This window comes from Acinetobacter sp. R933-2 (genome assembly GCF_030325485.1).
Taxonomy (GTDB): Bacteria; Pseudomonadota; Gammaproteobacteria; order Pseudomonadales; family Moraxellaceae; genus Acinetobacter; species Acinetobacter sichuanensis.
Genome location: NZ_JACAIJ010000001.1, coordinates 165,441 through 221,967, shown reverse-complemented (window position 1 = coordinate 221,967; position 56,527 = coordinate 165,441). Strand labels below are relative to the sequence as shown.

Below are 56,527 nucleotides of genomic sequence, written 5' to 3'. Positions count from 1 at the left end.
ACCGAAAGTGCGTGTTAATGCGGTTGCACCATCAGGTATGAACGTCAATATCAAAGGTGCTGCGTCTTTGGGTCAGGAAAATCTTGGTTTGTTAGATGCACGTGACCCTGAAAAGATTGCACGTGGTATGCCACTGAACTTTTTACCTGAACCTGAAGATATGACAGGTTCATATGTCTTACTTGCATCTCGTGCTAATAACCGACCGCTTACAGGTGTTTTAATTAATGCTGAGTGTGGTTTGGGAATTCGTGGTTTGCGTCAACCACGTGCAGGTTTTTTTGATGAGTGATGGGTTTACTAGATCACTAAAGTAATTTTCAGATTGATTTAGATCAATATTGAGTGTTCCCTCTCCTGTTAGGAGAGGGTTAGGGAGAGGTTTTTTTAGAGCCCCTCATCCTAGCCTTCTCCCGAAAGGAGAAGGAACGCCCGAGACATTTTTAAATATGTCTCAAATTTAAAATCTGAACATTTTATGGTTTACGTAATAAGTCTAATTAATAAATTAAATTCACTTTTGTGTATTAGTTTCCCTCTTTTTAAAATCTGAACAGTATGGCTGTGCAAGAGGGGAGATTAAGAAGTATTGCCACTACTTCTCTTTCGGAGTCCAACATGACCGTTAAACTTATTTGTGCTTCGCATAGCCCATTAATGGAATTTGCTTCACCTGCCGAAAAAGGTCAGGAAGAAGTGGTTCGTGCGACATTTGAAAATTTGGCTGCCGAAGTTCAAGCCTATAATCCGACATTAATCATTTCTTTTGGTCCTGACCATTTTAATGGTTTCTTTTATGACTTGATGCCATCGTTCTGTGTGGGTATACGTGCCACAGCAGCAGGGGATTGGGATTATGGTAAAGACAATGCCAAAATTGATGTGCCTGAACAAACTGCGCTAGGTCTAGTGCGTAAAGTTTTGGATGAAGGGGTCGATGTTGCTTATTCCTATCGTATGCAAGCAGATCATGGTGTGACTCAACCTTTACATTTTTTATGCAATGGGAAACTCGATCGTTATCCAACGATTCCGATTTTTATCAATGGTGCAGCAGCGCCAATGCCAACAACTAAACGTACTTTGGCTTTAGGTCGTGCTGTTGGTCAATTCATTAAATCGCTTAATCTTGAAAATGAGCGTGTTCTTATTTTAGGGACAGGCGGGCTTTCACATGATCCACCAACTCCGCAAATGGGTGCAGTATCACCTGAAGTGGAAGAATTTTTGATTTGTGGTCGCCATCCAACAGCGGAAGCACGCCAAGCACGTCAGGCAAAAATCATTTCAGTAGGTCAGCGTTTGGCAGCAGGTGATAAATCTATTTCAGTACCCTTAAATCCTGAATGGGATGCAAGCCTACTTGAATTATTCAAACATGCTGATTTTGCAAGTATTGAGAAAATGACTGAAGACGATATTCGTAAAGAAGGTGGTCGTGGCGGTCAAGAAGTCCGTTCTTGGATGGCAGCTTTTGCAGCACTTGCTGAATTAGGGCAATACGATATGACGATTCATTGCTATGAAGCGATCAGTGAATGGATTGCAGGTTTTGGCATTGTATCGGCAGAATTAAAAGGTGAATGATATGAGTAACATCGAAACCATCGTCATTGTAGGTGCAGGACAAGCAGGGGCAAGTGCCATCATTGAACTGCGCGCTCATCAATATGAAGGTAAAATCATCCTTGTTGGGGATGAAGCACATTTGCCTTATGAACGTCCACCGCTTTCGAAAGATGTGATCCTTAAACCTGAAGACACCAAAATTGAGATTTTGTCAGAAGAAAAACTGGCGCAGTTGAATGTCGATGTCATTCGTGGCAATGGTGTGGTGAAAATTAATCCTGAAGCGCATAGCATCGAATTGAAAAATGGTGATGTAATTGTCTATGACAAACTACTTCTTGCTACAGGTGGTGCAGCACGTCGTTTACCGAATTTCGATGCATTAGGTAAACACGTTTATACCTTGCGTAATCTTGAAGATTCACAAGCTTTGGTTCCTGTTTTGCAAGCAGGTCGTCGTATCATCTTGATTGGTGGTGGGGTGATTGGTTTAGAACTGGCTTCATCAGCACGTTTCAAAGACTGTCAGGTGACTGTGATTGAAATGGGTTCAATGGTGATGGGACGTTGTTCACCAACTATTCTGAGTGAGTTTCTGCTTGCACAACATCGTCAAAAAGGCATTGACGTCCGTCTTGAAACCAAGATTGCTGGCTGTCAGCTTGATGGTGAAGAAGTTGTGGTCACCCTTGAAAATGGTGAAGAACTTCGTGCAGATGCGGTAGTTTATGGTATTGGGATTATTCCAAATGCACAGCTTGCAATTGATGCAAACTTAAACGTCGATTTTGCCATTCAAGTCAATGAAAACTGTCAAACTTCACATCCTGATATTTATGCGGCAGGCGATGTGGCGACTCAGTTACGTGCCAATGGTCAATATGCTCGTGTGGAAACTTGGGAAAATGCTAATCTACAAGCAGGTATTTTTGCCCGTCATGTGATGAATGTTGAACATCCCATACCAAATCCTGCATGGTTCTGGACAGACCAATTGGAGATTAATTTCCAATTTGTTGGTGATATGGCTGCATCGCAATGGCATATTCGTGGTGAAATGGATGTTGCTCAAGGTTCTGAAAATTCTTTTGTGATGTTTGGTGTCAGTGACAGTCAAATCGTTGCTGGAATTACAGTAAATGCTGCTAAAGATATGCGTCATCTCAAAAAGTTGATCAGTAAAAAATCAGTATTTGAGATGGAAAAATATCTCGATTTAACACAAGACTTACGTAAACTGGTTAAATAAAATTTAATTTTGACGCCATTTAGCCCAAGTTTAAACTTGGGCTTTTTTATGTTTTGAGAAAGATGCATGCTAAAGCAACAGGCAAAGATGAAAAACAACAAAAAATAAAGGAAAACTACAAGTAAGTAAGACAATATGGCTTAAAATACAGATAAAAATCAAATGACTGTATTTGATGATAAAAATTAGGACAATAAATGTCAGATTCAAATAAAATTGTTGTATATGCAGCACTTCTTGGTAATCTTGTGATTGCTTTAGTGAAGTTTATTGCTGCTTATATAACAAATAGTTCTGCAATGTTGAGTGAAGCAATTCATTCTGTTGTAGATACTTTAAATGAAGTTTTACTTTTATATGGCATCAAAAAATCGCAACAACCAGCAAATGCAAAGCATCCTTTTGGATATGGGCGAGAGCTTTATTTTTGGGCATTTATTGTTTCTTTATTGGTTTTTGCATTAGGTGCGGTTGTTTCTATTTATCAAGGCATTCAACATGTTTTGCATCCTGAGGAAATGACGTCACCTTATGTGAATTATATTGTCTTGGGTGTTGCTATTCTTTGTGAGGGAAGTTCTTGGTTTGTTGCCTTACGATCTTTTAAAAAACTAAAAGGTAATATGGGGTACTTCGAAGCATTTAGACGAAGTAAAGATCCGACGACATTTACTGTACTTTTTGAAGATTCTGCTGCATTAATAGGTTTATTCATTGCATTGGTCGGGATATTCTTAGCACATCAACTGAATATGCCTATTCTTGATGGAATTTCGTCCATTTTGATTGGGATTGTTTTGGCAGTTTCAGCATTGTTATTGGCAAGAGAAACTAAAGGATTACTTTTAGGTGAAATTGCTGATCCACAATTGCGTCAAAATGTGTTAAAAGTGGCGAAGGAAGATCCAGCTGTACATTATGCGAATGGCGTTTTGACTGAACAAATGGGAGCACACCAAGTGATTGCTTCACTCAGTTTGGAATTTAAAGATAATTTAACTTCAGATGAAATAGAAGCTTGTGTTAATCGTATTGAAACCAAGATTAAACACATTCATCCTGAAATTATTGCGTTATTTATTAAACCGCAAACACAACAAATGTGGTTAGAAAGAATGAAAGGGCGTTTAGAGTCGTAATGTCAAAAGAGATTGAACAGGATCCAATTGAAGATCGTACTTTACAAACTTCGGAAGTTGTTACAACTGTAACGACCAAACAACTCCATTATCGTTTAGTGACTGAAACATGTTTAGCACATACATGGTATAGACCTGTATTTAGAGTTCTTGCTTCAGATCATCATAATGGTGAGAAATTTTTTAATCCTGTCCGTAGACCTGAAGGTAATCGGCGTTGGGATTTAGTGAAATGGCTCAGCACTCGAAAGTCTTCAACGTGGAACGTAGATTCAGCGAAAGAAGCTGCTGAGTTTTATGCAACACCACGTGCTTTACCACAAAATAGACCCAATGCACCTGAAAATGATTGGCAAGTTTGGTTTGTTGGGCATGCAACGGTTTTATTACAAATTGGACCTTATAACTTTTTAACCGATCCTGTTTGGGCAGACCATGTTAGTCCAAAGCAAGGACGTGGTCCAAAACGTGTTATTCCAATGGGAATTGCATTAGAGCATTTACCTACAATTCATGCAGTATTGTTGAGTCATAATCATTATGACCATATGGACTTGGCAAGTTTGCGTTGGTTGCATAATAAATTTGCAATGCCAATTTATACGGGTTTAGGCAATAGTCATTATTTACCCGATGATTGGCATGTGATTGAAATGGATTGGTGGCAATCGGCACTCTTTAGAAATTTAAAAATCGTTTATACACCTGCACAACATGGTTCAGGACGAGGTCTACGTGATCAAAATGCTGCATTATGGGGTGGTTTTTCGATCGTATCGCAACATGGTCATTTTTTCTTTGCGGGTGATACAGGTTATTCCTCTCATTTTAAAGAGATTCAGAAGCGTTTAGGTACACCACGTATTGCTTTGATTCCAATCGGTGCTTATGAGCCGCGAGAGTTGATGCGTTATATGCACATGAATCCGCAGGATGCTTTTCAAGCACATATTGATTTACAGTCTAAACGTTCTTTAGCGATCCATTATCGAACATTTCAGTTAACCGATGAAAGTCGAGAACAACCTGAGCAAGACCTACAAAATGCAATGAAAAACTCATCGAAATTGATGAATCCATTCTATTGTATTAAAGAGGGTCGTAAATTAATTGTCTAAATAAATACTGGTAATAAAAGTAGCTAAATCATGATCTTGATAATTCAGGAATAGATTGCAATACATGAATTAGAACAGATGATTTACTACTTTTGTTGCCTTTTAAATCAATCATTGCAAAATCGAATGATAAACTCATTCAGATTTTTTGTATTTTTAAGACTTGAATTGCTACGAGAGAAAGTGTAGCCATCGCAACATTCATTACAAAAGGATTAAATGCAGCGGTAAAATATAAGGGATGGACAATAACCACAAAAATACTTAAGCCTAGCATTGCAAATAAATTTAAATAATGTAATGAAATTAATAATTTATTTTTGAATAAAAGAAAGCAGAGTCCAAATAATATTTCACCAAGTCCCACGATGTTGATTAAAAAAAACATGATTTGTTCAGGCAGAGAAAATATTGCCCAAAAACGCTGTTCATCAACAGATTTAGCAATGATTTTAGGAACCAGCCCTTGATAGATCCATAAAATTGCTAAACCCAAATGTAGTGTTAACAGTATATTTTTAATTTTCTTTTCTATTTGCATAAATAACGTTTTCCAAAAAATGCTGCTGATTTTCGGCACAAGGAAGTATACAGTCATTTGTTGTACCAAAAATTTGATAACGATTTAGTGCAACACGACGATATAAAAAATCTCGAAATGGGCGTGGCATAAAATAGCCTGCTCGCATCAAAGAAAAAGGCAAACCTAAAGACTGCATGACTTTGAGTAATGCCGTTGATTCGATATAACGTTGCCCATGATGAATAACGACCATCGTTGAGTAGTCAGTTGTCGACATCCCATAATATTTTAAAATGGCTTCCCCTAGAGGCGATTGAACCGAAGCAAGTTTAAAATAAGCAGCATGGTCATATTGAATAAGAAATTTTGCCCAATGATTACAAATGACGCAGATTGCATCAAACAGAATAATATTGTGCTGCTCGATGATATTGGCAATTTGATGTGAATCAAAACTTAGCGATTTATTGTTATACATAGATTAAGTTTCAGAGACTTTTTTAAAATATAACTGATTTATTGATCATAGAAAATTTATATTGGAAAAATCGAAAATAACATTCGAATTTAAAAAATATTCAGTGTAATTGTGTAACATAAAATAAAAAAAAGCTATCCCTTTGAAAATAAAAAAGTCATTTATTTTTAATATTTTAAATAGGATTATCCGATTGTTTTAATTCGTTAAATTTGCTGTAATTTATCAAAAAAAACAGCTATGTTCTTAGGGGTAAACTATTCAACAAAACTTGCTTTATCTCTTTATTTTATAATTGTATGCGGAGAATAATTATGGATAACAACACGCCAGCTTCAGGTTGCCCATTTCATCAGGCAGGTGGACAAACCAGCGTAGCCAGCACCGACAATACTGATTGGTGGCCGAATGCACTGAATTTAGACATTCTTTCACAACACGATACTAAAACCAATCCGCTTGATCCTGATTTTGACTATGCCAAAGCATTCAAATCACTAGATCTAGAAGCAGTTAAACAAGATTTAAGAGAACTCATCAACAGCAGTCAAGACTGGTGGCCATCTGATTATGGTAGCTATATTGGTATGTTTGTACGTACTGCATGGCACTTGGCAGGTTCATACCGTAAACAAGATGGTCGTGGTGGCGCAAATACTGGTAACCAACGTTTTGCACCATTGAACAGTTGGCCTGACAACGTCAATACCGATAAAGGTCGTCGTTTACTTTGGCCAATCAAGAAAAAATACGGCAATAAACTGTCTTGGGGTGACCTGATTGTATTGGCAGGTACGGTGTCTTATGAAGTTGCGGGCTTAAAAACTTTTGGTTTCGGTGGTGGTCGTCTGGACATTTGGGCACCTGAAAAAGACATTTATTGGGGTGAAGAGCGTCAGTGGCTGGCGCCAACCAAAGAACGTTATAAAGATGATCAGGATCGCTCATCTTTAGACAATCCACTTGCCGCAGTGCAAATGGGTTTAATCTATGTGAACCCTGAAGGTGTGGATGGCGTCCAGGATCCATTACGTACCGCGCAGGACATGCGTGTGACCTTTGACCGTATGGGTATGGATGATGAAGAAACTGTTGCATTAACAGTAGGTGGTCATACCGTTGGTAAGGCACATGGTAATGGTAAGGCGGAAAATCTTGGCGCAGATGTTGAAAGCGCAGATGTCGAATTTCAGGGCTTAGGCTGGCACAACTCAGAAGGCACGGGCAATGCAGGCAATACCATGGTCAGTGGTCTTGAAGGTGCTTGGACAACGCATCCTGACAAATGGGATAATGAATTTTTATATTTATTGTTTACTTACGAATGGGAAAAAACCCTCAGCCCTGCGGGTGCAAAACAATGGGAACCTGTGAACATCAAAGAGGAAGATAAACCTGTTGATGCACACAACCCAAATGTACGCCGTAACCCAATGATGACAGATGCCGATATGGCACTGAAATTTGACCCTGCATACCGCAAAATTGCAGAAGATTTCTATCACAACCCTGACAAACTGGCTGATGTATTTGCCCGTGCATGGTTCAAACTGACGCATCGTGATATGGGACCAAAAACCCGTTACTTAGGTGCTGACGTTCCTGCTGAAGATTTAATCTGGCAAGATCCAATTCCAAAAGCAGACTATACCTTGTCTGATGTCGATGTAGCGAATATTAAAGCCAAATTATTGAATAGTGGATTAACGTCTGCTGAACTGATTGCAACGGCTTGGGACAGTGCACGTACTTTCCGTGGTTCGGACTATCGTGGTGGTGCAAATGGTGCTCGTATCCGTCTTGCTCCACAAAAAGACTGGGAAGGCAATGAGCCTGCACGTTTAGCCAAAGTTCTGGCGAAACTTGAAGAAATTCAGGGCACATTGGTTAAAAAAGTCAGCATTGCAGACCTGATTGTTTTGGGTGGTACAGCAGCCGTTGAGAAAGCAGCACAAGATGCAGGTGTGAACGTCAAAGTTCCATTCCTTGCAGGGCGTGGTGATGCGACTCAGGAACAAACGGATGCGTATTCGTTTGAAGACTTTGAGCCTAAAGCGGACGGTTTCCGTAACTTTGTAAAAGCAGAATATGCCGTTCAGCCTGAAGAATTATTGTTGGATCGTGCGCAATTGCTTGGTTTAACTGCTCCTGAAATGACGGTGTTGATTGGTGGTTTACGTGTACTTGGCGCGAACTATGCTGACTCGAAACATGGCGTGTTTACCGATAAAGTAGGCGTACTTAGCAATGATTTCTTTGTGACATTGACTGATATGTCATATAACTGGAAACCAACAGGCAAGAACTCTTATAACATCGTAAGCCGTGCGACAGGCGAAACGAAGTACACAGCAACGCGTGTAGACCTTGTGTTTGGTTCGAACTCAATTCTGCGTTCTTATGCTGAAGTGTATGCTCAGGATGATAACAAAGAGAAGTTTGTCAAAGACTTTGTAGCGGCATGGACGAAGGTGATGAATGCGGACCGTTTTGATGTGAAGTAATTCATTTAATATTTAAAGAAACCGCCTGAGGGCGGTTTTTTTTGTGGGACAATAAAATTTCAACGTGTGTAAGTTAAGCTTTTTATTGTGTTTAAGTTTTTGAAATAAAATAAATAGCTTCTGCATTTTGCATAAGGTGTATTATGTTAATTTTAGGAAATCTTAATGACATTAAATATTCCTTTACGCTCAAGAAAATTACTTGAACTGCTAACTCTAATAACATTCACTTTATGAAAGGAGATCTTTGATGTTCTACCATGTTGCTATTCTTGAAAATGGTGAAGGTGGCTTCCCTTTTAAACTTTGTGAAACAGACAAAACGTCACTTGATGATATAAAAAAATATATTATTGAACCTTATTTAGTCGAGCAAACAGTCTATATTGACGGAAAGTTTATAGATTATAAAAATATTAAAAAATTACAAGTTTTTGAATCACAGAAATCAGCATCAACGTTAGCAGATGAAGAACAAAGTAAAGTACCTGATTATATAGTTGGATTATATTATAATGCTGATTGCGTACTAAGTGATTTCTATATGAAAGATATAACCAACTCATTGCTATTTAAATGAAAATTTAGAGCCTGTACATTTTTTATATATCGAAACTGTGTTTTCATAATTTTAACGAAGGTTTGTCCCTAACATTTGGATATGTCTAGGCTTACTCTTATTTAACATAATGGCATTATTTAGGGTATTTTTATTTAAAATCAAATGCTTATATTTTAAAAGCCGCCATTAATTCGTAAAAAGGCGACTTGAAAACAAATCGCTTTCTTTTTAAGTTGTTTTGGTCTCTTTTACGAATAAAAACGATATATTTATTTACAAATCTAATGTGAGCTAATCTAAATTTTTCAGAATACAGACCACATCCCCCTTCAAAACCTGCCAATCCTTAAACTCAGGTTCAATCAGCAAGGTCTGGGAAATAAAACCATAACAAATCCTTTGAATATTCAGGCTGATACGTTGCAATTGCTTATCATCCTGTACAAAAGGCGCAAGAATACTGCGCCACATCTGCACCATCATGGCATAACTTTTCTGATAAATTTCAATACTCGAAATCTGCCGTTCCAACAAAAAAGACTGCGCCCATAAAAACTGCTGCGCTTGCATTTCTTGTAACTGAAAATGAATCACTTGCTCTAAATAATCACCCAACACTAAATTTGTGGATAACTCATACAGACTTTGTGCATAACTCTGAACTGTTTCAGCATTGGTTTTTACCTGCTGATGAATCAGCAAAGCAATCAAATCTTCCTTTTTGGAAAAATACTCATAAAACGTCCCCAAACCCACACCCGCAAGCTCGGTGATTTCCCGAATGGTAATTTCATGCGCTGTATGTTCATGCAAAAGCCGAACAAAACTTTCCATCAGCGCTTCTTGAGTCATACGCGCCCTTGATTGACGGGGCTTACGCCGTACATTGATGCTTGCTAAAGCCATAGAAATAATCCGAACACCCGTGCAGGAGTTTTCTTCTATACTGAATGTAATCGGACAAAACAACAAGACAGGAGTTGAAAATGAATACAGCACAAACTCAGGCAATCACAGCATGGCAAACTCACGAGATCAATAATCAGTTTGATGAACTGCAAAACTACAATTTATTCAGCACAGATCAGGTTTTACAGGAAATTTTGCAACGCTATGGCAGTCAGGATCAACAAACACTGACTGAACTGGCACAGATTGCAGGTTCAACTGAATATTATCAATATGCAGATTTAGCCAATCGTCATACACCTGAACTGCATAGCTTTGATGCCCGAGGTCGCCGTAAAGATTTTCTAGAGTTTCATCCTGCATGGCATAAATGGATGGGACTAAATCGCCAATTTAATACCCACGCACATCCATTTAACCATCCAAAATCTCCTTCAAAATGGGTGGATTGGGCAGCACGTTTCTTTCTGAGTGGACAGGTAGAATGTGGAAATTTATGCCCCAACTCGATGACTTTAGGCAGTATTCCACTGCTTCAAAATGAACCTGAACTGTGGGCAAAAGTCGGACAAAAATTACTATCGACTGAATATGATGAACGAGATGTGCCTATTGCTCAGAAGAAATCCATTTGGATGGGCATGGGCATGACCGAAAAGCAGGGCGGTTCAGATGTCCGTGCCAATGAAACTTTTGCTGTGCCTGTGGCTGAATCAGGGCGTGGCAAAGCCTATTTACTGACAGGGCATAAATGGTTTTTCTCTGCGCCAATGTGTGATGCACACTTGGTTGTAGCAAAAACTGAACACGATGGTTTGGCGTGTTTCTTTGTGCCACGTTGGTTGGAAGATGGCACCAAGAACAACATTCACATACAGCGCCTAAAAGATAAAGTTGGTAATCGCAGTAATTCAAGCTCGGAAGTTGAATTTAAAAATGCGTGGGGCATTATGATTGGTGAGGCAGGGCGAGGCATTCCGACCATTATTGAAATGGCGAATTATACCCGTTTAACCTGTTCTGTCGGTTCGAGTGCGATGCTGCGTCAGGCGTTGGTACAGTGCATCGCCTATACCCGTCAGCGCAAAGCTTTTGGTAAGCATTTAGCTGAACAGCCTTTAATGCAAGCAGTACTTGCCGATTTGGCTCTGGAAACTGAAGCGGCAATGCAACTCAGTTTTCATCTTGCACATTGTTATGAGCATGATGATGCCTTGTCACAGGCTTGGAAACGCATCATGACCCCTGCAGCGAAGTTTTGGGTGTGTAAACGTACCGTTGAACTGACGGGTGAAATGATGGAAGTCTTTGGTGGCAATGGTTATGTCGATACAGGCATCATGGCACGTATTTTTAAAGAAGCGCCTGTAAATACCATTTGGGAGGGTTCGGGCAATGTCATGTGTCTGGACGTGTTACGTGCCATTCAGCGGGATCGTGAATCTATAGAAGTGTTGTTCAAATCTTTTGCCGAAGTCGCTTCTCAGGATGCAGTTTTACAAAATGAATTACAGAATTTATTTAAATTGTTCAGCAGTTTACAAGCATATGAATTGCAGTTTATGGCACGTAGTTTGGTCAGTCGTTTGGTGATTCTTGCTCAGGCAATTTTACTGAAACAGTATGCGCCTGATTTTGTGGCAAATGCATTTATTCAAACCCGTTATAGTGAATTTCATGGGCGTGTGGTGGGTATGGTAGATGCGAAAACTGTAGATGTGGAAAGGTTGTTGGAAAGAGCTTTGGCTGCCTAAACATCTAGAGATTCAAAACAGATCAGTTTTAAACACGAAGGTCATCATTTTATGATGACCTTCATTTTAAGCGTTTTGATTAAGATTCAAGCTTGGAAAAGTAATCGCAATTACTTTTGTTTTTTTAGCTTTTTTTGGAGCTTTTTCAATTTACCTTCGTGTTTTGAAATTTTGTCCAAACGTGCTTTGATTTTTTTCTTTAAAGATTTAACTTGCTTTGACATCATGTTACTCCTTCGATTGAGGATCCGTTGGCTGATGTTTTTTGATAAAACTACGGATAAATTTTCTTAATTCACGTGCTGCACTGGTGTCCAGATGCTCACAGAGCTGTAAAAACTCATCGCGCTCAGCACTGTTAATGCGAATTAAGAGCTGTCCATCTTTTTTATTCACCTTTGTTTTTTTGGGTAATTCAGCCATAACGTTTTTATCCCCAAAGGTGATGATCAAAAATGTATATACAATATATATATGTTTTAAGAATAAAGCAAATTTATCTTGTTGAAAATATTTAATAATTTTTTATTTTTATGATTTTGTTTGTAATAATTTGTACGATATTTCTCTAATAGCTTGTTATGGCAGTATTTATTTTAAATTTATAAGATCGCTAAAAATTTAAAATTGGAAAACCTAGAAAAGGTTTAATTTCTTTAAGTACAAACATACTTTGCATTTCTTTAATACCTGGCAAACGACGAATAATTGACATTGAAAATTCAGCATAGGTGTCTAAGTCAGGTGATACAACTTGTAAAAGAAAATCAGCATCACCACCAATGCTATAACATGCCACTACATGTTCTAAAGCAGTCACTTCTTCTTCAAATTTTTTGGCTTCTTTTTCACTATGGCTATCAATAGAAACACGTATAAAAACCATAACCCCTAAGCCAATTTTTTTACGGTCTAACAATACACCATACCCTTTGATGATGCTTGTATCTTCCAAATGTTTCACTCTGCGCCAACATGGGGAAGCAGACATTCCGATATTTTCAGCGAGTTCGGCATTGGAAATACGAGAATCACGTTGTAATAACGCTAAAATTTTAGAGTCAGTTTTATCTATGGATTTTTGGGTCATTTTTGTCTTTAAAAGCTATATTAAAGGTCATTTATACCTTTTTTGTTGTAATTTTGGAAATAAATAGAAGAGCTTTACCTGTATTTTTCGCAAAAAATAAGATGGTTTATCTAAGATCATTTTAGGTTGTGACGCTGATGCAAGATTTCACTCAATTTTTTATGTATTTCTTCACTTTAGCTATTGCTGCTTTATTACCAGGACCTGGTATGACAGGCTTAATGTTTAAAACTTTTATTCAAGGTTATCAAAAAGCATCGTTGATGCTTCTAGGGCTTATCACAAGTGATGTTCTATTTTTGCTAAGTTCTATTTTTTTAATTGATTATATTCATAAGCTTAGTCCAAACTTTTCATTTTATATGATATTTCTTTGCAGTTTTTACTTATTATATTTGTCCTATCAATATTGGAATTTTGAAGATAATTTATTCAATGATCAAACTCAAATTTTAGATATAAAGAATTCATTTTCAGCATACCGAGAAGGTTTGTTTATTACCTTAAGTAATCCTAAAACGATCTCTTTTTATCTCGCTTTAGTGCCGACAGTTTTTGGCTCACAGTCCTTAAAAGAAAAAAGTATTGTTTTGATTGGACTTACGGTTTTGACTTTATTGATGATTGGAAGTGTATATATTTTTGCAGCCTTAAAAATTAAAAAACTTTTAAATAATATATGGATGCAGCAAATTTTATTAAAAGGATTGGCTTTTCTGATGTGTTTTTTGGCATTAGGTATGTTATACAAAGAATTGCTTGTATTTATTGTGTGATAGGACAGAAATTTTAGATAAATCCGCTTGTATTTTGCACAAAAAAGCGCATTATATGCTTCACATCATGCTGATGTTTTTAATATAAAAGGTAAAATCAAATGGCGAAGAAAAAAGCTACGCCAGAAGTTGTGATTCACAACTTTGTGGCAAAACACATGAACGATTTTAACAAAAGCCAGACTTTTGTAGATCGAAAGAAAAATGAAAAACGTGGTTATTCTAAACACAAAAAAGGTCGATATTCTGATGATTATCGACCTTTTTACTTTTTAGCTTGTGCTTAGTTTTTAACTATAACTGACCACACGTGTTGTACTTTTAATTAAATCATCTAGACCATGCGTCTTAAAATAATATTCAAGTAAGCTTTTGACCATTAACGGATTATTCATTTTTAAGGCTTGTTCAAGTAGCTCTTTAGCATCAGGCATTGGTACATGACAAATTGCCTTACGTACCCGTAGAATATTACTCGAACTCATTGATAAAGTATTAAAACCCATTGCCATGAGTAAAATCGCATTTAATGGATCGCCCGCCATTTCGCCACAAATACTGACAGGTTTATCATACTTGTGACATTCTTGAACTAAACGAGTCAGTGCACGTAATACAGCAGGATGTGCATGAGAATAGACATTCGCGACACGAGGATTATTACGATCGACTGCCAATAAGTACTGTGTTAAATCATTTGAACCCACAGAAAAGAAGTCAACCAAAGGCGCAAATTCGTCAATTTGTAAAAGTACACTTGGAACTTCTACCATAATACCAATTTTAGGTTTGGTAATTTTGACTTGTTCTTCTTCTTGCACTGCATGCCAATCACGGTCTAATAAATATAAAGCTTCTTCAACTTCACTGACACTTGTGACCATCGGCAGTAAAATATGTAAGTTATTTAAACCAATACTGGCTTTGAGCATGGCACGAATTTGTGAAGAAAAAATTTCAGGATGATCAAGGGTAAACCGAATACCACGCCAACCTAATGCTGAATTTTCTTCTTCAATCGAGAAATAAGGTAAGTCTTTATCAGCACCAATGTCGAGGGTACGCATTACAACAGGTTTGTTGGCAAAGTGGCTGAGTTGTTGACGATAAATAGCACGTTGTTCTTCTTCACCTGGGAAGCGTTCACGTAACATAAATGGAATCTCAGAACGGTATAATCCAACGCCTTTAGCACCACGTTGTACACCTCGCACGACATCAATCATCAAACCTGTGTTGACATAGAGATTGACTGCAACACCATCGGGCGTGATTGCATCTTTGGTTTCATATTGTTTTAAATCTTTTGCAATTTGTTCTTCTTCTTTTTGAATTTCTTTATAACGTGCGCGCAAACGACGTGGTGGATTGATAAAAACACGTCCTTGATGCGCATCAACAATCATTTCTACATCATCGAGTGCATTTACTGGCAGCTCAGTCACACCAACCACAGTTGGAATGCCAAGTGCGCGCGCGACAATCACCATATGGGAGTTCATTGCACCTTCAGTGGTGACAATGGCAGCAATTTTATCAACTGGCAGTTCAACCAATGCCGCAGTAGAAATTTCATCCCCAATGAGAATGCTTTCATCTGTGAGTTCACGATGACTCGCATCAGCTTCTTGTAAATAAGCTAAAATACGGCGACCTAAATCTTTTAAATCTGAGACACGTTCACGTAAATAGTCATCTTCCATTTGTGCAAAAAGTGCAATATGTTTGTCGATGACAATACGCACAGCACCTTGTGCCCAGTTACCATCACGAATTTCTGTTTTAATCTCAGACGGTAATGCATTTTCATCAAGCATACGTAAAAACACACTAAATAAAGCACGTTCTTCTGCCATTAAAGCATCTTGCATTTTGTCATCTAAAGACTGAATTTCATGACGTACAGATGCAATTGCATGATCTAAAAGTTGTAATTCTTCACTAATATCATCAGCTTCACGGTCAGGTACTGCTGCTAAATCTGCTGGAGGATATAAAATGACAGCACGACCAATAGCAATACCTCCTGACCCAGAAATACCTTGAAAAGTTTTATAGGTGGGTGCGCTATTGGGTTTACGAAAAACATCAATATTCCCTACAGCATGAGCATGGGCAATGACACCAGACAATTGGGCGCAGAGGGTAACAAGAAAAGATTCAGCAGCTTCACTAAAATCTTGTGGTTCTTTATTTTGAACCACCATCACACCCATTACCTTACGGCGGTACATCACAGGTACACCAAGGAAGGAATTATAGATTTCCTCACCTGTTTCAGGAAAATAGGCAAAACGTTCATGCTTAAATGCGTTGTCTAAATTGACGATTTCCTCACGTTGCCCAACTAAGCCAACCAAACCTTCACTGGTATGTAAAGATACTGTTCCAACAGAGTTTGGATTTAGCCCTTTGGTTGCCATGAGCACAAAACGTTGATTACGCTCATCCAATAAATAAATGGAGCAGACATCCACGTGCATGGCTTCAGAAACTTGATTGACCATAATTTCTAAAGATTCATGCAAGCTGACAGAGGTATTAATCTCTTGGACAATACGTCTTAGCGTGTCTAGTTGCATGTTTGACATGAATATAAGCTCCTTAAATTAAGATGGTGCTTGAGTTGCAAGATGACCCATTATTTATAGCAGTACCTCTCTGAAAAATCATTTACATTTTTATGGCATTTTCAGGTGAATACTGTGGCATTTGCATACACAACTCCATCATTGCTTTACGATAAACATCACGTTTAAAATTCACCACTTGTCCAAGTGGATACCAATAGCTGACCCATTGCCATTGATCAAACTCTGGTGGATCAGATAGATTCAACTGAATATGTTTCGTTGACGCTACCAATTTTAATAAAAACCATTTTTGCTTTTGTCCAATACATACAGGATCGGAGTCCGATCTAATGTATCGAAGTGGCAAACGATAATGCAGCCAACCCTCGGTTTGCGCAATTATTTGGACATGCTCAGGTAAGAGACCCACTTCCTCATGAAGTTCTCTAAAAAGTGCTTGTTCGGGAGTTTCTCCAAACTGGATACCTCCTTGAGGAAATTGCCATGCATTGTGACCAATGCGCTTTGCCCATAAGACTTGTCCAATATCATTTGCCAAAATGATCCCGACGTTGGGTCGGAAACCTTCTGAATCGATCATTTGGCTACCTAAAAATTGTGAATTTCATTGACTTTGTATATGGGGATATTTAGTTTTTTATCCAACTCGACAAAGTCAAAGTAATAATGTTGTAAAATTGCTATGATCTTAACGAATTTCTATCGACAAGCGGAGATAGATTTACATTTTTTTTCTTAAATTTCAGTTTGCACGAGTATTTTCATGAAATTGGCGTTGTTTGACCTAGATCACACCTTATTAAATACCGACTCTGACCATTCTTGGGGTGAGTTTTTAGTCAATGAAGGCTTGGTTGACCCGATTCGACACCGAGCAATGAACGATAAATTTTATGAAGATTATAAAGCAGGGCAGCTCGACCCAATTGCTTATAATGAATTTGTTTTTGAGTTTTTAACACAACATGACCATGATTATTTGACCGAGTTGCACCAGTTATTTATGCAAAAAGTCATTCGCCCACAAATGCGCCCTCAAGGCTTTGAAGCAATTCAAAGACATAAAGAGGCAGGGCATGAGTTGGTTGGGATTACGGCAACTTCGGACTTTATTACTGCACCGATTTTTCGTGAGTTTGGAATCACGGAAATTATTGCCACTAATGCTGAAGTAAAAGATGGAAAATACACGGGAAAAGTCATCAATATTCCGTGTTATCAAAAGGGTAAATTGGCACGTTTAGATCAATGGTTAGAAGGACGTGATGTCACTGAATCTTGGGCATATTCAGACTCAATCAATGACCGTTTCTTGTTGGAATATGCTGATCATGCTTATGCGATTAATCCAGATGATCGTCTTGAAGCACTTGCTAAAGAGCAAGGTTGGGAAATTCAAGACTGGTCGATTTGATTGATGCCGTTTTTAGATAAATGACAGCACTTCGGTGCTGTTTTTTATTAGTCATATTTTGCAAATAATCAACATTGTGAGTATATCGCGTCTATGTCTTAACTTTGTAAATATTTTCATATATTTAAGATTTGATACTTCACTTTAAAATTAAAAATGTTATGTTGAAATGAGAAGTTTTAAAACTATTTGGAGAAAATAAAATGAGCCAAACACGTCCAAGAATGACCAATTTATTTGAACAATTGGGTTTAGACTCAAGCGAAGCGGGAATTGCAACATTTATAGAAACACATCAGTTAGATGCAGATACATTTTTGACTAAAGCTGATTTTTGGACGGAATCACAACGTCAATTTTTAGCTGAAAAACTCAGTTCAGATGGTGAATGGGCAACGATTGTTGATCAGTTAAATGAATCATTACATGAAGACTCAGTAAAATAGAACGAAACGATATATTTTTTAAAAAAGCTCTCCTCGCTAAACTAAGGAGAGCTTTTTTATTTATTTCATCATTTCAATGAGTTCTAAAACAGCAAGAGATTGACTACGTGCAGGATGCCAAACCATTCCTAATTGGCGATACATATTGACAGGTATATCAAGCTGTTTAAGGTCAGGGTTTAATAAAGTTTTGGGCAATACAGACCAACCTAAACCTATGGATACAAGCATACGAATGGCTTCGAGCGTGTTATTACTCATGGTAATTTTTGGTTTTAATCCTTGTTTTTCAAACTCAGCTAAAGTGATTTGACTGGTATATGTTTGGGAAGCAGGAATTAAACTTGAATATTCAATTAAGTCTTCAAGTGTTAGATTTTCTTTTTGTGCTAAAGGATGAAATGGTGCAACGACAAAAACCAAAGGGTCATTCCAAATTTTCACATATTTTAGGCGTTCATCACCTTGTGGCGGTAAAGTGAGAAAGGCAAGTTCTAAGTCACCTGCTAAGACTTGTTCATGTGCTTGTTCTGAGTCTACAAAATGCACATCTAAAGTCACATTTGGAAAATCTTGTACATATTTTTTGAGATGTATTGGTAGGTGATGCAAACCAATATGATGGCTCGTGCCAATTTTTAACTTCCCTTGTACTTGCCCTTGTTCGTGACTGAGTGTGTGATGAATATCACCTAGTTCATTTAACCAATTTTTAACTTTAGGAAGCAATGAGTTGGCGGCATGAGTTGCTTGTACGCCACGACCTGCGGACTCAAAAAGTTTGACACCAAAATAATCTTCTAAGCTATGTATTCGTTTGGTGACGGCAGGTTGGGTAATAAACAGTTGTTCTGCTGCCATCGAAATAGACCCAGTTTCCATTACTTTTACAAAAGCTTCAAAGGCAGCAAGATTCATGATAATTTCCATCCATAAAGAATTTTTATGCGTAATTCATTATTCAGAAATTTTAAGAATTAATCAAAGCAATTTTTACTTTTTTTAAAGGACGAATAAATTTACTGAGTTTTTTATTCTTTAAGAAAAATTTGTATACAACTTTTCGCTGTACAAAAAATAGGATACTTATTTATATTGAATACGATAAAAACAATAAAAAGGTAGTTTGTATTTGAATAAACAACATCATCATTTTTTTAAAAAATTTAGGACATTTGACCGAAATGTCTTTAAGTTTTCTTGGGATAGATTTTTGATTTATAGCTTTATTTTACTGTTATTGGGCAGTATGTTTCTCTATTATTTTAATCTTTATTTTTTCCTGATTTTTAGCATTATTTTTGTATTTTTTTGGGCGCTTATACGCATACAACATCAGCAAAAATTAAAAAAATTAATGGCAATACAAATTCCTGATTATATTTGGCAGGCTTTTTATCGGCGTCATCCAAATATGAGTTTGTCTTCAAAAGTGAAGATTGAAGAAGGGTTTAAAGATTATCTTGCCTTACATTTATGGCAGAAAAAGGCTTATGCCATGCCTTCACATGCTGTCGATGCGTTGTGGCATCTTTTGATTGAAGAGTTTCAAGGTTTTTATTTTTTGATGTGTCAAAATACTTTGGGTTATGAACTTAAACATCAACCACATGCCCCTCAGCCAACACGAATGCAAAAAGCAGCGCAACAGCAACAACTCATGAATACATGGCAAGCGGCTTGTCAGATTCAGCATTTAAATCCGAAAAATACGTCAATTCTCCCACGTCTATTTCAAGTTGATACGCAGGTAAAATGGGAAAATGGTATTTATTTCAAATTACCTTTACTCATTGCTATGTATGTTCAACTCTTGACGGTCAGTTCACACATGCCGCCTGTTCCTACCAATAGTTCATGTTCATCAGGTACGACAGCTTGTTCATCATCCTGTTCAGGGTCATCGAGTCGTACAAGTCATTCTTGCTCAGATCATGAGGGGAGTTCAAATTCAGACAGCGGTTCGAGTTCTGATTCTTCGTGTAGTAGCTGTGGCGGAGGTGGTGATTAAATTGCCACAGCTTTTGTTTTTAATCTTTAAGCATCAACGGTCGTTTTTTGTGATGCTAAAGCAGCTTGATCTTTTTTATTCCAGATTTTTTCATGAAAGAAGAATGCAAAAGCTTGTACAGTAGGTTCAAGTAAGCTCAATGTGATCGCCATCCATAAATTACCTGTCACCATATAGGCAACTAACATTGCAACGGTAATATGCATGAAGTAGTAACTTAGAGTTTTTTTGAAAATACGTTGATTGGTCTGCACAAAATTCTGAAGACGTGCCATGAGGATCACCACTAATGTTTTAACTTAAATAAATAATAATCATTATCATTTAAAATGTAAAAGAGAATTTTTAATTTGTGGTGATTGGTTTTGTGAATATATCCGCTATAGTTTGAGAATAAGAAAGAAAGTGAATAGAAGTATGTTGAATGAGATCAATATCACAGCACAAAAAAATGATGTATATCAAATATCAGGAACAATTCAGCAGATTCAAATCACACATAAAGCATGCTTATCTTGGAATATTTATAAACATGCGTATAAACACGGAACCCCTGAATTTGACGTCAATTATTTTCACACAATGATTGATGGAATTGAACTAGATGGTTGTTTTACAAAATTAAGTTTTAAAGAAAATGAACCCGTAGAAGCAGTGATTTTTATGCCAGAAGATGTAAGAAAAGGACAACTTCTGGCTTTAAAAACTTCAAATCAGATTCTTTATATTGATCCTCGTTTACATACTTCTGCACAACTCATCGATTTTAAAACTTTTTTAGAAAAGTCCCTGCTTGCTATTTTAATTTTTGCATTAGTTGTGACGAGCTTGCTTTATGGCTTACAAGGTCATGAATTTGATTATCGCCAAGTGATTTTTTTGACTTTAATTGGAAGTGTTACATTGTATTTCTTTCATCCTGCAAAATTGAAAAAAGATCGTTATTTTAAATCCCTGAATCTACGCATGTTTTCTATGCCCATGTTTGATGGTTTGAGTAAGGGACAATTAGAAAAACCGAAATATTTTTATCGGATGCAAGAGTTTGTTATTGATTTAAAACTGCTAGATTGAATAGTGAGTGGATATTTTTAGCAATATTCAATAGATTTAAATCATTCTTAAAAGTTTTTAAATTAATAAAAATGATAAATTAGATTTATGTGAAAACGTGGTTATAATCGAAGTTAATGAAAGAATTACCCAGTCCAGTGGAGCACCTCGACATGGCAGGCGAAAACCAAAAAGCAAAAACATTGTATGATAAATTGTGGGATGACCATTTAGTAAAACAACGAGATGATGGTTCTTCACTTCTTTATATTGACCGTCATTTATTGCATGAAGTAACGTCGCCTCAAGCGTTTGAAGGCTTGCAGTTGGCTGGACGTACACCTTGGCGTTTAAGTGCCAATGTGGCAACACCTGACCATAATGTTCCAACTTCAAGTAAGGAACGTTCTGAAGGTATTGCAGGGATCGAAGATGATACATCTCGTATCCAAGTACAAACTTTAGATGACAACTGTAAAACCTTTAATGTAGTTCAGTTTGACATCAATGATGTCCGTCAAGGCATTGCGCATGTTGTAGGACCTGAGCAAGGTTTAACTTTACCTGGTATGACTGTGGTATGTGGTGACTCACATACAGCAACACATGGTGCATTTGGTTGTTTGGCACATGGGATCGGGACTTCAGAAGTTGAACATGTATTGGCAACGCAATGTTTAGTTCAAAAGAAAATGAAGAACATGCTTGTCCGTGTTGACGGCAAGTTAGGTCAGGGTGTAACACCAAAAGATGTCGTATTAGCAATCATTGGTAAAATCGGCACAGCGGGTGGTACAGGTCATGCGATTGAATTCGGTGGTCAAGTGTTCCGTGATATGTCAATCGAAGGTCGTATGACAGTATGTAATATGGCAATCGAAGGTGGTGCACGTGTTGGTATGGTCGCTGTCGATGATAAAACCATTGAATATGTGAAAGATCGTCCATATGCACCAAAAGGCGAACAATGGGATGCTGCGGTCGCTTATTGGAATACTTTGGTTTCTGATGAAGGTGCACATTTCGATACGGTTGTCGTTTTACAAGGTGAAGAGATTGAGCCTCAAGTGTCTTGGGGAACTTCTCCTGAAATGGTGATTCCCGTTTCTCAAGCTGTACCTACTTTGGAACAGGCTAAAGATGACGTACAGCGCAATGACTGGACACGTGCTTATAACTATATGGGCTTAAATGCAGGTCAGGCATTGGCAGATATCCAATTAGACCGTGTATTTATTGGTTCTTGCACCAACTCACGCATTGAAGATATTCGTGCTGCGGCTGAAGTTGCGAAAGGTAAGAAAGTCGCTTCAAGCATTAAACAAGCGATGGTTGTACCGGGTTCTGGTTTGGTCAAAGCACAAGCTGAAGCTGAAGGTTTAGATAAAATCTTGATTGAAGCGGGTTTTGAGTGGCGTGAACCGGGTTGTTCAATGTGTTTGGCAATGAATGCTGACAAATTACAACCGGGTGAGCATTGTGCATCGACCTCAAACCGTAACTTTGAAGGTCGTCAAGGCAATGGTGGACGTACGCATTTGGTGAGTCCAGCCATGGCGGCGGCAGCAGCAATCGCAGGTCATTTTGTGGATGTACGCAGTTTCTAAAATCCCCCTCTTGCGAAGCAAAGCTTCTCACCTTTTGTAAAAGGGAGAAGTTCCCCTCTTTATTAAAGAGGGGGTAGGGGAGATTTAAAGTGATGATATTTTTCAGGAATTAAAAATGAAAAAATATACCGTTGAACAAGGTATCGTTGCACCATTAGACCGTGCCAATGTTGATACAGATTTAATTATTCCAAAACAGTTTTTGAAGTCGATCAAACGTACAGGTTTTGGTGATAACTTATTTGATGAGTTGCGCTATTTAGATGAAGGCTATTTGGGTCAGGACATTTCCAAACGTCCTAAAAACCCTGATTTTGCTTTGAATCAGCCACGTTATCAAGGTGCTTCAATCTTGATTTCACGTGCCAATTTTGGTTGTGGTTCAAGTCGTGAACATGCGCCGTGGGCGTTGGAAGAATATGGTTTCCGTACTGTAATTGCACCAAGCTATGCGGACATTTTCTTCAATAACAGCTTTAAAAATGGCATGTTACCTGTCATTTTGTCTGAAGAAATTGTCGATCAATTATTCAAAGAATGTTTTGCCAATGAAGGTTATCAATTGACCATTGATTTGGAAGCGCAAGAAGTGCGTACACCAAACGGTGAAGCATTTAAATTTGAAGTTGATCCATTCCGTAAGCACTGTTTATTGAATGGCTTGGATGACATTGGTTTAACTTTACAGGCGCAAGATGACATTTGTGCGTATGAAGAAAAGACCAAACAAGCACGTCCTTGGGTTTTTGCTGAAATTCAAGCTTAGTTAGATAAGAGATAGCGTGAAAGTTCAACTCTTGTTAACATATGAAGCATAAAAAAATGAATGTTTTAGGTGACTAGGGTTGGACCAAAACAATGATTAAGGTCTTTGATTATCGCATCATGATAGGTGTGTTGAGTTTAGCACTCAGCGCTTGTCAGACAACTGATATTTTACGCGTTAAAACAGCGGAAAATAAGCCTCACAATCCGCTGAATAATGTCACGCTTTATTGTACAGGAGCGGAAAGTTGTGAGTTTGGTCGTCTTGGTAATATGGTATTAATTGATGCGGATACACATCGTATTAATCCTGCTGCGATTAAACAAGGTTATTTAAAGTTGTCAAAAAAAGAGAGTAAAAAAACTTCACTTTATTTGACAGTACCTGCAAATCAATATGAATTGGTAATTCGTTTTTATCCTATATCTCAACAACATGCAGAAGTTTTTCATGTTATTCATCGTTTTAAAGCAAATCAGCATTACACCTTTAAAATGTATCGAAAACGATCAGAAAGCTCAGGGAGTTTGTTGAATGTTTCAGCTCCGTCACCTTTATGTGTGGACATGTTGCAAGGGCAAAAAGTGATTCGTCGTTTTTGTCGCCCCTATAATGCAGAAACTGGTTTAAGCGAATATATAGAGCAAAAAATTTAAACTTACTTGGCAGTATGGCTGCCAACAATATAAATGGAAACACAAATGTCTAAACAAATTTTGATCTTGGCTGGTGATGGGATTGGTCCTGAAATTGTTGCTGCTGCAGAAAAAGTCTTAAATCATGTCAATGAAAAATTTAATTTAGGTTTAACTTGGGAACATGGTTTGTTGGGTGGTTCAGCCATTGATGCACATGGCGAACCGTATCCTGCTGTTACTGCTGAGCAAGCAAAAAAAGCCGATGCAATTTTGTTAGGTGCAGTTGGTGGTCCAAAATGGGATACGATTGAGCGTTCAATTCGTCCTGAACGTGGCTTGTTAAAAATCCGCAGTGAATTGAATTTATTCGCAAATTTACGTCCTGCTATTCTTTATCCACAACTTGCTGATGCTTCAAGTCTAAAGCCTGAAATTGTTTCTGGTTTAGACATTCTCATTGTTCGTGAGTTAACAGGTGGTATTTACTTTGGTCAACCACGTGGTATTCGTGAGTTAGAAAATGGCGAAAAGCAAGGCTATAACACTGACGTTTATGCAGAATCTGAAATTAAACGTATTGCTAAAGTTGCATTTGAAATGGCAAGTTTACGTGGTGGTAAAGTTTGTTCAGTCGATAAAGCCAATGTTTTAGAAGTCACTGAGCTTTGGAAACAAACTGTAACTGCTTTAAAAGAAGAACAATATCCAGAAATTAATTTGTCACATATGTATGTCGACAATGCTGCAATGCAGTTGGTACGTGCGCCAAAACAGTTTGATGTTATTGTAACGGGTAATTTGTTTGGTGATATTTTATCTGACGAAGCTGCAATGTTAACGGGTTCAATCGGTATGTTGCCATCAGCATCTTTGGATGAAAATGGTAAAGGGATGTATGAGCCATGTCATGGTTCGGCGCCAGATATCGCAGGTCAAAACGTGGCGAATCCACTTGCAACCATTTTGTCTGTTGCAATGATGCTGCGTTATACCTTCCGTGAAGAAACTGCTGCTAAAGCCATTGAAGATGCAGTAGGTAATGTATTAGATCAAGGTTTACGTACAGGGGATATCATGTCAGAAGGCATGAATAAAGTTGGTACAATTGAAATGGGTGATGCAGTTGTTGCAGCACTCGCTTAATATTTTATTTTAGATGTCATGTAAACGCAGCTTAGGCTGCGTTTTTTATGCCCATTTAAGGAAAAAAGGCAAATTAACAAGCACGACCTTTAAGTTGAATTGCGGTGACATGTTGTTGTTTTAATTTGAAAATGATATGACAGGACATCTGGTTGGCGTAGGTTTCACTTGAACCTCCCATTTGCATTGGAATAAAGCGTCCTCGTGCATCCGCAATAGGAAGTTGAGATGACATAGCCGTATAAACACGACGTTCAAAAGTATATACAAGCTGTTGTTCATTGATTTTAGGTGGTGATTTTAGTTGAATACCAATATCTTTTAAATTGATTTGCTGTTGTACTTCTTCAGCACTCAGCCCTTGATAAGTATTTAACTTTTGCATTAACGTTTGGTTACGCTTTTGATGGACTGTTGAGCAAGCACAGAGTAATCCTGTGCTAACAAATAAGCATAATAAGGTATTGTGAATTCTCATTTTTTATTTAAGTTGTCTAAAATGTTATCGAGATGTAAGTATAATTTTATTCAGTTAAATAAAGTCATTGTATTTCGCAATAAAAATACAAGTTTTAAAGGGAATAAGAGAGTTAACATGCTCTTCCTGAATAATTTACAGCTTTTGCAATATTCTGTTCTAACTCAAAAATGATTTTACATTGAAAATTAATATCATAACTACTCGCACCAGACTGCACTTTGCCTAGACCTACATCACCCTGTGGCATTGGAATATTTAAAGGGCGATAAATAGTATAAATTATTTTTGATTCAGTTATTTGGGGTGATTTGCTCTGATAGCCTAATTTTTTAAAATTCAAGTTATCTTGGATAGTTTGACTAGGTTGACCAAGAAAGTTATGCAAATACGCATTGAGGTCATAAGGGCGATTAAGCTCAGTTTGACAGGCTGTTAAGCTCAATCCTAGATAGCAAAGCCCGACACAAAACATGATTTTTTTCATGAATATTCTCCCTCATGGTCAACACACGATTGATATTGACATTCCTTGTGAGTGTAGTAAAAATTTTCATGATGTAGTGTTGTTTGATTGATAAATTAGATAATTGGTTAGACAACATGAAAAACAAAAATCAAACATGATAAGGATTAGACAATGAAAAAGATTTGGCTAGGTTTGGGTATGATGTGCCTGTCAAGTTTTGCATTTGCAGATAATTGTGACAATGCACGTAATGCTTATGACGATATTTATTGTAGTAATAAAATTTATGCTAGCGCAGATGCTGAGTTAAATAAAAATTATCAATTACTCAGAAGTAAACTCACAACGAATCAAAAAACAATTTTGAAACGTTCTCAAGTTTCTTGGATTAAAGAGCGTGATGCACAATGTTCAGATGAAGCAGAGCGTACAGTTTTTGTGAACTGTAATTTAGAGAAAACACAGGAACGCAATGCTTGGTTAAGAGAGCGAATCCGTGAGTGTGATACAGTGGGTTGTAAAAATAGTACGCTGAATTAAAACATTAAAAAAGCCACAATGGTGGCTTTTTGCTTGCTAAAACTTAGCGTGCACGATATGTAATACGACCTTTAGTTAAGTCATATGGAGTCATTTCCACTTTTACACTGTCGCCAGTTAAAATACGAATATAGTGTTTACGCATTTTACCAGAAATGTGTGCAATCACTTCGTGACCGTTTTCTAAACGTACACGGAACATAGTATTAGGAAGCGTTTCGGTGACAACGCCTTCGAACTCGATAAGTTCCTCTTTATTGGCCATAGCCTACCTGATGATCAAATTGGAAAGGCGCAAATTATAGGCAGAATTTTAGAAAAAAACAAGATGTAGGCAGGAGATAGCATTGCAAATGTAGTCAAAATAGGCGAACAAAGAAATAAATTTTTTCAACAAAAAGTTGCTTATACATGTTGTCAGTTTGGTCAATCGACTGTAATCTAAAAACGATGTTTTTAAGTATAAATGAATAAGATACAAGGAAGGGCACTGCGTGAGTCAGCTAACTGATGCTTCGGTTGTTTTGCGATTAGGCTATCAAGCGATTCGTCGTGCGGGATTGCCAACTGAAGAACTATTATCAAAAGCAGGTGTGGCATTAAATCAAATCGATCAAAATGCACGTACACCTTTAAGTGCGCAATATGCTTTTTGGATTGCAGCAGAGGAAGTCAGTCGTGATCCCGATATTGGTCTACACTTAGGTGAGCACTTACCACTTTATCGTGGGCAAGTCATTGAACATCTCTTTATTTCTAGTGAAAACTTTGGTGAAGGGTTAAAACGAGCGTTGGCTTATCAGCGTTTAATTAGTGATGCATTTCATGCCAAACTCATCATTGATGATGAGGGGCGTTGTTATCTCACCAATGGTGAACAGCCATGGGGTGAAAATATTGTCAATCGTCATTTTTCTGAATGTGCGATTTCAGGCATTTTACGCTTTTTTAAATTTATTACTGAAGGGCGCTTTGAGCCGATCTATATTGATTTTAACTTTGCTCAAGGTGCGCCAGATGATGAATACTTTCGGGTATATGGCTGTCCAGTGAGTTTAGGGCAAAAAGAAACGCGTTTGTATTTCGATCCATCCATTTTGGAGTATCCATTGTGGCAAGCTGAACCTGAACTGTTGCAGTTACATGAACAGCTAGCCATTGAAAAACTCCAAGAGTTGGCTCGTTATGATTTGGTTGGTGAAGTACGCCGTGCGATTGGTTCAACTTTAGAAAGTGGTGAAACAACACTAGAAACGGTTGCCGCACAGTTAAATATTACACCCCGTCGTTTGCGTACACAGCTTTCTGAAGCGAATACCAGTTTTCAGCAAATCTTGTCGGATTATCGTTGTCGTTTGGCGAAGAAACTTTTGGCAAATACCACTGAAAGCGTTGAGAGAATTGTTTATTTAACAGGTTTTTCTGAACCGAGTACGTTCTATCGTGCGTTTAAACGTTGGACCAATGAAACACCAGTAGAATATAGAAAGCGTAAGCAGCGTTAATATTTTCTAAATTTCTGTGAGCAAAAGCTTCGAGTTGTAAAATTCGAGGCTTTTTAATTGTATCTAGATCATTATAAATTGATTATTTTTTGAGAATAAGAAATGTATGAACAATTACAACGCATTCAACAAAAGTTAGCACAGTTGAAAATCCAAGATTCTCATTTAGATTTATTCGGTGCTAAAAGGCATCAATATCAGTTAAATCCACCTGTATCACTTGAGCTTATTCAACAGTTTGAGCAGCGATATGGTATCCATTTACCAGATGAATATGTCCAGTTTTTAATGCATATTGGTAATGGTGGTGCAGGTCCTTTTTTTAGGGCTTGAGCCATTTGAGCATGTTCTTTTTGTCGATTTAGATCGACCAAACTCAGCGCAGTTACTGCATCCCGATTTACCTTTTCCACATCAAAAAGCGTGGAATGAAGCGTTTAATGCCAATTGTGATGAGGATGATGAACAAGAATTTGAATGACAGTATTTTGAGTTCCATCAACATCAAATGGATGGTGTAATTGCAATTTGTAATTATGGCTGCGGTGTAAGTTAAATCTTGTGGTGAATGGGGCAGAGTATGGTCATATGTGGACAGATGATCGTGCCAATGATGGTGGTATTTATCCTTCGCAAGAGCTGGGTAATCGTGAGCGCATCACTTTTTTAAACTGGTATGAGCGTTGGTTAGATCAGTCTTTACATGAGGCGGCAGTAAGATAAATAGAAAATATTATTGTAAAACGATGTTGATTTAATCCTCCTTAAAAAGATTTTCTAAGTAAGGAGGATTGAAAACGGATTGTGAGATTACTCAGGCATATTCAGCCAATGTGGTCCTAAAGGCATTTGAGGGAGTTCAAATTGCTCAGGGTAATCGGCATGAATAAAGTATAAGCCATCAGGTGGTGCTGTAATTCCTGCGGCTTTACGATCTTCAGCAGCAAATATTTCATCAATATGGTCGATTTCATACATGCCTTTACCAACTTCTAACAGGCAACCCATAATATTACGAACCATGTGATGCAAGAAACCATCTGCTTTAATGTCTAAAACAAGATAGTTGCCGTGACGAATCAAACGGCAGTGTCTGACATGGCGTATGGGTTGATTAGACTGGCATGCTGCTGCACGGAAGCTTTCAAAGTTATGTGTACCTTCGAACTTTTTCGCAGCCTCAATCATTTTATCGACATCCAGTGGATAAAAGGCGTGAGTGACTTGTTTATGCAAGAGTGCAGGTCGGTTCGCTGACTGATACACCACATAGCGATAACGACGTGCTTGCGCTTTAAAACGCGCATGAAAGTCATGATCCATCTCTTTGATCCATTGGATCGAAATATCTTTAGGCAGTTGGCTATTTGCACCCATCAGCCAACCACGCATCGGGCGAATTGCGTTGGTATCAAAATGCGCCACCATATTGGTCGCATGTACGCCTGCATCAGTACGACCTGCGCCATGTAAAATGATCTTTTCATCTGCAATGGTGCTCAGCACTTTTTCCATTGTTTCCTGAATACTGCGTACGCCAGGCTGTTGAGTTTGCCAACCTTTATATCGAATGCCACAAAACTCAATACCAATTGCAAAGCGTTGCATAAATACCCCTATTCAGGTGAATGATTAAAATGATCATACCAATGTGTATGCCACTGGTCTGGAGTTGGGTATTGTAAATAAATTTTTAGAATTTTGGCATAAAGATCAGCTTGACTGAGTGCATCACTGATTAAAACTTTAGATTCTTTGATCCATTGGCTAATGGCATAGCGTTGATCCATTCCTCCGAGTGGGACTTGGGTCGAGAGCACAATTTGACAACCTTGTTGTTGTAATGCTTTGAAGCTTTGAATGATTGAGGCATTTACAGCAAGGTTGCCTACACCATACGCTTGTAAAATTAAAAAATGCGGTGCATTGGAAATCAGCGATTGTAGATTTTGATTGAATTGAGCAAGTTCTGTGGGAACCATCATCCAATTCACAATATTTAAATGCTGTGCTTTTTCAATATGTTTCAGTTGGACATTGATCATAGAATGTGTCATTTGAACGCTTTGATCAGCTTTGAGTCCACGAAATGCATCAAGTGCAGTACTGTGGGCTTTGAGTGCTGTTCTGGCATGTACGACTTGATGGTAAAAAGCCAAACAGACACCGACAGGTAGTTTGCTGACAGCTTCAAGTGCTGTATTTAAGTTGTCGACAGCATCAGTAAATTCACGTGTATCGTCACCTTGAATATTCAGAAGAGGATATTGACTGCCTGTTAGAACAACATGACAAGAGTCTCCTAAAAAATGTGACAAGGTTGCAGCAGCATAACTGAGGGTATCTGTACCATGAATAACAACGAAATGTTGGAAATTTTGCAGTTGTAGCGTTTGAATCTGTTGGATCAGCTTCAACCAGTCAACAGCAGTACAAGCACTGCTGTCTTTAATATTGGGTGCTTTAAAACATTCAATTTTAAGTTGTGGTGGCAGAATGTGTTGTAGTTTGGGGATAAACTCCACCTCTGGCATAGGTGCTAAAGGTTCACCAACGCATCCAAAGGTTCCGCCCATATAAATCAAAGCAATTTTTGTGTTCATGATTCTCTAGTTCACAATAAAAAAGCAGCCATAAATGACTGCTTTATCTTAAAACGAATAATTTTAAGATGCTATGCGGTTAAGTAAACTTTGTGATTGTTCGCGTTGTGCAGGTGAAAACTGGTCAGCATTTTGGCTAAGAATCTCACGTGCTGAAGCATATGCACCCAGATCGATATATTGTTCTGCAAGATCTAAATTTAAAGCAAGTTCATTGACTTCTAATAACTCAGGAAATGCTTGTGTTAAAGGATCATCTGTACTGAAAGAAAGTGTATCTGTTGTATGTAATGTTTCGATGGTTTGCGGTGCCAATTCCACAGGACTTGGTTCTGCTGCATCAAAACTAAAATTAGGTTTATCTTCAAGATCAGTATTATCTAATTTAAACTCAAGCGTTGGCGAGCTTGCTTCAACACTTGGTGCTTCTTGAGTGGGTGCATCAAAATCCATTTTGAATTCAGTCAGCATTTCTGTTGGTGAATGGTCTGGAGTTTGAGGACTAGCTTCTGCTACAGGTGTAGGTGTTGTTTGTGGGCTAAGATCAAAACTAAACTCAAGTGGAGCGCTATCTGTTGTTACCGTATTTTCAGTAACAGGTTCAGGTGTGCTTGGTGTAGTGGTATCTAATCCAAATGAAAAATCTAATGCTTCATGAGCAGTTGATTGTTCTGCACTATCCTTTTTTTCTACTGGTGCAAGTGTAAAGTCTAAATCAGCAACTTCTGTAGATGTTTCAGTCGGTTGTGCTACTTCGATAGTAGGTGCTGGACTTGGAGCAAAATCTAAATCGGGTACAGGGGTTGTTGGTGTTTCACTTGGAGCAGTAAAGTCTAAATCTAAAGAAGGCGTTGCCTCTGTTTTTGTACTTGGACTATATTCATTTTGTAATAAATCAAAACTGTTATTTGTCTGAGTTTTAACATCAACCAGTGAATCAAAAGCATCAGCAGAAACAGGACTTTTTTCAATTGGTGCAGCAGTTGCAGGAATAACAGGTGTTGTAGAGGGTTCAAACTCAATCGCATCAATCTTTTGTGTTGAAACAAGCGCTCTTTTTTCTTCAGCTTGTTTTAAAATATCGTCTAAACCTAAACTACCAATAAATTGAATGAGTTGATTAACTGCAAAATCATCTTTTTGCGCTAAATGAATATCTAATAAATAAAGATATAGCGAATGTTGACGATTATCTTGATTTAGGGCGAGGTTGATTTGTGCTTCAGCGGCTGAGTAGTTTTTTTCTTTGATCAGATTTTCAATTTTTTGTTTTAAGTCTGAACTAATTTCTACAAACGTTTCTTGAGCAACAACAGGTGTTTCAACAACTTCTGTAGATTGTCGTTGACTTGAGCGTGCAGTTTTAGCAACATTTTTTTTTGCAGTTTTTTTATTAGTAGCTTTATTTGTTTTTCCAGTGCCTGCATCGTTATTGCTGCTTTCACGTTTTTTTAAAACAATTGCGACGACCAACAATAAAACAAAAGGAATGATATACAACAACATGTTCCGTTACCCCTTCATTGTATCCAATGAACCTTAATTTAAGAAAATACGTGAATTACTTCGGTTTTTTTGCATCAGCCTGCTGCAATTGTTGCTGAATCTGTGCAAGTCGAGCATTGAGTAGCTGAATCCGATTGTTTTTTTGATTTAGCGCTAAACTCAGTTGCGTCACGTTATTTTGTAATTTAACTGTTTTTTCACGTGCTGTCATAACTTTTGTGGATAATTCCGCAGAAGTTGGATTTTGTTGACTATTTTTTTGTTCAGTTGTTAGGTTTGTCGTTTTTTTCTGATCTGCAACAATACTCATTTCAGCTTGATTTAAACGATATTTTGTTTTTGCTGAAGGTTTCTGCTCAGTTGTAGGTTGAGCAGGTTTAAATTTTTGTTGAGGATTTGCTGGTAGAGCTTGTGACAGGTTTAAAGCAATGCCTTGACGTATCCGATTAGGATCACCTTGAATAAATGCATTTTGATTATCTGCTTGTAACTCACGCATAACATCTGCAACATTTCGTCCTGTTTTGGCTGCAATTTTATTTGCAATAGACCATAACGACTCATTGGCTTGTACGGTATATGAACCTTTATTGGTTCTCGTCTGTTGAGCAGGTTTTTGTTGAGTATTTATATTTGTTTGAGTTGGCTTTTGCGTGTTTTGCGGTGGTTTTTGCACAGCCGATGCCATTTGTTCTTTGACTTGGGCATTTGGATGATACTTTAAGAAAGCCGCTTTTGTTGCTTCGGCATTTTCTTTTAATATCGTATTTGTTGTTGCACTTGTTTGTGTGTTGAGCGTGATCTGATTGTTTTTAAGTTCAGGTAAACTTGTTGCAGAAATTGCTAAATTATTACCATCAGAACTCTTTGCTGTCACAGAATTGCTTGATGTTGTCTCAGTTGCAACGATTTGCTGTGAAGCACTTTCTGGCAGACTTAAAGCAATCTCTTTTTCGCTCACAATCATTTGAGGCGTTAATGCTTTTTCATTTGCTGTAATATTTTGCGAAGCCGCAGGCGTTTTAGTGCGTGTTAAACTTGCTTTGACTTGTTGAATATGAGTGGCACTACCTTCTTTGACTCTAATCAGAATATTGAGTTCAGGCTCAATAAAAGGACGTGATGATGTAATCACAATCACACCATTTCCGTCACCTGAACGGCGTGTAAAGAAGTTCAAATGTCCAGAGGGTTGATGTGATAAACGTAAGTCCACCATGTCTTCTGCCGAGGCTAGATCTACATCAATTTTTTCGTTTGGATTTGAATTGCTAAATTTCATCTCTGCATAAAGCAAATCTCCTGAGCCAGATTGAATTTGAATCGGATCAATTTGAATTGCAGATACAGATTGTGATGCAATAATAGCTAATATGGCAATTTTTAGTTTGTTATATACGGTCATCGCTTTCATTGCTCTAATGAAATTATCGTCATCTAACCAAGCATGGATTTGCTTAGTTATCGCCCCAAATAAATTTTTAACCGTATAGTTACATAAAAAAACCGAACTTTACAGTTCGGCTTTACATTATTTAAATAAATTTTTAAATTTACGCATTTTTATAGTCAATTAAAATACGTAACATACGGCGTAAAGGCTCAGCAGCGCCCCAAAGTAATTGGTCACCTACAGTGAAAGCACCAAGATATTCTTTACCCATATTGAGTTTACGTAGACGACCTACAGGCACAGTTAAAGTTCCAGTTACAGCTACAGGTGTAAGATCAGTCATTGATGCTTCACGAGTATTTGGAACAACTTTTGCCCATTGGTTTGCATTACGTAAGATATCTTCAATTTCATCTAAAGGAATATCTTTTTTCAATTTCAAAGTCAATGCTTGAGAATGGCAACGCATTGCACCAATACGCACACAATGACCATCAATTGGAACAATTTGCGCATTGCCCAAAATCTTGTTGGTTTCGACTTGACCTTTCCATTCTTCTTTTGACTGACCGCTTTCAAGCTGTTTGTCAATGTAAGGAATGAGTGAACCTGCTAAAGGCACACCAAAGTTTGCTGATGGGAAACCTTCACCACGTTGTAATTGTGCAATTTTAGAGTCGATGTCTAAAATTGGTGAACGTGGGTCATCAAGTAAATCTTTGGTATTGTTATATAAGTAGCCCATGCCTGTGATCAGTTCACGCATATTTTGCGCGCCTGCACCTGAAGCTGCTTGATAAGTCATAGAGGTTGCCCATTCCACAAGATTGTTCTGGAATAAACCGCCTAAGCCCATTAACATGAGTGAAACTGTACAGTTTCCACCAACGAATGTTTTAGTTCCATTGACTAAACCATCTTTGATGACATTCATGTTCACTGGATCAAGTACGATGATCGCTTCATCATCCATACGTAAGGTTGATGCAGCATCAATCCAGTAGCCATTCCAACCGTCAGCTTTAAGCTTTGGAAAAACTTCAGTGGTATAGTCGCCACCTTGACAGGTAATAATGACATCCATTTGCTTCAGACTGTTAATGTCTGATGCATCCATAAGTGCTGGGGCAGTCTTACCACCAAAAGCAGGGGCTTCACCACCTGCATTACTGGTAGAAAAATAGAATGGCTCAAAATGAGCAAAATCATTCTCTTCAACCATACGTTGCATAAGGACGGAACCAACCATCCCGCGCCAACCGACCAGACCTACTTTCATGTCACTTCGCCTCGGTGCGTTAAAAAATTAATAGGGGGATTCGAGTGTATCAAAAGGATATGTAACTGCAATAGCTACATAATCAAAACATCAACAATATTGTGCAATATATCTTGTTTATGTTACATGCAAAACTGATATAAATTTATGAATCAATAAAAAATTAAGAATATAAGAGTGTAAATTATGTTTTGGATCGAAATTCTTGCAGGTGTGGTGATTTGGCTGAGTTTTTGGTCACTGATTCCACGAGATGAATGGTGGTTTCGTGGTGCAGATTTTCCACGCTTACAAATTTTAGCGTTGGGCGTCATCGCATTTTTTTTATTGATTTTTTGGCAAGGTGAATGGGATTTAAAACGAGAAATTATTTTTATTTTATTGATTGTTGCATTGGCATATCAGTTAAAAATGGTGCTGCCTTATACTTTTCTTTGGAAAAAACAAGTTGCTCAAGTACGCTCAGAACAGCTTGATGCTAAACGGCAAATCTCGGTGATTGTGTCTAATGTGTTGACTCCTAACGATAAATATCATTTGTTAATTGAACAAATTGAAAAGCATCAACCTGACATCGTATTAACTTTAGAAACAGATCAAACTTGGCAAAATGAATTGTCGAGCATCGAGAAGGATTATCCTTATCGTGTTCCTGTACCTTTAGATAATTTGTATGGCATGCATTTGTATAGCAAGATGAAATTACTTGATACTGAAGTCAAATTTATTTTAAGTGATGAAATTCCATCTATTCATACAACAGTAATTTTAGACTCAGGACAACCTGTGCAGCTTTATTGTTTACATCCGAAACCACCGAGTCCAACTGAAGCAAAAGACTCTACCTTACGTGATGCAGAGTTACTGATTGTCGGGGATCAAATTAAAGATTTGGATGAAAGCTGTATTGTGATGGGCGATTTAAATGATGTCGCTTGGTCTCGAACAACGCGTTTATTTCAGCGAATAAGTGGTTTACTTGACCCACGTGTTGGGCGCAAATATGTCAATACTTTTCATGCAGATTATAAGCTTTTAAGATGGTCACTTGACCATTTATTTCATAGTACAGACTTTGCTTTGGTACACATGGAACGTTTGCCACATGTGGGTTCAGACCATTTTCCTATTTATGTTGTTTTGCAAACAGGACGCGAATTTGAAGCGATTCAAGAAGAGTTAGAACAAACCGATGATGATGAGCAAGAAGCACAAGAAGCAATTCAAGAAGGAATTGAAAAAGCAGAGCGTGAAGAAAAAATAGTGACTGATGAAATTGCCCAAGATTATAAAGATAATGGAAAAATACCTTAAATATAAAATTAATATTTGTAGGAAAATGCTTACGTCAATTTAGGTACATAGCGGATAGGCAATTTTATGAATAGGCTTTAATATGATCACATCAGCACACGGAATAGGGAAAGGAAGAGTCCCAATTAAGGAAGACGAAGCTGATGGAAAATCATCATGGATATGATGTTGGAATGGACAACCAAACACAATAAAAATAAAAGCAACTTGAAAGCACAACCTCATATACCCGAGTTTTGCAGGATGCAGAACTCGGGTTATGCTTATTTAGGGTGAGCAAAAATATTTCACTCAAAGCTAAAATTATTTAAAAGCGATTTAAATGAACATCAGACAAATGATGACAAGATAAAAAAGCCAATGTTATGATTTCTGATCACAAACAAAATTAGAAAATTGGTTATGCACAAAAAAAATTCACCTGAATTGCCACAATTTTTATGGGCAGATTCCAGTATTGACCTGACCTCACATCAATATAAAAATAAACTCTTGAATCAGGAGCAAGGCTTTGAGTTGGGTAAAGCTCAACGAAAAATTATTTCACGTTCAGAACTGAGTCAGCTCTCAGAGCGCCCAAAGGGAGTCGATGCACTAACGATTTATCATTGGAGTAATCAAGGGCGTGTAGATATTTTAAAACCTGTACGTGCAAAACGAATGAGTGTTTCGCCATTTGCTTATTTTCGTGGTATGCCATCTTTGATGTTGTATGATTTAGTATGGGAAAAAAGTCATTCAGGTTTGATGCAACAAATTTGTGGTGATTGTCATTTGTTAAATTTTGGTGGTTTTGCTAGCCCTGAGCGTAATTTATTATTTGGCATTAATGATTTTGATGAAACTTTAGTTGCTCCTTTTGAATGGGACTTAAAACGTCTAGCAACAAGTTTCATCATCGCAGCAAGTGAAATTAAGCTCGGTGAAAAAGTAGGCTTAAAAGCCATTGAAGTCATGCTTAATGCTTATCGGCAGCATCTACAACACTTTAGAACATTATCACCCTTACAAACTTGGTATGAAAAAGTAGATGCAGCGGTACTTTTGCAACATACCGAAGATCAAAAAATTCGTAAAAAGCGTGAAAAACAGTTAGCGACAGCGCATCGTCGTACTTCTGCATCCGTATTGCCGAAACTTACGGATTATGATGCAGAAACAGGACATCGTTGTTTTATTGATGAACCACCCTTGCTGCGCCATCCTGTAAAAGGTGAAGTTTTTGCGAAAAATTCCAAAGCATTTTTTAAGCGTTATCGTGACTCTTTAAAGTCTGATCGTCAGGTGTTATTTGACCGTTATCGTTGTACTGATATCGCGTTAAAAGTTGTTGGTGTGGGGAGTGTGGGTACACGTGCAGCGATTGCTTTGTTTGAAGATGCAGATCGTGAACCTTTAATTTTACAAATGAAAGAAGCAAATCCTTCAATTTTAAGCCCTTTATTTCTTGAAAAAGCCAAACATGAAGGCGAACGTGTCATTTCAGGGCAACAGTTAATGCAAGCAGCAAATGATATTTTCTTGGGTTTTGCATCGTATAGTCAGGAGCATCAACAGTTTTATGTCCGTCAGTTACGTGACATGAAAGTTTCTATAGATTTAGAAGATATGGACGATGTGTATCTTTATGAGTATGCGGATAGTTGTGGTTTAGCCTTGGCACATGCGCATGCGAAAGCAGGTAATGCCGATGTCTTGATGGGCTATTTGGGCGAAGGTAAGCAAATTGTCAAAGTTATTCAGGAATATGCAGTTCAATATGCCGAACGAAATGCAGCGGATTATGCACAATTTTTACAAGAAATTGAAAATGGGAAAATAGACGTTGCAGGGGATGAGGTGTTATAAACTTTTAGAAAGAGCCTTTCATTATGAGAGGCTTTTAAATATAGGTTATTTTGTATATTTGGCATTTAATCCCTCAAGTTCAGTACCAATTTTTTGTTGTAAATCCGTTGAGCGTTTTGATAATTGTTTAAACTCTTCACTTGGTGCATTGAGGCTAAAATCAGCTTGCATAGATAATGTATAAAGTTGTTCTGAGATCATAAAGTTATCAATGATTAATGTACGGATATTTTGTACTTCTGAGCTTTTTAGATGTAGTGCTATATATTTTTGTTTGAAATAATCTCGAATAGTATTGGTTTCTACTAAAATTTGTTTGATTTTTTCAGGGTTATTGCCTGCTGTTTTAACGTCTTCATGCATTTTTAATACTTTCCTATTATAGGCTTGGCTGATCAGCGTTAATTGCGCAAGATCAGTCTTAATGTCATGTTTATTTGCAGTGGAGAGATAATCGCCTTTTACTTGCCAATGACCTTGCGGATTTTGGATTTCTTGAGTTTGAGTTGTTTTTGTATGGGAGGCTGTTTCTTTGGTGTCACTGCATGCAGATAAAGAAAAAGTGAGTATAACCAAGCTTGTATAAAACAATTTATTTTGAATTTTCATTTTAATTCTCAAATATTTTAAATAAAAAAGCCAAACTCAATGATTCAGCTTTTCAGTATAAAATAAGCTACTTCAGTATTTTTTTATAAAGCTCAATCGTTTGATCACACATATCTTTTAAACTGAACTGTGTGACAGGCGCAACCTGTTGTGGCTGATCAATATGTAATTTTACAGCATTCAAAAGTGCAACCTTGTCATCTACCGCAATTTTACCTTGTGGATAGACATTTGCCAAAATTTCAGCGACACCACCTCTGTCCCAGCCAACGACAGGCGTACCGACAGAAAGTGCTTCTAGTGCAGTGCGACCAAAAGTTTCTGCTTGATTAGATAAAGACAGCACCAAGTCAGAAAATGCCAGCCATTCACGAATGTCAGAACGATGACTCACAAAGGTGATGTGATCAGTTAAATTTTTGCTTTTAATGGTGTTTTCTAATTCATCTAAATAAGCGGCTTTTTTCGGGTCTGCGCCGCCGACCACAACAGCATGTAGTTGTGGGTATTGATCACGCAATTTTTCCATCAACTCAATCAGGGTTTCATGACCTTTAAGGCGAGTAATACGTCCAGGTAAGCAAATTAAAAACTTATTTTCTAATTGTGGAAAATCTTGAAAAGTTTTATTGATCCATTGCGCAGGGGGTTGATAACCATGTGGAAATGCTTTGGGATCAATCCCACGATAAATACGGACAATATCTTCAGGTGGGCAGTTTTTATAATGATCTGTAATGTATTTGACTACGCTGTCAGAGACAGCAATGACTTTTTCAGCCTGTGTCATGATGGCACTATAACGATTAATAGAGTAAAAACCATGTACAGTGCTGATCAGATGCGGACGTTTTTCCACAGCAATACCTTTGAGGGCAAAATGCGTCAGCCACGCAGGTACTCGTGAACGCACATGCACAATATCAGGTTGATGTTGTTCAATCAGTTTACGTAGTGGTCGGATTTGCCACAGACTAGACAAAGCTTTTTTATGAATGGGCAGCGTTAAATGGGTTGTTCCTTCTGCTTCTAGTTCGGGAACTAAGCGTCCGCCATTGGACACCACTAAGGATTGATGACCCTCTGCAACGAGCGCTTTGGCAATTTCCAAAGTACCGCGTTCTACACCACCACTATTTAGTTCGGGAAGAAGTTGCATTACTTTCATACGTTTTTCCTTGTCATTGTGAGGTTGGTGCAGCGTTTAGAACAGTGTAATCGCACTTTTTGCAACAGATTAATAAATCTTTTCATAGCCGTCAGGACGGGTTTTGAAGCGACGGTGGAACCACATATATTGGGTTGGGGCTATTCTTAACTGATTTTCAATGATTTTGTTGACACGAATCGCATCATCTAGTTCATCATCACTTGGCAGATGATCCAGTGCAGGTTCAATCAACACTCGGTATTGTGGATTTTTAATATCACCATGACGATAAAAATACAGGGGAATGGCGACTGCTTTGGATATTTTCAATAAACGACGATGTGCCGTCACTGTTGCCGCAGGTGTACCGAAAAAGGGAGCCATAACCCCTTGTTTTAAGCCAAAATCTTGATCTGGACTATACCAGATGGCATCACCTTCCTTTAAATGACGAATTAAGCCACGCATATCATCATGATCAATCTGTGCTTTATAAATCGTGCCACGGCAACGATAAATGAGCATGTCGAGTAAAGGATTGTTTTGTGGGCGATAGACCACATCTGGCTCAAAATATTGCGCACATAAATAACCGCCAGCATCGAGTAAAGTGCTGTGTGTTCCTAATAACAAGATGCCTTTATCTTCGGCTTGCGCATTTTGAATATGTTCCAGTCCCTCAACAGTTACTCGCCCTTTGAACCACTGCGGTGAATACCAAGCATTTAAGGTTTCAAAAACACCAAGCATCATATCAATAAAAACCTGACGAGCATTATCTTGTACTTGTTCAGGTGTCCACTCAGGAAAACAGACTTCCAGATTACGTACTGTCGTTTTTCGACGTGATTTCAGTCGCTTAAATGCAACATTTCCTAGAAAAGTCGCCAGACGATGTTGTAATGCCCAAGGTAAAATTGCAAGTAACATCAAAAAGACAATGGCAAGCCATATTCCCCAGTATTTGGGATGCAGGAATGCCCAATAAAACTTTCCAGATTGGTATTGATGCTTTTGACTCATAGGAATGTGAGAGAGTAGGCAGATTGAGACAAATTAAAGTGTAACATGAACTCAATTTAAAGACTTAAAGCATTGTTTTATAATCTTGCAAAGCGTAATACACAGACAGGGATGAAATAAAATGAAAGTGGTTCGGTTGATTCAGGGAGATATTACCATTCAAAAAGTAGATGCAATTATTAATGCTGCAAATACGTCTTTACTGGGTGGCGGTGGAGTGGATGGTGCAATTCACCGTAAGGGAGGTAAAGAAATTTTAGCACAGTGCGAGCAAATTCGAGCTAAACAGGGGAGTTGTGCCGTGGGGGAGGCAGTGATGACCACAGGTGGTTTATTATCAAGTCGCTTTGTCATTCATACAGTGGGACCGACATGGCAAAATGGTCAATATCGAGAAGCTGAACTATTGCAAAATGCGTATTTAAATAGCTTAAAATTGGCAGAACAGCAGCAACTACAGACTTTGGCATTTCCAAATATTTCTACAGGGATTTATCGTTTTCCTAAATATAATGCGGCTGATATTGCTATTTCAAATAGTGTTGAATTTTTACAAAATTCCGAATTTGTGAAAGAAATTAATTTTGTGTGTTTTGATATTGAAAATTTTAAAATTTATCGTCAGCGATTGGCACAATTTGAAATGACGGATGTGCAGATTTTAGGTATATAATTTCTAAATTTTTTTGATTTATAAGCCGTGATGCGCAACTCATTTCTTGACAGCAGTAAGGCAGTTTTGATTTTTCTGGTGGTCTTTGGGCATTTTCTGGAGCGTATGATCGGTTGGCATGATCCAATCAGCCACACAGTGTTGGCAACGATTTATTTGATTCATATGCCTGCTTTTATTTTTGTATCAGGTATTTTTTATAAAGATCAAAATTGGCTGAAAAATATTCTATTTTTTCTATCACTTTATATTCCATTTCAGTTTTTATTTATCGCATTTGAGAGTTTATGGTCAGGACAGTTTCATTGGAACTGGAATGTATTGATTAAGCCTTATTGGGTGCTTTGGTATTTGCTTGGCATGATGGTATGGACTGCACTGACTCATTTTCTTATTCAAGTTTCAAATCAGTTTGCTTTGTTTCTTTGTATTCTATTGTCTATATTGATTGGCTTAAGCCCTTGGAATAACTATTTATATTCAGTAGGGCGGATTTTTGTATTTTTCCCATTTTTTATTTTGGGTGCGCTGTATGGCAAAGCGGTAATTGCAAAAATTCAACAGTCAATCACTGTCAAATGGTGGGGAGTGGTTGGCTTATTTGTCTGTATGATCTTGATGTATTTTGTTCAGATCAATCAATATTGGTTATATGGCAGCTTGAGCTATACACAACTAAAAGTCAGTGCTTTTGATGGAATATTCACACGAATCCTGTGTTTGATGTTATCCACTGTGGGTATGCTTGCATTATTCTCCGTGATGCACTTTTTTCAGGGGAAATGGTTGAAATTAGGGATTTATACCTTGCCTGTGTATTTGCTGCATGGTTTTGTGGTGATATTGATTGCACGTTATTGGAAGTTGGATGTTAATGTCTTTGCAGCAATGAGCATTTGTTTTGTGCTTTCTGTTTTGACTTGTTGGATATTACAACAATCTGTTTTTGATCGTGTTTTAAGAAAAATATCATTATGGTTAATGCAGCCTACCCAAAAATTATTACCCGTTAAAAAATAGAAAATGCAGTAAATGACAAGTCTTGGTGCATTTTTTGCTTAATTTTTTAAAGTTAATCAAAAGACAGCAAAATCCGTTGAGATGAATCATTTAGTTTTGAGTCAGTCGCAGCATAATGCCCAGTATTGGTACGCCAAATTGGAGTTAGGTTTTAAATGTGATCAAAAACGCACCGTTTTGCATCATCGCAAACATTTTGGACCTGTTCGGGTGCAAAAAATGCTGTGGCCTGAAAAAACAGGCGTGTGCCATGCCATTATTGTACATCCACCTGCAGGCATTGCAGGGGGCGATCACTTAAGTTTTCAAATTGATGCTGAGCAGTATGCTCATGCTGTGGTTACAACACCCGGTGCAGGAAAATGGTACAAAAGTAATGGCAAACCTGCCTTTCAACATATTCATATTCATGTCAAAAGTCATGCGATATTGGAGTGGTTGCCACAGGAAACCATGCTCTTTAATGGTGCAAATGCCAACTCTGAAACGATTGTTCATTTAGATCAGACCGCAAGTTTTATCGGTTGGGATTTGTTGGTCTTGGGGCGTCAGGCACAACAAGAAAAATTTGAGCAGGGACGTTATCAAAATCATTTTAAACTTTATCGAAATCAAACACTTTTAGTTGCGGATTCACTGAATTTTGTGGGAAATGATCGTTGGCTCAGCTCATGTTTAGGCATGAATAGTTGCGCTGTGATGGGCAGTTTTTGGGCAGTCGCACCTGAGAAATTTCGCTCAAATCTCTATTTGGATGAACACATTGATTTGATCCGAGAGTTGATTATGCGGATGAATACGCCTGTGACCTTGACCATTTTAGGTGATGTGGTTTGTGCACGTTATTTAGGACAGGATGTTCGACAATGTCATGATGCTTTTGCTGCGATTCGGGCAAGGCTTAGACGTTATTGGTTTGATTTAGATGAAGAATTTCCAAGAATTTGGCGGACTTAGTTTGTTAAATATGATTTATTTTTTAGATGGTAATGTGAAGAATATCTCGATAAACTGATTAAAAATACAGCCGTAAAAAGATAAGTTAATGAAAATATTAATATTAATATTATTTTGTTGTTTAATGCCTTTGTTCTGTTATGCGATGCCTGAAAATGACATTTTCGAAATCAAACAAGATATGTCAAAAAATCCGATATTTATGAATAATTTAGAGCGATGTCCAGCAGATACATCACCCAATAAAAAAGCCAAACTCTTACAAGACGATACTATTTTGGCTGCATATTGTCAGAAAAACACTTTAGCATGCTATAAAAAATGTGAGCATGATCAAGGGCATGCTTGTTATTTTACAGCATTGAGTTTACAGCAAGCGCATCAAGCACAATCTGCTGAGCAATTATTTCAAAGAGGCTGTGAATTAGGTGTCGCATCGGCATGTACCAATCGAGCAGCGGGTGCAATGACGTTTATGGACACATTAAGCTTAGAGCGAAAACAATGTATTACAAGGACATTTGAAAAATCATGCCGTTGGAATGATCCTTGGGGCTGCACAATGTATGTAGCTGAGTTAATTAAGAATGATAACTCGAAAGAAACCTATGATAAAGCGTTAGATGCACTGATTATGAGTTGTGTTTATGGCAAGTCAGATCCTGCCTGTACGCAGGGTTTAGAACTCAAACGCTATATTTTAGATCATCGTGATTAGAAAAATGAGCACGATTTTTGCATGGATTAGAAAAACAGGAAAATGTTATGGAACTTAATCCCACAGAAAAAGACAAATTATTGATTTTTACCGCAGGTTTAGTAGCAGAGCGTCGCAAGGCTCGTGGTTTAAAACTCAATTATCCTGAAGCGATTGCATTTATTTCTGCGGCATTGTTGGAAGGCGCACGTGATGGGATGACAGTCAGTGAACTCATGCATTACGGCACCACATTACTCACACAAGATGATGTGATGGATGGCGTGGCAGATATGATTGCTGAAGTTCAGGTCGAAGCTACTTTTCCTGATGGTTCAAAGTTGGTGACTGTTCATCAACCCATTCTGTAATAAGGAGTAACACATGATTCCCGGTGAAGTCATTACCCCTGAAGCAGAGATTGAACTCAATGTAGGACGCAAGACCTTAAGTATCAATGTGGCAAATATGGGTGATCGTCCGATTCAAGTCGGTTCGCATTTTCATTTTTATGAAGCCAATGATGCTTTGCAGTTTGACCGCGAGCAAACCAAAGGTTATCGCCTCAATATTGCGGCAGGGACAGCCATTCGTTTTGAGCCGGGGCAAAGTCGTCGTATTGAATTGGTGGCATTGGCAGGCAAGCGTGAAGTGTATGGTTTTGCAGGACGAGTCATGGGGAAACTTGATGATACGTCAGGTACATAATTTAAAACATCCACGAAATTAAGGTATTCAACCATGAAAATATCACGTCGTGCTTATACAGAAATGTTTGGTCCTACGGTTGGAGATCGTGTCCGTTTAGCTGATACCGATTTATTTATACAAGTGGAACAAGACCTGACCACTTACGGTGAAGAAGTAAAATTTGGTGGTGGCAAGGTCATCCGTGATGGTATGGGACAGTCACAACTTTTGGCAGATGAAGTTGTAGATACCATCATTACTAATGCGTTGATTGTAGATTGGTGGGGCATTATCAAAGCCGATGTTGGTCTGAAAAATGGTCGAATTTGGAAGATTGGCAAGGCAGGTAATCCTGACATTCAACCCAACATTACGATTCCTTTAGGTGCGGCTACCGAAGTCATTGCAGGTGAAGGGCAGATTTTAACCGCAGGGGCAATTGATACCCATATCCATTGGATTTGCCCGCAACAAGTAGAAACCGCATTGATGGCAGGAACCACAACAATGATTGGTGGCGGAACAGGTCCTGCGGCAGGGACATCGGCAACTACGGTTACTCCGGGTCCTTGGCACATTGCCACCATGCTACAAGCCATTGATGATTTGCCGATGAATATTGGGCTGTTGGGTAAAGGGAATCTGAGTCAACCTGAACCGATTGCAGAACAAATCAAAGCAGGCGTGGTCGGACTTAAACTGCATGAAGATTGGGGCTCGACACCTGCGGCGATTGATAATTGTTTGAGTGTTGCTGATGAATATGATGTGCAAGTGGCGATTCATACCGATACTTTAAATGAAAGTGGTTTTTTGGAAGAAACGCTTGCTGCATTTAAAAATAGAACTATTCATACCTACCATACTGAGGGCGCAGGTGGTGGGCATGCACCTGATATTTTAAAAGCGATTGGTCAGGACAATGTATTGCCATCTTCAACCAATCCAACCCGTCCTTATACGGTCAATACCATTGATGAACATTTGGATATGCTCATGGTTTGTCACCATTTAGACCCTGCCATTGCCGAAGATGTGGCTTTTGCTGAAAGTCGAATCCGCCGTGAAACCATTGCCGCAGAAGATATTTTACAAGACTTAGGTGCAATTTCGATGATGTCATCGGATTCGCAAGCGATGGGACGAGTGGGTGAGGTGATCATTCGGACGTGGCAAACTGCCCATAAAATGAAAGTGCAACGTGGCGCGTTGCAAGGGGATACACCGCATTGTGATAATCAACGGGTGAAGCGTTATATCGCCAAATATACCATTAACCCTGCCATTACGCATGGTTTAAGCCATGAAGTCGGTTCGGTTGAAGAAGGAAAATTGGCAGACTTGGTGTTATGGAAGCCTGCATTTTTTGGCGTTAAACCGTCCATGATCATTAAAGGTGGCATGATTGCAGCCGCACCGATGGGCGATATTAATGCGTCGATCCCAACGCCTCAACCTGTGCATTATCGTCCGATGTTTGGGGCTTTTCCGCGTGGTGTACATAACACCTGTATTACTTTTCTTTCACAAGTGGCGATTGATGCAGGTGTGGCGGAAAAATTACAGCTGAAAAAGATCATTTCCCCATCAAAAAATACTCGAAAAATCACCAAAAAGGACATGAAGCACAATGATTATTGTCCTGTGATGGAGGTTCATCCTGAAACTTATGAAGTGAAAGCCGATGGAGTGCATTTGACCTGTGAACCTGCTGAAGTGTTACCGATGGCACAACGCTATTTTTTATTTTAAGGGACGGGTTTGATGGCAATTTATTTGATTCGACATGCAGAAAGTGTGGGAAATGTTGATGGTCAAACAGAATCACATGCAAGTATTGCACTGACTGAGTTGGGGCATTTACAAGCACGACAGCTTTTAGCACAGTTGCCGAAGGCTGATCATGTCATTATTTCACCCTTTTTAAGAACCTTACAAACGGCTCAACCCTTGCTTGATCGGGATCAGTTAACAGCGGAAATTTTGCCGATTGAAGAATTTTCTTATCTTTCTAATGTGAAATGCAGAGGTACAACCTTATCACAGCGCAAACCGTGGGTAGATGCTTATTGGCAGTTGGCGGATGTGGACTATGTTGATGCCTCGGATGCTGAATCTTTTAGAGATTTATATCAAAGAGTTGAAGCTTTATTTACATTTCTTGATCGAGAACAACAACGTTATTTAGATCAAAACTTGATGATTTTTAGTCATGGTCAGTTTTTACAGTTATTTCAAATGTTAATGACTGAACCGCAGGCAGTTTCAGCCGAGTTAATGCGAGCATTTCGCCACAATATGTTGCATCAACCCATTAAAAATACAGAATTTTTTATTTATAAGTAGGATGGTGATGAAAATATTTACTCAACGATTGGAGCAGACGCAAACTGAAGAGGTATTTGAAACGGTTGCTCTGACTTTCGACACTCGTCAAAAAAGTCGTTTTCGTGCCACTTTGGATAATGGCGATGATATTGGCGTGGATTTACCACGTACAGGTATTTTAAGAAGTGGCGCGTTGATTGCCACCGAGCAAGGCGAGATTTTAAAGGTCAATGCCAAAGCGGAACATTTAATGCAAGTCACAGCAAAGACAGAGTTTGAGCTGTTAAAAGCTGCATATCACTTGGGTAATCGGCATGTGCCACTGATGTTGACCCCGACTGCTTTGTATTTTGAGCCTGATCATGTGCTTGCGGAAATGGTGCAGGGCTTGGGTTTGACTGTCACAGAGGTTCATCATCCCTTTGAGCCTGAAAGTGGTGCTTATGCGCAACATGCACACAGTCATGAGCGTTTATCGAAAGCAGAAAGTCATCGTTTAAGCCCGATCAAGTCTTTGCATCATGTCGATTAATGCCGCGCAACTGCTCAAACTCTTAACGCTTTCTTCAACCGCTTTGCCTGTGGGTGCTTATTGTTATTCACAAGGTGTGGAAAGTGCGATTGAAAAAGGCTTGATCTATGATGAAAACAGCAGCAAAGCCTATTTTGAAGATGTTTTGGAAATGCTGTTGCTTCGTTTCGAGCTGCCTATTTTGCAACGGTTAATGCAGCATTTTTCACAGGAAAATGAATTTTTATATTGGGCACATTTATATCGGGCGAGTCGTGAAAGTAAAGAACTCTTGGCTGAGTCACAACAGTTGGCATTTTCCTTAAATGCATGGATCAAAGATGTTCTTTTGCTTGATGTCACGGTGAAAAAACAGTTTGGTTTTGTGCCTGTTTATGCACAGCTTTGTGGTCGTCTAGGCTTAAACGAGGCGGATGTTTTAACTGCTTATAGTTTTTCTGTTTTAGAAAATCAGGTCTTGGCTGCGGTCAAAACTATTCCATTGGGTCAGATGAGTGGTCAACGGATTTTATGGCATTTGCATGGCTTGGTTCCTGCTGCGGTAGAGAAGGCAATGGCACTACAGGATGATGAAATGAGCAGTAGTTTGCCACAGTACGCCATGCTCAGTATGCAACATGAAACGCAATATTCAAGATTATTCCGTTCTTAAATCAACAACATTTAACTTTAGTATTCACACAAAATAAAGGAAAAAATCATGTCAGAACGTAGTCCATTACGTGTTGGAATTGGTGGTCCTGTCGGATCAGGTAAAACGGCATTGACCTTAAATTTATGTCGTGCATTACGTGATAAATATAATATGGCAGTGGTTACCAATGATATTTATACCAAAGAAGATTCTAACTTTTTAACTCGCAATGAAGCGATGTCACCTGATCGTATTGTGGGGGTGGAAACAGGCGGTTGTCCACATACTGCGATTCGTGAGGATGCTTCAATTAACCTTGCTGCAATTGATGATTTATGTGAAAAATTTGAAGGATTAGAGCTGATTATCATTGAAAGTGGTGGCGATAATTTAGCTGCAACCTTTAGCCCTGAACTATCAGATTTAACCCTTTATGTGATTGATGTTGCAGGGGGTGAAAAGATTCCTCGTAAAGGTGGACCGGGCATTACCAAGTCAGATTTATTAATTATTAACAAGACAGATTTAGCGCCAATGGTGGGTGCAAATCTTGAGGTGATGGATCAGGATGCAAAACGCATGCGTGGCGAAAAACCTTTTATTTTTTCCAATATGAAAACTGAAGATGGTTTAGCTGAGATTATTTTATTTATTGAAAAACAAGGTTTATTTAAAGCCTGAGGAGCGATGAAAATGACAAAATTTGGGCAAAAAAGTATTTTATTTTTCTTATCCTTGAGTCCTGTTTTTGCCATGGCGCATCCCGGGCATGATCAAACTCATTCAGGTTTTGCAGCAGGATTTACCCATCCATTCACAGGGCTTGACCATATGATGATGGCGGTTGCTTTGGGGGTGTTGTTTTATTCTGCTGCTAAAAAATGGAATGCGATCGGCATGATCAGTATGGTCTTGGCTTTGGTTGTTGGCTTTGCAATTGGGGCAGCACATTGGATACCTGAGGCATTTGCAGAATATGGCATTGTGGCTTCGCTGATGGTGGTTGCGATTGCATTATGGTCGAAGTCAAACATGATTTTACCTATGGCAACGGCAATGTTGGTCACTTTTCATGGCGTTGCACATGGTGCTGAACTGGGTGGTGCAGGGCATGTCGTGGGGTTGGTTGCAGGCATGGTCGTGGCAATGTCACTGCTTTATGCTGTGGGTTTACTGTTGGGGAAAGTGATTGCTGACTATATTCCACATGGTAAAAAAATCGTGGGTGTTTTTGCAGCAATTGTTGCCTTGATTGCTTTGGCTTAACGTATAGAGCGTTTAAAAAATCCTGCATGAAAATGTGGGATTTTTTGTGTCTGATCATTTTATATAAAAATACTTAACCCATTGAAATTATAAAAACTGCTAAATTGAATTAATATATTTTAGTTGATTTTTCTTTAAAAACAATGGTGCTATCGCGTGGCGACATGGATGTCGCCGTTGGGCAAGGGTGACAGGAGTCCCCTTTGTCCAACAAAGGATTTTTGTCACCTTGCGGAATATATTCCTCATCACTTCAAAAGTGAGGCATCGCCTACGCAAAATAATCAAAATTTTTCAATATAAATGGGGCTGTGCCAAATTTAGAACTTATATTATTTTATTTTTATAGAATGGTATTACTCCTCATCCTTGAGCCATATATGGCATAAAAGAAGAAACTTTCAATATTGATTTTTCTATCAATCATTTCTTGTTTTTGACTTTTGTAAGTACTTTATTTTAAAACACCACAAAAATAAGGCTTCATATGAAGCCTTAAATTTAATGCAACCATTTTTAGTTTTATGATTTTTCCATGGTTTTACACAATGAACAGATCACGCCATTATGTTGATGTGAATACATAATATCAGGACGTTCATAATTTTCATGACATGACACACAATGATAAACCGTCGCAACAGGTGTACCTTCAGCATCATAACGTGGTTCTTTAATGCCATCATTTTCAGACTTAATGTAGTATTTTCCTTGGGTGATTAAGCCCATCACAGGAGTCAGTACAAATGCTACAACCAAGGCAATCAATGGAGAATAGGCAGCAAGGAAATCCCCAAACAAGCCAAAGAATGCAGCAATCGATAGACCCGCAGCCGCAAGGAATGCAACCATTCCAACAGGGTTGACGTTATACAACATGTCACGACGATATTCAGGCTCTTTCGGTGACAGTTTAAGAACATATTTATTGATGGCAATATCCGTTGCAACTACAACCACCCAAGCAATGGCAAAGTTAGAATAGAAACCTAAAATTTTACCTAAGACCGCAAACATGTTGCCTTCCATCAATGCGAGCGCAATAACAAGATTGACAATGACAAAAACGATGCGTCCAGGATAATGTTTGCTGATGCGGGTATATGCACTTGTCCAAGCCAAAGAACCCGAATAAGCATTGGTGACATTAATTTTAATTTGTGAAATTACCACTAAAATCACGGCTAAAGACAGCGCCAACCAACCCGGTAACATATCATGAAAAGCTGCATTGAACTGTTGTACAGGCTCAGTTGCATTGACACCCGGAATTTTCATCAGTAAATAAAAACCTAAAAATGCACCAATGATTTGTTTAATTGCACCCAAAATCACCCAACCCGGACCTGCTGAAATCACCGCAATCCACCAAGATTTGCTATTTTCTTTGGTTTTTGCAGGCATAAAGCGCAAATAATCAATTTGTTCACCAATTTGCATAATCAACGACAAACAAATCCCTGCACCCAACATAATCGCTGCCATGTCCATAGGCGCATAGCCGCTTGTACCTGTATAGGTGGTAAAAGAGCTGACCAAACTTGGTTCTTTATGAATTAAATATGCCACAGGTCCAATCATCAAAATTAACCAAATCGGGGTAGTCCATACTTGTAACTTACTCAGCGCTTTCATGCCATAAATCACAAGAGGAATGACCATAACCGTGGAAATCAGATAACCTGCCCAAAGTGGAATACCAAGCCCAAGCAATAAACCTTGCGCCATGATTGAACCTTCAAGCGCAAAGAAAATAAAGGTAAAACTTGCAAAAATAATACTCGTCAACACTGAACCAATGTAGCCAAAACCTGCACCACGAGTAATCAAATCTAAATCAATATTGTAGCGAGCGGCATAATAGGCAAGCGGAATACCTGTCAGGAAAATAATGATCGCAGCGAAGATGATCGACATAACCGCATTGGTTGTACCGTATGTCATGCCAATACTTGCACCAATTGAAAAATCAGCCAAATAGGCAATACCGCCTAATGCAGTAATCGCAACAACTTTAGGACTCCAACGACGAAAACTATGTGGTGCATAACGTAATGTGTAGTCTTCCAATGTTTCATTTGCAGCTGAGGATGTGGCTTTATCCTCAAAAGTATCTGTTGTAGATGGGTTATGCATCGCAAACACTCCTAAATTTTAATTTTGTGTTTGTCAGATGTTTTGCAAAATAGATGCCAAATGTTTGAATGATGTTTTATTTTTACTAAAACTTTGAATTTTAATATAATAATTTTATGTGATGATTGATGGTGATAGATTTAAGCGCTATTTTTATCTATCAATGCACCTAAATAAATGCACAAAAAATGACAGAAAATAAGATTTTAAAAATACCATGAGCATTTTTAGCGCATCAAAAAATGAAAATATCGTGTTGTTCATTTTGAAAAATCAGAACATGAACGTAAAAACTCCGCACGAAGCGGTAATACTCATCAATTAAGTAAAATTATTGGATAAAGTTCTAAAAATCTCCCCTAACCCTAAGCCATATATGGCGTAAGGGAAAAGAGGGGAACTTTCAATAACTAAAGTCATTTTTAGTAATGGAAAGCTCCCTCCTTTGAAAAAGGAGGGTTGGGGGAGGATTTAAAAATACTTAACTGATCAGCATGAGCACGAAGCGGAGTTTTTAATTCAGGAGCGAAACCGAAAAAATTAACCTTTGCTCATTTCTTCAAGTTCTTCCCAACGTTCCATTTTTTCAAGCAATTCATCATCAATTTCCGTTAAACGATTTGATAATTTCATGGCTTTGGCATTGTCAGAAACAAACAGTGAACCATCTGCAAGTTGTGCATTAATTTCAGCTTGCTCTTTTTCCAATGCTTCCATTTCAGCAGGAAGTTGCTCTAAAGCACGTTGGTCTTTATAGCTTAACTTTACTTTTTTCGGTTGTGTGGTTTGCGCTGCTGCTTCAGCTTTTGCTGCGGCTTTTTTCACTGCACTCTTTTGATCCACAACGGTTTGGTCAGGACGCTGTTCAAGATAATCCTGATAACCACCGATGTATTCATCAATATTGCCTTTACCATCAAAGACCCAAGTCGAGGTCACGACATTGTCCATAAAGGCACGGTCATGCGAGATCAAGAGCAATGTGCCTTTATAGCCACCAAGCATTTCTTCGAGTAGCTCAAGTGTTACCATATCCAAGTCATTGGTTGGCTCATCCATGACAATCAGGTTGGATGGTTTGAGTAAAAGCTTAGCCAAAAGAATACGGTTACGTTCACCACCTGACAGCGCTTTTACAGGTGTACGGGCACGTTCAGGTGAGAATAAAAAGTCTTGCAAATAACTATAGATATGACGACGTGAACCATTAACATCCACATGGTCAGAACCTTCTGATACGTTATCTTTGACTGATTTTTCCAGGTCAAGTGCATTACGGAGTTGGTCAAAATAGGCAACTTCAAGCTGTGTCCCTGTTTTAACATTCCCTGTATGTTCTTGCTCACCTAAAATGGCTTTGATCAGGGTGGTTTTACCCACACCATTATCACCGACTAAGCCAATACGATCACCACGCAAGACCAAGGTCGAGAAATCTTTGATGATCGGTGCATTATCGCCAAAAGTAACGCTGAGATTTTCAATCTCAAAGACCACTTTACCTGAGCGATTGGCATCTTGAGTTGCCATACTCACTTTGCCTTGCTGTGAGCGACGTGCTCTTGATTCTTCACGTAATGCTTTTAAGGCACAGACACGACCTTCATTACGGGTACGACGTGCTTTAATACCTTGACGAATCCAGACTTCTTCTTCGGCAAGCTTTTTATCGAACAGCGCATTTGCCTTTTCCTCGGCTTCCATTTGCTGTTCTTTTAGCTCTAAATAACGTGAATAGTTACCTTCATAACTACGCAAAGTTCCACGATCCAACTCAACAATACGTGTTGCAATACTGTCAACAAATGAACGGTCATGCGAAATAAACAGTAAAGTTAAATTGTTTTGATCCAATAAAAATTTTTCTAACCATTCGATACTTTCAACGTCCAAATGGTTGGTTGGTTCGTCTAGTAACAACACATCTGGCTGAGTCAGTAAAGCACGTGCCAAAAGTACACGACGTTTACGACCACCCGATAAATCAGCTAAGTCTGCTTCAGGGTCTAAACCCATTTTGCTCAAAATTGCATTGACTTTGGTTTCAAGTGACCAACCATCGAGTTGATCCATTTTATGTTGTAAATTGCCCATGCGTTCACAGGCTTCCATATCACCAAGTACACAAGCATCGCTCGCTTCATGATATGCTTTTAAGACTGAAGCAGCTTCGCCTGCACCATCAGCAACGATGTCAGCAACTTTGCCAGAGTCCATTGGAACGTCCTGCGCAAGCATGGAAATGGTGATGCCATTTTGTAGTGAAACCTCACCTGCATCAGGTAATAAACTTCCCTCAATCAGTTTAAGTAAAGTAGACTTACCTTCACCGTTACGACCAATCAAACAGACTCGTTCGCCACGTTCTAAATTGAAGTTTGCGCCATCGAGCAGGGCTGGTCCACCAAACGCAAGTTGGACATCCCTTAAAGTAATATAGGCCATAGTGTTTCCTAAACATCCCAAATGAGGACTTAAAAAGTGACTAAACAAAAAAATTTAGATGATCAGGCGTCATTTTCCGCACCCATAGAAGATTTGCAAGTGCGAATTACATTTTTAGATGATTTAGTCGAACAATTAAATGATCAAGTCGCTCGACAAAATGCCGAAATTGCCGATTTGAAAAAGCAAATGCGTTTAATTTACCAACGGATTGAATCTTCAGATTTATCGGAAGGCATCGCTGCTTTTGACCCAATGACCAATCGTCCGCCGCATTATTAAGTGGACTTATCATTTGGTTTATATCACTTTTAGTGATGAAAACAATATTTAATATTTCAAATTAAAGTGTTAAATTTATTTGACCTTTATTTAAAAGCTCGGTGTAATGCAGTATTCCTATGGTGTTAAAAATTGATCATGCACAATAAAGTCATCCTTCTTGATATTGAAAATAATATGCCTACCTTCAAAGTGTTACAGGATATTATTGAACATTATCCAACAGTATATTTATTTAATTGTACAGGTCATTTTGAATTTCCTTTAGATGATTTAACTGAACTTGCAACTTGGATTACCAGTGGGCAAGTTGTGATTTTAGATGTGCCAGAAACCACTGAAAAAGAATATGAATATGCAGTTGTGGTGGGGCAACTTTTAGCTTTGCTTGAGCCTGAGACGCAAATTGAAGTTATTTCAGCGATGACAACAGCAGACATGTTAATAGATATGTTAAGAAGCTCAGATTTGAGTTGTAACTTAACTCAAGTGCAATCAAAAAATTTATCGCTCAGTCCATCTAAGCATCAAGTTCCAAGTATTGAAACAATAAAAAATAAACCTGCATTACAGCTTGTTAAAAAATATTGTGATGCTGTTGCAAAAATGACAGGGAAGCCAAATACAGTTGAAAAGTTAAAAAATTCGATTGTAAATTGTTTACAGATCGTACCTGAAAAAGCACAACGTTTATTGGGTATGTTGATTAATTTAAAAATTGTCAAAAAAGATGATGAACAAGTGTGGTTCCGTAAAAAACTTTTAAAGCAATGGTCGCAACTTGATTTAGACCGTAAAGATGCTTTACAAGAGAGTAAAGTCTTAAAAGTTGATGATATTTTAGAAAAACTAAGTTCAGATGCTCAACAGGTGATTGCTGAAATCAAGAAACAGCAAAATACGGATGATTCACTCACTGCAAACTTTGAAAAAATTGATCCTGTGCAATGGGAAGTGATTCAAAAACTGAATGAATTAAAAACCAATAAACCTAAAGATATTTATGCATTGCGTGATTTGCTAGAAAAAATGTTTCCCCAATCTGATGTGCGTTTATTGCTGAAAGAGTTGATTGAAAAAGGTTATATTTATTGGAATGGGCACGATGTAATTTATAGCCATGAGATGTATCTAAATTAGAAAAATAATTATGTTGGGGTGCATATGAAGAAAATACTGTTACTTGATATTGAGAACTTACAAAAAACAGAAAAGGATTTATTAAGATATTTATCTCAATATCATTGGGTTTATTTAGTTTATGCAAAATCACCTGTTAATTTTAGTTTGGATGGTTTAATTAAACTGGCACCTTTTATCGTGAATGGGAAATTAAAAGTATTAAAAATGCCTAAAATTGGTAAAGATTCTGCTGATTTTGGTTTAGCCTTTATTGCAGGACAGTTATCTACACAAGTTAAGCAAAAAGACTTTTGTTTTGAAGTGATGTCAAATGATTACTCTATGGAGTATGTTGTTGATTTATTAAAAAATTCACAGTTTGAGGCAAAAATTATTCATGAAAAACCATTGCTTGCATATCAAACTGTTCAGCAATTAAAAACCGAATTTAATATAGATCAAATGGTGGTTCAGTATTGTCAAAATTTAGCAAAAAACAATTTTAGTAAACCTGCTAAATTGGAATCTTTGATTAATTCATTAAAAGCAAATTTAAAAGTTGAGGAAGAGATAACAAAAGTTGTTATTGAAGAGTTAAAGAAACTAAAAATTTTGAAAATAGAAAATAATAAAATTCAGTATCACCTTTCAGCAATAGATAAATATTTAAAATTAAGATCTGCTG

The 56,527-nt window shown here is 38.0% G+C and carries 62 protein-coding genes (1 of these 62 running past the window's edge); 40 read left to right on the top strand and 22 right to left on the bottom strand.

Annotated features, from left to right (window positions below):
• The 5 genes from hcaB to HX005_RS01080 form a co-directional block, all read left to right on the top strand.
• On the top strand, positions 1-292 hold the final stretch of the coding sequence (gene hcaB, locus HX005_RS01100; protein ID WP_286375999.1) for a 3-phenylpropionate-dihydrodiol/cinnamic acid-dihydrodiol dehydrogenase. It extends 524 nt beyond the left edge of the window; only the last 292 of its 816 coding nucleotides appear in the window; its start codon lies beyond the left edge, outside the window; its stop codon occupies positions 290-292.
• Positions 293-618: 326 nt separating this feature from the next.
• Positions 619-1,587 (top strand): 3-carboxyethylcatechol 2,3-dioxygenase, encoded by a 969-nt coding sequence (locus HX005_RS01095; protein WP_286375998.1) that lies wholly within the window; start codon positions 619-621, stop codon positions 1,585-1,587.
• Position 1,588: 1 nt separating this feature from the next.
• Positions 1,589-2,818, top strand: coding sequence for a 3-phenylpropionate/cinnamic acid dioxygenase ferredoxin--NAD(+) reductase subunit (gene hcaD, locus HX005_RS01090; RefSeq protein WP_286375997.1), 1,230 nt, complete (start codon positions 1,589-1,591; stop codon positions 2,816-2,818).
• 197 nt (positions 2,819-3,015) lie between these two features.
• Positions 3,016-3,957 (top strand): cation diffusion facilitator family transporter, encoded by a 942-nt coding sequence (locus HX005_RS01085; protein WP_107006861.1) that lies wholly within the window; start codon positions 3,016-3,018, stop codon positions 3,955-3,957.
• Positions 3,957-5,075 (top strand): MBL fold metallo-hydrolase, encoded by a 1,119-nt coding sequence (locus HX005_RS01080; RefSeq protein WP_286375996.1) that lies wholly within the window; start codon positions 3,957-3,959, stop codon positions 5,073-5,075. Before HX005_RS01085 ends, HX005_RS01080 begins: the two co-directional genes overlap by 1 nt.
• Positions 5,076-5,214: 139 nt before the next feature.
• On the opposite strand, the gene HX005_RS01075 is transcribed toward HX005_RS01080, so the two are convergent.
• Entirely contained in the window at positions 5,215-5,616 is a 402-nt protein-coding gene (locus HX005_RS01075) for a DoxX-like family protein (protein WP_286375995.1), read from the bottom strand.
• Positions 5,594-6,076: a thiol-disulfide oxidoreductase DCC family protein gene (locus HX005_RS01070; protein WP_286375994.1), complete on the bottom strand. Its 483-nt coding sequence runs from the start codon at positions 6,074-6,076 to the stop codon at positions 5,594-5,596. Before HX005_RS01070 ends, HX005_RS01075 begins: the two co-directional genes overlap by 23 nt.
• A 314-nt stretch (positions 6,077-6,390) precedes the next feature.
• Between HX005_RS01070 and katG the strand changes: the two genes are divergently transcribed.
• Together katG and HX005_RS01060 are read left to right on the top strand one after the other, a co-directional pair.
• Positions 6,391-8,580, top strand: coding sequence for a catalase/peroxidase HPI (gene katG / locus HX005_RS01065; RefSeq protein WP_286375993.1), 2,190 nt, complete (start codon positions 6,391-6,393; stop codon positions 8,578-8,580).
• A gap of 250 nt (positions 8,581-8,830) precedes the next feature.
• Complete coding sequence (locus HX005_RS01060) at positions 8,831-9,160, top strand: hypothetical protein (RefSeq protein WP_286375992.1); 330 nt, start codon at positions 8,831-8,833, stop codon at positions 9,158-9,160.
• A gap of 273 nt (positions 9,161-9,433) precedes the next feature.
• Here HX005_RS01060 and HX005_RS01055 read toward each other — a convergent pair whose 3' ends face one another.
• Positions 9,434-10,048: a TetR/AcrR family transcriptional regulator gene (locus HX005_RS01055; protein ID WP_286375991.1), complete on the bottom strand. Its 615-nt coding sequence runs from the start codon at positions 10,046-10,048 to the stop codon at positions 9,434-9,436.
• Between the two features lie 80 nt (positions 10,049-10,128).
• On the opposite strand from HX005_RS01055, the gene HX005_RS01050 reads away from it, so the two are divergent.
• Positions 10,129-11,805, top strand: a complete 1,677-nt coding sequence (locus tag HX005_RS01050; protein WP_286375990.1) for an acyl-CoA dehydrogenase family protein — start codon at positions 10,129-10,131, stop codon at positions 11,803-11,805.
• 228 nt (positions 11,806-12,033) lie between these two features.
• On the opposite strand, the gene HX005_RS01045 is transcribed toward HX005_RS01050, so the two are convergent.
• Positions 12,034-12,228: a hypothetical protein gene (locus HX005_RS01045; RefSeq protein WP_107006853.1), complete on the bottom strand. Its 195-nt coding sequence runs from the start codon at positions 12,226-12,228 to the stop codon at positions 12,034-12,036.
• Positions 12,229-12,418: 190 nt separating this feature from the next.
• Positions 12,419-12,895 carry an Lrp/AsnC family transcriptional regulator gene (locus tag HX005_RS01040; protein WP_107006852.1) on the bottom strand — a complete coding sequence of 159 codons (477 nt, stop codon included), beginning with the start codon at positions 12,893-12,895 and terminating at the stop codon, positions 12,419-12,421.
• Between the two features lie 137 nt (positions 12,896-13,032).
• On the opposite strand from HX005_RS01040, the gene HX005_RS01035 reads away from it, so the two are divergent.
• Together HX005_RS01035 and HX005_RS01030 are read left to right on the top strand one after the other, a co-directional pair.
• Positions 13,033-13,671, top strand: a complete 639-nt coding sequence (locus HX005_RS01035; protein WP_286375989.1) for a LysE family translocator — start codon at positions 13,033-13,035, stop codon at positions 13,669-13,671.
• Positions 13,672-13,772: 101 nt separating this feature from the next.
• A complete protein-coding gene (locus tag HX005_RS01030) occupies positions 13,773-13,958 on the top strand; it encodes a DUF7230 family protein (RefSeq protein WP_107006850.1) in 186 nt (61 codons plus the stop codon).
• Positions 13,959-13,961: 3 nt separating this feature from the next.
• Here HX005_RS01030 and ptsP read toward each other — a convergent pair whose 3' ends face one another.
• Positions 13,962-16,262: a phosphoenolpyruvate--protein phosphotransferase gene (ptsP, locus tag HX005_RS01025; RefSeq protein WP_107006849.1), complete on the bottom strand. Its 2,301-nt coding sequence runs from the start codon at positions 16,260-16,262 to the stop codon at positions 13,962-13,964.
• A gap of 82 nt (positions 16,263-16,344) precedes the next feature.
• The gene (locus tag HX005_RS01020) at positions 16,345-16,845 is read right to left on the bottom strand and encodes an RNA pyrophosphohydrolase (protein WP_107006848.1); all 501 of its coding nucleotides are present in this window, start codon (positions 16,843-16,845) and stop codon (positions 16,345-16,347) included.
• Positions 16,846-17,028: 183 nt separating this feature from the next.
• On the opposite strand from HX005_RS01020, the gene HX005_RS01015 reads away from it, so the two are divergent.
• Both HX005_RS01015 and HX005_RS01010 read left to right on the top strand, forming a co-directional pair.
• The gene (locus HX005_RS01015) at positions 17,029-17,679 is read left to right on the top strand and encodes an HAD family hydrolase (protein ID WP_286375988.1); all 651 of its coding nucleotides are present in this window, start codon (positions 17,029-17,031) and stop codon (positions 17,677-17,679) included.
• Between the two features lie 203 nt (positions 17,680-17,882).
• Complete coding sequence (locus HX005_RS01010; protein ID WP_130072147.1) at positions 17,883-18,125, top strand: DUF2789 domain-containing protein; 243 nt, start codon at positions 17,883-17,885, stop codon at positions 18,123-18,125.
• A gap of 60 nt (positions 18,126-18,185) precedes the next feature.
• On the opposite strand, the gene HX005_RS01005 is transcribed toward HX005_RS01010, so the two are convergent.
• Positions 18,186-19,043 carry a LysR family transcriptional regulator gene (locus tag HX005_RS01005; RefSeq protein WP_286375987.1) on the bottom strand — a complete coding sequence of 286 codons (858 nt, stop codon included), beginning with the start codon at positions 19,041-19,043 and terminating at the stop codon, positions 18,186-18,188.
• 439 nt (positions 19,044-19,482) lie between these two features.
• Here HX005_RS01005 and HX005_RS01000 point away from each other — a divergent pair, with 439 nt between their 5' ends.
• Positions 19,483-20,136, top strand: a complete 654-nt coding sequence (locus HX005_RS01000) for a UCP032817 domain-containing protein (RefSeq protein WP_286375986.1) — start codon at positions 19,483-19,485, stop codon at positions 20,134-20,136.
• Positions 20,137-20,162: 26 nt separating this feature from the next.
• On the opposite strand, the gene HX005_RS00995 is transcribed toward HX005_RS01000, so the two are convergent.
• Entirely contained in the window at positions 20,163-20,417 is a 255-nt protein-coding gene (locus HX005_RS00995) for a DUF2061 domain-containing protein (RefSeq protein ID WP_286376173.1), read from the bottom strand.
• A 136-nt stretch (positions 20,418-20,553) separates the two neighbouring features.
• Between HX005_RS00995 and HX005_RS00990 the strand changes: the two genes are divergently transcribed.
• The 5 genes from HX005_RS00990 to leuB all read left to right on the top strand — a co-directional run bounded on the left by HX005_RS00990 (position 20,554) and on the right by leuB (position 25,343).
• Entirely contained in the window at positions 20,554-21,210 is a 657-nt protein-coding gene (locus HX005_RS00990; RefSeq protein WP_286375985.1) for a hypothetical protein, read from the top strand.
• 152 nt (positions 21,211-21,362) lie between these two features.
• Entirely contained in the window at positions 21,363-22,796 is a 1,434-nt protein-coding gene (leuC, locus tag HX005_RS00985) for a 3-isopropylmalate dehydratase large subunit (RefSeq protein WP_107006842.1), read from the top strand.
• A gap of 115 nt (positions 22,797-22,911) precedes the next feature.
• A complete protein-coding gene (gene leuD / locus HX005_RS00980) occupies positions 22,912-23,562 on the top strand; it encodes a 3-isopropylmalate dehydratase small subunit (protein WP_286375984.1) in 651 nt (216 codons plus the stop codon).
• Positions 23,563-23,654: 92 nt separating this feature from the next.
• Complete coding sequence (locus HX005_RS00975) at positions 23,655-24,218, top strand: hypothetical protein (RefSeq protein WP_107006840.1); 564 nt, start codon at positions 23,655-23,657, stop codon at positions 24,216-24,218.
• Positions 24,219-24,263: 45 nt separating this feature from the next.
• Positions 24,264-25,343, top strand: coding sequence for a 3-isopropylmalate dehydrogenase (gene leuB, locus HX005_RS00970; protein WP_286375983.1), 1,080 nt, complete (start codon positions 24,264-24,266; stop codon positions 25,341-25,343).
• Between the two features lie 73 nt (positions 25,344-25,416).
• Here leuB and HX005_RS00965 read toward each other — a convergent pair whose 3' ends face one another.
• Positions 25,417-25,728: a hypothetical protein gene (locus HX005_RS00965; RefSeq protein ID WP_107006838.1), complete on the bottom strand. Its 312-nt coding sequence runs from the start codon at positions 25,726-25,728 to the stop codon at positions 25,417-25,419.
• 205 nt (positions 25,729-25,933) lie between these two features.
• A complete protein-coding gene (locus HX005_RS00960; protein WP_286375982.1) occupies positions 25,934-26,308 on the bottom strand; it encodes a hypothetical protein in 375 nt (124 codons plus the stop codon).
• Positions 26,309-26,461: 153 nt separating this feature from the next.
• Here HX005_RS00960 and HX005_RS00955 point away from each other — a divergent pair, with 153 nt between their 5' ends.
• Positions 26,462-26,830 (top strand): lysozyme inhibitor LprI family protein, encoded by a 369-nt coding sequence (locus HX005_RS00955; protein WP_107006837.1) that lies wholly within the window; start codon positions 26,462-26,464, stop codon positions 26,828-26,830.
• Between the two features lie 43 nt (positions 26,831-26,873).
• On the opposite strand, the gene infA is transcribed toward HX005_RS00955, so the two are convergent.
• Positions 26,874-27,095: a translation initiation factor IF-1 gene (gene infA, locus HX005_RS00950; RefSeq protein ID WP_001284370.1), complete on the bottom strand. Its 222-nt coding sequence runs from the start codon at positions 27,093-27,095 to the stop codon at positions 26,874-26,876.
• Positions 27,096-27,324: 229 nt separating this feature from the next.
• On the opposite strand from infA, the gene HX005_RS00945 reads away from it, so the two are divergent.
• From HX005_RS00945 to HX005_RS00930, 4 genes are all read left to right on the top strand, one after another.
• Entirely contained in the window at positions 27,325-28,335 is a 1,011-nt protein-coding gene (locus tag HX005_RS00945) for an AraC family transcriptional regulator (protein ID WP_107006836.1), read from the top strand.
• Between the two features lie 102 nt (positions 28,336-28,437).
• On the top strand, positions 28,438-28,668 hold the full coding sequence (locus HX005_RS00940) for an SMI1/KNR4 family protein (RefSeq protein ID WP_286375981.1): 231 nt from the start codon (positions 28,438-28,440) through the stop codon (positions 28,666-28,668).
• The gene (locus HX005_RS00935; protein ID WP_286375980.1) at positions 28,643-28,816 is read left to right on the top strand and encodes a hypothetical protein; all 174 of its coding nucleotides are present in this window, start codon (positions 28,643-28,645) and stop codon (positions 28,814-28,816) included. Before HX005_RS00940 ends, HX005_RS00935 begins: the two co-directional genes overlap by 26 nt.
• Before the next feature lie 107 nt (positions 28,817-28,923).
• Positions 28,924-29,058, top strand: a complete 135-nt coding sequence (locus HX005_RS00930) for a hypothetical protein (protein WP_286375979.1) — start codon at positions 28,924-28,926, stop codon at positions 29,056-29,058.
• Between the two features lie 87 nt (positions 29,059-29,145).
• On the opposite strand, the gene truA is transcribed toward HX005_RS00930, so the two are convergent.
• The 5 genes from truA to asd form a co-directional block, all read right to left on the bottom strand.
• A complete protein-coding gene (gene truA / locus HX005_RS00925) occupies positions 29,146-29,943 on the bottom strand; it encodes a tRNA pseudouridine(38-40) synthase TruA (RefSeq protein ID WP_286375978.1) in 798 nt (265 codons plus the stop codon).
• 8 nt (positions 29,944-29,951) lie between these two features.
• On the bottom strand, positions 29,952-30,938 hold the full coding sequence (locus tag HX005_RS00920) for an asparaginase domain-containing protein (protein ID WP_286375977.1): 987 nt from the start codon (positions 30,936-30,938) through the stop codon (positions 29,952-29,954).
• A gap of 63 nt (positions 30,939-31,001) precedes the next feature.
• Entirely contained in the window at positions 31,002-32,444 is a 1,443-nt protein-coding gene (gene fimV / locus HX005_RS00915; RefSeq protein ID WP_286375976.1) for a T4P machinery localization factor FimV, read from the bottom strand.
• Between the two features lie 55 nt (positions 32,445-32,499).
• Positions 32,500-33,849 (bottom strand): FimV/HubP-related protein, encoded by a 1,350-nt coding sequence (locus HX005_RS00910; RefSeq protein ID WP_286375975.1) that lies wholly within the window; start codon positions 33,847-33,849, stop codon positions 32,500-32,502.
• Between the two features lie 148 nt (positions 33,850-33,997).
• Entirely contained in the window at positions 33,998-35,116 is a 1,119-nt protein-coding gene (gene asd / locus HX005_RS00905) for an aspartate-semialdehyde dehydrogenase (protein ID WP_286375974.1), read from the bottom strand.
• A gap of 186 nt (positions 35,117-35,302) precedes the next feature.
• On the opposite strand from asd, the gene HX005_RS00900 reads away from it, so the two are divergent.
• Both HX005_RS00900 and HX005_RS00895 read left to right on the top strand, forming a co-directional pair.
• Positions 35,303-36,430 carry an endonuclease/exonuclease/phosphatase family protein gene (locus HX005_RS00900; RefSeq protein ID WP_286375973.1) on the top strand — a complete coding sequence of 376 codons (1,128 nt, stop codon included), beginning with the start codon at positions 35,303-35,305 and terminating at the stop codon, positions 36,428-36,430.
• Between the two features lie 402 nt (positions 36,431-36,832).
• Entirely contained in the window at positions 36,833-38,278 is a 1,446-nt protein-coding gene (locus HX005_RS00895; protein ID WP_107006828.1) for a DUF2252 domain-containing protein, read from the top strand.
• A gap of 45 nt (positions 38,279-38,323) precedes the next feature.
• Here HX005_RS00895 and HX005_RS00890 read toward each other — a convergent pair whose 3' ends face one another.
• From HX005_RS00890 to HX005_RS00880, 3 genes are all read right to left on the bottom strand, one after another.
• The gene (locus HX005_RS00890) at positions 38,324-38,887 is read right to left on the bottom strand and encodes a PM1805 family lipoprotein (protein WP_286375972.1); all 564 of its coding nucleotides are present in this window, start codon (positions 38,885-38,887) and stop codon (positions 38,324-38,326) included.
• A gap of 67 nt (positions 38,888-38,954) precedes the next feature.
• Positions 38,955-40,055, bottom strand: a complete 1,101-nt coding sequence (locus tag HX005_RS00885; protein ID WP_286375971.1) for a glycosyltransferase family 4 protein — start codon at positions 40,053-40,055, stop codon at positions 38,955-38,957.
• Positions 40,056-40,124: 69 nt separating this feature from the next.
• Positions 40,125-41,060, bottom strand: a complete 936-nt coding sequence (locus tag HX005_RS00880; protein ID WP_286375970.1) for an LpxL/LpxP family acyltransferase — start codon at positions 41,058-41,060, stop codon at positions 40,125-40,127.
• Positions 41,061-41,181: 121 nt separating this feature from the next.
• Between HX005_RS00880 and HX005_RS00875 the strand changes: the two genes are divergently transcribed.
• The 12 genes from HX005_RS00875 to HX005_RS00820 all read left to right on the top strand — a co-directional run bounded on the left by HX005_RS00875 (position 41,182) and on the right by HX005_RS00820 (position 49,857).
• Positions 41,182-41,733: an O-acetyl-ADP-ribose deacetylase gene (locus HX005_RS00875; RefSeq protein WP_286375969.1), complete on the top strand. Its 552-nt coding sequence runs from the start codon at positions 41,182-41,184 to the stop codon at positions 41,731-41,733.
• 30 nt (positions 41,734-41,763) lie between these two features.
• Positions 41,764-42,753 carry an acyltransferase family protein gene (locus HX005_RS00870; RefSeq protein WP_286375968.1) on the top strand — a complete coding sequence of 330 codons (990 nt, stop codon included), beginning with the start codon at positions 41,764-41,766 and terminating at the stop codon, positions 42,751-42,753.
• A gap of 81 nt (positions 42,754-42,834) precedes the next feature.
• The gene (locus tag HX005_RS00865) at positions 42,835-43,710 is read left to right on the top strand and encodes an urease accessory protein UreD (RefSeq protein WP_286375967.1); all 876 of its coding nucleotides are present in this window, start codon (positions 42,835-42,837) and stop codon (positions 43,708-43,710) included.
• An 88-nt stretch (positions 43,711-43,798) separates the two neighbouring features.
• Positions 43,799-44,428: a hypothetical protein gene (locus HX005_RS00860; protein ID WP_286375966.1), complete on the top strand. Its 630-nt coding sequence runs from the start codon at positions 43,799-43,801 to the stop codon at positions 44,426-44,428.
• Positions 44,429-44,475: 47 nt separating this feature from the next.
• Complete coding sequence (gene ureA, locus HX005_RS00855) at positions 44,476-44,778, top strand: urease subunit gamma (RefSeq protein WP_130072125.1); 303 nt, start codon at positions 44,476-44,478, stop codon at positions 44,776-44,778.
• 13 nt (positions 44,779-44,791) lie between these two features.
• Entirely contained in the window at positions 44,792-45,115 is a 324-nt protein-coding gene (locus HX005_RS00850) for an urease subunit beta (RefSeq protein WP_286375965.1), read from the top strand.
• A 33-nt stretch (positions 45,116-45,148) separates the two neighbouring features.
• Positions 45,149-46,849, top strand: coding sequence for an urease subunit alpha (ureC, locus tag HX005_RS00845; RefSeq protein ID WP_286375964.1), 1,701 nt, complete (start codon positions 45,149-45,151; stop codon positions 46,847-46,849).
• A gap of 12 nt (positions 46,850-46,861) precedes the next feature.
• Positions 46,862-47,443 (top strand): histidine phosphatase family protein, encoded by a 582-nt coding sequence (locus HX005_RS00840; RefSeq protein ID WP_286375963.1) that lies wholly within the window; start codon positions 46,862-46,864, stop codon positions 47,441-47,443.
• Between the two features lie 7 nt (positions 47,444-47,450).
• A complete protein-coding gene (gene ureE, locus HX005_RS00835) occupies positions 47,451-47,957 on the top strand; it encodes an urease accessory protein UreE (protein ID WP_286375962.1) in 507 nt (168 codons plus the stop codon).
• A complete protein-coding gene (locus HX005_RS00830; RefSeq protein WP_286375961.1) occupies positions 47,947-48,609 on the top strand; it encodes an urease accessory protein UreF in 663 nt (220 codons plus the stop codon). The genes ureE and HX005_RS00830 overlap by 11 nt, the downstream gene beginning before the upstream one ends.
• Positions 48,610-48,657: 48 nt before the next feature.
• Entirely contained in the window at positions 48,658-49,272 is a 615-nt protein-coding gene (gene ureG / locus HX005_RS00825) for an urease accessory protein UreG (protein ID WP_286375960.1), read from the top strand.
• A gap of 12 nt (positions 49,273-49,284) precedes the next feature.
• Positions 49,285-49,857, top strand: a complete 573-nt coding sequence (locus HX005_RS00820; RefSeq protein ID WP_286375959.1) for a HupE/UreJ family protein — start codon at positions 49,285-49,287, stop codon at positions 49,855-49,857.
• Between the two features lie 522 nt (positions 49,858-50,379).
• Here the strand turns inward: HX005_RS00820 and HX005_RS00815 are convergent.
• The gene (locus HX005_RS00815) at positions 50,380-51,993 is read right to left on the bottom strand and encodes a purine-cytosine permease family protein (protein WP_286375958.1); all 1,614 of its coding nucleotides are present in this window, start codon (positions 51,991-51,993) and stop codon (positions 50,380-50,382) included.
• Positions 51,994-52,533: 540 nt separating this feature from the next.
• A complete protein-coding gene (locus HX005_RS00810) occupies positions 52,534-54,438 on the bottom strand; it encodes an ATP-binding cassette domain-containing protein (protein ID WP_286375957.1) in 1,905 nt (634 codons plus the stop codon).
• A gap of 36 nt (positions 54,439-54,474) precedes the next feature.
• Between HX005_RS00810 and HX005_RS00805 the strand changes: the two genes are divergently transcribed.
• The 3 genes from HX005_RS00805 to HX005_RS00795 all read left to right on the top strand — a co-directional run.
• Positions 54,475-54,720: a SlyX family protein gene (locus HX005_RS00805; protein ID WP_286375956.1), complete on the top strand. Its 246-nt coding sequence runs from the start codon at positions 54,475-54,477 to the stop codon at positions 54,718-54,720.
• A 138-nt stretch (positions 54,721-54,858) separates the two neighbouring features.
• Complete coding sequence (locus tag HX005_RS00800) at positions 54,859-55,860, top strand: hypothetical protein (protein ID WP_286375955.1); 1,002 nt, start codon at positions 54,859-54,861, stop codon at positions 55,858-55,860.
• Between the two features lie 24 nt (positions 55,861-55,884).
• The coding region (locus tag HX005_RS00795) for a PIN domain-containing protein (protein ID WP_286375954.1) at positions 55,885-56,527 on the top strand (643 nt) is incomplete at its 3' end.

Excerpts from the sequence above, each read along its gene's own strand:
- HX005_RS00940 (WP_286375981.1), top strand. The coding sequence starts at position 28,438 with ATGTATGAACAATTACAACGCATTCAACAAAAGTTAGCACAGTTGAAA.
- truA (WP_286375978.1), bottom strand. The coding sequence starts at position 29,943 with ATGCAACGCTTTGCAATTGGTATTGAGTTTTGTGGCATTCGATATAAA.
- ureC (WP_286375964.1), top strand. The coding sequence starts at position 45,149 with ATGAAAATATCACGTCGTGCTTATACAGAAATGTTTGGTCCTACGGTT.
- HX005_RS01030 (WP_107006850.1), top strand. The coding sequence starts at position 13,773 with ATGGCGAAGAAAAAAGCTACGCCAGAAGTTGTGATTCACAACTTTGTG.
- HX005_RS01055 (WP_286375991.1), bottom strand. The coding sequence starts at position 10,048 with ATGGCTTTAGCAAGCATCAATGTACGGCGTAAGCCCCGTCAATCAAGG.
- HX005_RS01035 (WP_286375989.1), top strand. The coding sequence starts at position 13,033 with ATGCAAGATTTCACTCAATTTTTTATGTATTTCTTCACTTTAGCTATT.
- katG (WP_286375993.1), top strand. The coding sequence starts at position 6,391 with ATGGATAACAACACGCCAGCTTCAGGTTGCCCATTTCATCAGGCAGGT.
- HX005_RS00830 (WP_286375961.1), top strand. The coding sequence starts at position 47,947 with ATGTCGATTAATGCCGCGCAACTGCTCAAACTCTTAACGCTTTCTTCA.
- infA (WP_001284370.1), bottom strand. The coding sequence starts at position 27,095 with ATGGCCAATAAAGAGGAACTTATCGAGTTCGAAGGCGTTGTCACCGAA.
- HX005_RS00960 (WP_286375982.1), bottom strand. The coding sequence starts at position 26,308 with ATGAAAAAAATCATGTTTTGTGTCGGGCTTTGCTATCTAGGATTGAGC.
- asd (WP_286375974.1), bottom strand. The coding sequence starts at position 35,116 with ATGAAAGTAGGTCTGGTCGGTTGGCGCGGGATGGTTGGTTCCGTCCTT.
- HX005_RS00890 (WP_286375972.1), bottom strand. The coding sequence starts at position 38,887 with ATGAAAATTCAAAATAAATTGTTTTATACAAGCTTGGTTATACTCACT.
- HX005_RS01080 (WP_286375996.1), top strand. The coding sequence starts at position 3,957 with ATGTCAAAAGAGATTGAACAGGATCCAATTGAAGATCGTACTTTACAA.
- HX005_RS00930 (WP_286375979.1), top strand. The coding sequence starts at position 28,924 with ATGTGGACAGATGATCGTGCCAATGATGGTGGTATTTATCCTTCGCAA.
- HX005_RS00975 (WP_107006840.1), top strand. The coding sequence starts at position 23,655 with ATGATTAAGGTCTTTGATTATCGCATCATGATAGGTGTGTTGAGTTTA.
- HX005_RS01045 (WP_107006853.1), bottom strand. The coding sequence starts at position 12,228 with ATGGCTGAATTACCCAAAAAAACAAAGGTGAATAAAAAAGATGGACAG.
- HX005_RS01040 (WP_107006852.1), bottom strand. The coding sequence starts at position 12,895 with ATGACCCAAAAATCCATAGATAAAACTGACTCTAAAATTTTAGCGTTA.
- HX005_RS00955 (WP_107006837.1), top strand. The coding sequence starts at position 26,462 with ATGAAAAAGATTTGGCTAGGTTTGGGTATGATGTGCCTGTCAAGTTTT.
- ureG (WP_286375960.1), top strand. The coding sequence starts at position 48,658 with ATGTCAGAACGTAGTCCATTACGTGTTGGAATTGGTGGTCCTGTCGGA.
- HX005_RS01075 (WP_286375995.1), bottom strand. The coding sequence starts at position 5,616 with ATGCAAATAGAAAAGAAAATTAAAAATATACTGTTAACACTACATTTG.
- HX005_RS00910 (WP_286375975.1), bottom strand. The coding sequence starts at position 33,849 with ATGACCGTATATAACAAACTAAAAATTGCCATATTAGCTATTATTGCA.
- HX005_RS01050 (WP_286375990.1), top strand. The coding sequence starts at position 10,129 with ATGAATACAGCACAAACTCAGGCAATCACAGCATGGCAAACTCACGAG.
- HX005_RS00900 (WP_286375973.1), top strand. The coding sequence starts at position 35,303 with ATGTTTTGGATCGAAATTCTTGCAGGTGTGGTGATTTGGCTGAGTTTT.
- fimV (WP_286375976.1), bottom strand. The coding sequence starts at position 32,444 with ATGTTGTTGTATATCATTCCTTTTGTTTTATTGTTGGTCGTCGCAATT.
- HX005_RS00810 (WP_286375957.1), bottom strand. The coding sequence starts at position 54,438 with ATGGCCTATATTACTTTAAGGGATGTCCAACTTGCGTTTGGTGGACCA.
- HX005_RS00865 (WP_286375967.1), top strand. The coding sequence starts at position 42,835 with ATGAATCATTTAGTTTTGAGTCAGTCGCAGCATAATGCCCAGTATTGG.
- HX005_RS00885 (WP_286375971.1), bottom strand. The coding sequence starts at position 40,055 with ATGAAAGTAATGCAACTTCTTCCCGAACTAAATAGTGGTGGTGTAGAA.
- leuD (WP_286375984.1), top strand. The coding sequence starts at position 22,912 with ATGAAAAAATATACCGTTGAACAAGGTATCGTTGCACCATTAGACCGT.
- HX005_RS01000 (WP_286375986.1), top strand. The coding sequence starts at position 19,483 with ATGGCAATACAAATTCCTGATTATATTTGGCAGGCTTTTTATCGGCGT.
- HX005_RS01070 (WP_286375994.1), bottom strand. The coding sequence starts at position 6,076 with ATGTATAACAATAAATCGCTAAGTTTTGATTCACATCAAATTGCCAAT.
- HX005_RS01015 (WP_286375988.1), top strand. The coding sequence starts at position 17,029 with ATGAAATTGGCGTTGTTTGACCTAGATCACACCTTATTAAATACCGAC.
- HX005_RS01010 (WP_130072147.1), top strand. The coding sequence starts at position 17,883 with ATGAGCCAAACACGTCCAAGAATGACCAATTTATTTGAACAATTGGGT.
- HX005_RS01095 (WP_286375998.1), top strand. The coding sequence starts at position 619 with ATGACCGTTAAACTTATTTGTGCTTCGCATAGCCCATTAATGGAATTT.
- HX005_RS00875 (WP_286375969.1), top strand. The coding sequence starts at position 41,182 with ATGAAAGTGGTTCGGTTGATTCAGGGAGATATTACCATTCAAAAAGTA.
- HX005_RS00840 (WP_286375963.1), top strand. The coding sequence starts at position 46,862 with ATGGCAATTTATTTGATTCGACATGCAGAAAGTGTGGGAAATGTTGAT.
- ureA (WP_130072125.1), top strand. The coding sequence starts at position 44,476 with ATGGAACTTAATCCCACAGAAAAAGACAAATTATTGATTTTTACCGCA.
- HX005_RS00965 (WP_107006838.1), bottom strand. The coding sequence starts at position 25,728 with ATGCAAAAGTTAAATACTTATCAAGGGCTGAGTGCTGAAGAAGTACAA.
- leuC (WP_107006842.1), top strand. The coding sequence starts at position 21,363 with ATGGCAGGCGAAAACCAAAAAGCAAAAACATTGTATGATAAATTGTGG.
- HX005_RS00920 (WP_286375977.1), bottom strand. The coding sequence starts at position 30,938 with ATGAACACAAAAATTGCTTTGATTTATATGGGCGGAACCTTTGGATGC.
- HX005_RS01085 (WP_107006861.1), top strand. The coding sequence starts at position 3,016 with ATGTCAGATTCAAATAAAATTGTTGTATATGCAGCACTTCTTGGTAAT.
- leuB (WP_286375983.1), top strand. The coding sequence starts at position 24,264 with ATGTCTAAACAAATTTTGATCTTGGCTGGTGATGGGATTGGTCCTGAA.
- HX005_RS00870 (WP_286375968.1), top strand. The coding sequence starts at position 41,764 with ATGCGCAACTCATTTCTTGACAGCAGTAAGGCAGTTTTGATTTTTCTG.
- HX005_RS00860 (WP_286375966.1), top strand. The coding sequence starts at position 43,799 with ATGAAAATATTAATATTAATATTATTTTGTTGTTTAATGCCTTTGTTC.
- ptsP (WP_107006849.1), bottom strand. The coding sequence starts at position 16,262 with ATGTCAAACATGCAACTAGACACGCTAAGACGTATTGTCCAAGAGATT.
- HX005_RS00815 (WP_286375958.1), bottom strand. The coding sequence starts at position 51,993 with ATGCATAACCCATCTACAACAGATACTTTTGAGGATAAAGCCACATCC.
- HX005_RS01020 (WP_107006848.1), bottom strand. The coding sequence starts at position 16,845 with ATGATCGATTCAGAAGGTTTCCGACCCAACGTCGGGATCATTTTGGCA.
- HX005_RS00990 (WP_286375985.1), top strand. The coding sequence starts at position 20,554 with ATGTTGAATGAGATCAATATCACAGCACAAAAAAATGATGTATATCAA.
- HX005_RS00800 (WP_286375955.1), top strand. The coding sequence starts at position 54,859 with ATGCACAATAAAGTCATCCTTCTTGATATTGAAAATAATATGCCTACC.
- HX005_RS00880 (WP_286375970.1), bottom strand. The coding sequence starts at position 41,060 with ATGAGTCAAAAGCATCAATACCAATCTGGAAAGTTTTATTGGGCATTC.
- HX005_RS00895 (WP_107006828.1), top strand. The coding sequence starts at position 36,833 with ATGCACAAAAAAAATTCACCTGAATTGCCACAATTTTTATGGGCAGAT.
- hcaD (WP_286375997.1), top strand. The coding sequence starts at position 1,589 with ATGAGTAACATCGAAACCATCGTCATTGTAGGTGCAGGACAAGCAGGG.
- HX005_RS00820 (WP_286375959.1), top strand. The coding sequence starts at position 49,285 with ATGACAAAATTTGGGCAAAAAAGTATTTTATTTTTCTTATCCTTGAGT.
- HX005_RS01060 (WP_286375992.1), top strand. The coding sequence starts at position 8,831 with ATGTTCTACCATGTTGCTATTCTTGAAAATGGTGAAGGTGGCTTCCCT.
- HX005_RS00850 (WP_286375965.1), top strand. The coding sequence starts at position 44,792 with ATGATTCCCGGTGAAGTCATTACCCCTGAAGCAGAGATTGAACTCAAT.
- HX005_RS01005 (WP_286375987.1), bottom strand. The coding sequence starts at position 19,043 with ATGAATCTTGCTGCCTTTGAAGCTTTTGTAAAAGTAATGGAAACTGGG.
- ureE (WP_286375962.1), top strand. The coding sequence starts at position 47,451 with ATGAAAATATTTACTCAACGATTGGAGCAGACGCAAACTGAAGAGGTA.